Annotated in this window: 28 protein-coding genes (1 of these 28 only partly in view); 20 read left to right on the plus strand and 8 right to left on the minus strand. The window is 33.2% G+C overall.

Going from position 1 to position 43,744, the window contains the following annotated elements; genetic code table 11:
- Positions 1–866, plus strand: partial view of a DegT/DnrJ/EryC1/StrS family aminotransferase gene (locus AAEO58_RS08700; protein WP_341683059.1) — the 3' portion only. 235 nt of this gene lie to the left of the window's left edge; only the last 866 of its 1,101 coding nucleotides appear in the window; the start codon falls outside the window, past its left edge; the stop codon is at positions 864–866.
- 95 nt (positions 867–961) lie between these two features.
- Positions 962–2,149, plus strand: coding sequence for an O-antigen translocase (locus tag AAEO58_RS08705; RefSeq protein ID WP_341683060.1), 1,188 nt, complete (start codon positions 962–964; stop codon positions 2,147–2,149).
- On the opposite strand, the gene AAEO58_RS08710 is transcribed toward AAEO58_RS08705, so the two are convergent.
- Complete coding sequence (locus tag AAEO58_RS08710) at positions 2,146–3,021, minus strand: glycosyltransferase family 2 protein (RefSeq protein WP_341683061.1); 876 nt, start codon at positions 3,019–3,021, stop codon at positions 2,146–2,148. The genes AAEO58_RS08705 and AAEO58_RS08710 overlap by 4 nt on opposite strands.
- A gap of 53 nt (positions 3,022–3,074) precedes the next feature.
- Between AAEO58_RS08710 and AAEO58_RS08715 the strand changes: the two genes are divergently transcribed.
- Entirely contained in the window at positions 3,075–4,145 is a 1,071-nt protein-coding gene (locus tag AAEO58_RS08715; RefSeq protein ID WP_341683062.1) for a glycosyltransferase, read from the plus strand.
- Positions 4,135–4,530 carry a sugar 3,4-ketoisomerase gene (locus AAEO58_RS08720; RefSeq protein ID WP_341683063.1) on the plus strand — a complete coding sequence of 132 codons (396 nt, stop codon included), beginning with the start codon at positions 4,135–4,137 and terminating at the stop codon, positions 4,528–4,530. The genes AAEO58_RS08715 and AAEO58_RS08720 overlap by 11 nt, the downstream gene beginning before the upstream one ends.
- Here AAEO58_RS08720 and AAEO58_RS08725 read toward each other — a convergent pair.
- The 3 genes from AAEO58_RS08725 to AAEO58_RS08735 are packed head-to-tail and all read right to left on the minus strand — an operon-like array spanning position 4,510 to position 7,271.
- Complete coding sequence (locus tag AAEO58_RS08725) at positions 4,510–5,670, minus strand: glycosyltransferase family 4 protein (protein WP_341683064.1); 1,161 nt, start codon at positions 5,668–5,670, stop codon at positions 4,510–4,512. The two genes, AAEO58_RS08720 and AAEO58_RS08725, sit on opposite strands and share 21 nt — an antisense overlap.
- A gap of 20 nt (positions 5,671–5,690) precedes the next feature.
- Positions 5,691–6,587, minus strand: a complete 897-nt coding sequence (locus AAEO58_RS08730) for a glycosyltransferase family 2 protein (RefSeq protein WP_341683065.1) — start codon at positions 6,585–6,587, stop codon at positions 5,691–5,693.
- Positions 6,588–7,271, minus strand: a complete 684-nt coding sequence (locus AAEO58_RS08735) for a cell division ATP-binding protein FtsE (RefSeq protein ID WP_133610041.1) — start codon at positions 7,269–7,271, stop codon at positions 6,588–6,590. It abuts the gene before it with no gap.
- 188 nt (positions 7,272–7,459) lie between these two features.
- Here AAEO58_RS08735 and AAEO58_RS08740 point away from each other — a divergent pair, with 188 nt between their 5' ends.
- The 9 genes from AAEO58_RS08740 (at position 7,460) to AAEO58_RS08780 (ending at position 22,364) form a co-directional block, all read left to right on the plus strand.
- The gene (locus AAEO58_RS08740; protein WP_341683066.1) at positions 7,460–10,471 is read left to right on the plus strand and encodes a tetratricopeptide repeat protein; all 3,012 of its coding nucleotides are present in this window, start codon (positions 7,460–7,462) and stop codon (positions 10,469–10,471) included.
- 67 nt (positions 10,472–10,538) lie between these two features.
- The gene (locus tag AAEO58_RS08745) at positions 10,539–12,293 is read left to right on the plus strand and encodes a porin family protein (RefSeq protein WP_341683067.1); all 1,755 of its coding nucleotides are present in this window, start codon (positions 10,539–10,541) and stop codon (positions 12,291–12,293) included.
- A 121-nt stretch (positions 12,294–12,414) separates the two neighbouring features.
- On the plus strand, positions 12,415–12,978 hold the full coding sequence (locus AAEO58_RS08750; protein WP_341683068.1) for a hypothetical protein: 564 nt from the start codon (positions 12,415–12,417) through the stop codon (positions 12,976–12,978).
- A gap of 45 nt (positions 12,979–13,023) precedes the next feature.
- The gene (locus tag AAEO58_RS08755; RefSeq protein ID WP_341683069.1) at positions 13,024–13,473 is read left to right on the plus strand and encodes a GreA/GreB family elongation factor; all 450 of its coding nucleotides are present in this window, start codon (positions 13,024–13,026) and stop codon (positions 13,471–13,473) included.
- Between the two features lie 235 nt (positions 13,474–13,708).
- Positions 13,709–15,325, plus strand: a complete 1,617-nt coding sequence (gene asnB, locus AAEO58_RS08760; protein ID WP_341683070.1) for an asparagine synthase B — start codon at positions 13,709–13,711, stop codon at positions 15,323–15,325.
- Between the two features lie 260 nt (positions 15,326–15,585).
- Complete coding sequence (gyrB, locus tag AAEO58_RS08765) at positions 15,586–17,526, plus strand: DNA topoisomerase (ATP-hydrolyzing) subunit B (protein WP_133610054.1); 1,941 nt, start codon at positions 15,586–15,588, stop codon at positions 17,524–17,526.
- Positions 17,527–17,663: 137 nt separating this feature from the next.
- The gene (gene mdh / locus AAEO58_RS08770; protein WP_133610056.1) at positions 17,664–18,596 is read left to right on the plus strand and encodes a malate dehydrogenase; all 933 of its coding nucleotides are present in this window, start codon (positions 17,664–17,666) and stop codon (positions 18,594–18,596) included.
- A 301-nt stretch (positions 18,597–18,897) separates the two neighbouring features.
- The gene (gene secDF, locus AAEO58_RS08775) at positions 18,898–21,822 is read left to right on the plus strand and encodes a protein translocase subunit SecDF (protein ID WP_341683071.1); all 2,925 of its coding nucleotides are present in this window, start codon (positions 18,898–18,900) and stop codon (positions 21,820–21,822) included.
- 80 nt (positions 21,823–21,902) lie between these two features.
- Positions 21,903–22,364, plus strand: a complete 462-nt coding sequence (locus tag AAEO58_RS08780) for a gliding motility lipoprotein GldH family protein (protein WP_341683072.1) — start codon at positions 21,903–21,905, stop codon at positions 22,362–22,364.
- Between the two features lie 51 nt (positions 22,365–22,415).
- Here the strand turns inward: AAEO58_RS08780 and lgt are convergent, their stop codons facing one another.
- The 4 genes from lgt to folE form a co-directional block, all read right to left on the minus strand.
- A complete protein-coding gene (lgt, locus tag AAEO58_RS08785; RefSeq protein WP_341683073.1) occupies positions 22,416–23,348 on the minus strand; it encodes a prolipoprotein diacylglyceryl transferase in 933 nt (310 codons plus the stop codon).
- A gap of 286 nt (positions 23,349–23,634) precedes the next feature.
- A complete protein-coding gene (yidD, locus tag AAEO58_RS08790; protein ID WP_341683074.1) occupies positions 23,635–23,892 on the minus strand; it encodes a membrane protein insertion efficiency factor YidD in 258 nt (85 codons plus the stop codon).
- Positions 23,893–23,938: 46 nt separating this feature from the next.
- On the minus strand, positions 23,939–25,423 hold the full coding sequence (gene cysS, locus AAEO58_RS08795; RefSeq protein WP_341683075.1) for a cysteine--tRNA ligase: 1,485 nt from the start codon (positions 25,421–25,423) through the stop codon (positions 23,939–23,941).
- Between the two features lie 306 nt (positions 25,424–25,729).
- On the minus strand, positions 25,730–26,401 hold the full coding sequence (gene folE, locus AAEO58_RS08800) for a GTP cyclohydrolase I FolE (RefSeq protein WP_341683076.1): 672 nt from the start codon (positions 26,399–26,401) through the stop codon (positions 25,730–25,732).
- A gap of 156 nt (positions 26,402–26,557) precedes the next feature.
- Between folE and AAEO58_RS08805 the strand changes: the two genes are divergently transcribed.
- From AAEO58_RS08805 to AAEO58_RS08835, 7 genes are all read left to right on the plus strand, one after another.
- On the plus strand, positions 26,558–26,971 hold the full coding sequence (locus tag AAEO58_RS08805) for a hypothetical protein (protein ID WP_341683077.1): 414 nt from the start codon (positions 26,558–26,560) through the stop codon (positions 26,969–26,971).
- Between the two features lie 7 nt (positions 26,972–26,978).
- Entirely contained in the window at positions 26,979–29,522 is a 2,544-nt protein-coding gene (locus AAEO58_RS08810; RefSeq protein ID WP_341683078.1) for a T9SS type B sorting domain-containing protein, read from the plus strand.
- A gap of 52 nt (positions 29,523–29,574) precedes the next feature.
- A complete protein-coding gene (locus AAEO58_RS08815; protein ID WP_341683079.1) occupies positions 29,575–30,495 on the plus strand; it encodes a PorP/SprF family type IX secretion system membrane protein in 921 nt (306 codons plus the stop codon).
- Between the two features lie 20 nt (positions 30,496–30,515).
- The gene (locus tag AAEO58_RS08820) at positions 30,516–32,381 is read left to right on the plus strand and encodes an OmpA family protein (protein WP_341683080.1); all 1,866 of its coding nucleotides are present in this window, start codon (positions 30,516–30,518) and stop codon (positions 32,379–32,381) included.
- Positions 32,382–32,537: 156 nt separating this feature from the next.
- Positions 32,538–40,427, plus strand: a complete 7,890-nt coding sequence (locus tag AAEO58_RS08825) for a T9SS type B sorting domain-containing protein (RefSeq protein WP_341683081.1) — start codon at positions 32,538–32,540, stop codon at positions 40,425–40,427.
- A gap of 174 nt (positions 40,428–40,601) precedes the next feature.
- Positions 40,602–40,988 carry a hypothetical protein gene (locus AAEO58_RS08830; RefSeq protein WP_341683082.1) on the plus strand — a complete coding sequence of 129 codons (387 nt, stop codon included), beginning with the start codon at positions 40,602–40,604 and terminating at the stop codon, positions 40,986–40,988.
- Positions 40,989–40,995: 7 nt separating this feature from the next.
- On the plus strand, positions 40,996–43,744 hold a 2,749-nt coding region (locus tag AAEO58_RS08835), incomplete at its 3' end, for a proprotein convertase P-domain-containing protein (protein WP_341683083.1).

Consider the following 43,744-nt stretch of genomic DNA (forward strand, 5'->3'; position numbering starts at 1 on the left):
GAGATGAAGTTATTGTTCCAGCAAATACTTATATTGCTAGTATTTTAGCGGTTTTACAAGCTGATTTAGTTCCTGTTTTAGTCGAACCAAGATTGGAAACGTACAATATTAATCCAGAAGAAATTGAAGCTAAAATAACTTCAAAAACAAAAGCCATTTTACCTGTTCATCTTTACGGTCAATTGTGTGAAATGAAAGCCATAAATGAAATAGCTCAAAAGCATAATTTATTGGTTATTGAAGATGCTGCGCAAGCACATGGAAGTCAGTTTTCAGAAAATGAAAAAGCAGGAAATTTATCAAATGCTGCGGCTTTTAGTTTTTATCCTGGAAAAAATTTAGGTGCTTTAGGCGATGCAGGTGCCATTACAACTAACGATGATGAATTAGCTGAAGTGCTTTTTTCTATGCGAAATTACGGTTCGAAAGTAAAGTATGAAAACGAAATTATCGGCGTAAATTCTCGTTTAGACGAATTGCAAGCGGCTTTTTTGAATATTAAATTGAAGCAATTAGATTCGGAAAATGAATTCCGTAGAAGCATGGCAAAACGCTATCTTTCGGAAATTAAAAACGAAAAGATTATAATGCCAAGTTGTGATTTATCTCAAAATCACGTGTTTCATTTATTTGTTATTCGAACTTCTAATCGATTAGAGTTACAGAATTTTTTAAAAGAGAACGGAATTGAGACCATGATTCATTATCCAATTCCACCTCACAAACAAAAAGCTTTATCAAATTGGAACAATTTATCGTTTCCAATCACTGAGAAAATTCATGATGAGGTTTTGAGTATTCCTTTGAATTCGGGTTTAAAAGCTTCCGAAATCCAACATATTATTACAATTTTAAATCAATATTGATTTTGGATATTTTTAAAAAAATAAGTCAAAACCAATTGTTTAAAGTTACTTCGTTAAGTAGTTTTAGCATCCTGATACGATTAATTACTGGTTTTTTGTCATCTAAAGTAATTGCATATTTTGTTGGTCCTTCAGGAATGGCTTTGATGGGGAATTTGAGAAGTTTTACATCATTATTAGAATCTGTTGGAACACTTGGAATTCAGAATGGCGTTTTACAAAATGTTGCTAAAAATCATCAAGATAGAGTAAAACTAAATTATTTTGTACGCCTTATTTTTTGGACACTTTTGTTTTTCTCGCTTTTAATTTCTACCGTTTTAATTTTTGGAAATTCGTATTTTGGAAAAATGATTTTCAATCGCCAATCGGAGTATAATTTTATTTTAAATTTTGTTGCTTTTTTTCTTCCATTTCAAGTTTTTCATCTCTTTTTTGTTACGGTTTTAAATGGTTTTAGTTATTACAAAAAAGTAACTTTGATTTCGATTTATGGTTATATTGCAAGTTTACTTACATCATTTGTTTTTATTTGGTTTTATGGAGTATTTGGTGCTTTGGTTTCCATTTCCATAACTTCTTTTTTATTGTTTTTATTTTCAAGTTTTTATTTTTTTAAAGAGTTTTCTTTTGGAATTATTTTCAAAAGAATTCAAATCGATTTCAGTGTTTTAAAAGGATTGATTCCATTTGGAATTATGTCACTTTTTACGGCTGTTTTAACTCCTGTTTTATACATTTTTATTCGAAATCTTATAGCTAAAGAAGTTTCTATTGAAGCTTCCGGTTGGTTTGAGGCGATGCAGAGAATTTCGGGATTTTATTTTATGTTTATTTCAACTTTAGTAAGTTTTTATTTCTTACCAGAATTAATCAAAACCTCTTCAGAACATGAAAAATTAGCCATTACAACTAAGTTTTTTAAACAAGTTATTCCTGTTTTTTTAATAACTTTAATAGGTGTTTATTTCTGCAAAGATTTTATAATTAAATTATTGCTAACATCTGATTTTTATCAAGTGAGAGAATTATTTGTGTGGCAACTTGTAGGAGATTTTTTCAAAGCAATGTCACTAATTTTAGGAATTCGATTTTATGTAATTAAAGACTTAAAAGGCTATCTTCTTACTGAAAGTATATCATTTTTAGTCTTTTTTGTTGCTTCTTGGTTTTGGATTCCAATTTATGGTGCGATTGGAGCTGTAATTAGTTATGCTGCTACTTATGTAGTTTACTTTTTAGCTTTGGTTGTCTATTTTAGAAAAGTTATTTTTAAGGCTTAAATGCTTTTCAAACGTACCTTAATTTCCAATAAAAAAAGCTTAAAAAGTAACTTGAAGTGTTTTGCTTTTATGAATTTATACATTTCAAATCGAATTCTTCCCAACAATGCTTTGTGTTCGTCTTTTGTTTTGTTTAAATGATATGCTTTGACTAAAATTTTTAAAGTAGATTCGTTTAACTTTTTTGCTCTCAAATTGTTTTCAATCAAAAAATGAGAACTTAAAGAATCAGAAACAATTCTTTTTTTTGCCAAAATTTCAGGAATGTATTCAAATTCAAAATCTCTAGAAGTTCTAATCCATAAATCTAAATCTTCGTAGGCCAAATCTTCGTCATAATATTCCAATTTTTCCAAAACCGATTTTTTAATCATTGAAGAAACCGAACAAATTTTGGTTGTTCTTCCTACAACCATTCTGTAAATATCTCCACTTTCTGGGCAATCTTCTTCGTTGTAATAATTATTTAGGAAGTTACCGTTTTCATCGATTTCGATTAAATTTCCGTAAACAATCCCCAAGTTTTTATACTTTGAATTTTGAAAAGTTGTAACTTGTTTTTCAATGCAATTCGGTACTAATAAATCATCTGCTGCTAAATCAATGATAAATTCGCCTTTTGCAATTTTAGCCAATTGATTGAAGGTTTTGGTGTTGCCCAAATTCTTTTCGTTAGTTGAAAAATGTACTTCAGGATGATTTTTTACCCAATCTTTAATTACTCCGATCGAATTATCACTACTACAATCATCTGCAATTAGCAATTCAAGATTTGGGTAGGTTTGATTGATGACAGAATTCAAGGCTTCCACTACGTAAGCTTCGTGATTGTAAGACAAACAAATGACACTAACAAGCGGAAAATTTTGCATATTGGGTTTTTAAATCTATTTTTATGCTAAATTACTAAACTAATTCAACCGAAATGAAAAACCACTCAAAAAAACCATTAAAAGTAGCCATTGTTGGCTATAAATTGGCTGAAGGTGGTTTGGAAAGGGTTTTTGGAACTACAACAAGAATGCTTCATGATGCTGGAATAGAAGTACATACTTTGGTTTTAGAAGACAAAATTGATTATGAGTTTGGTGGGAAATTAGTAGCTTTTGGACAATATTCGAAGTTTGTTAAGTATTTTAAATTACGAAATTACCTAAAAAACCAGCAATTTGATTACGTAATCGATTTTCGTCATCGTATCAATCCAAAAATGGAGTGGGTGTTTTTGAATTTTATTTATCGCAATCTAAAGTTTATTTATACCATTCATAGTAGTAGATTGGAAACATATTTAACTGATAATGATTTTATTGCGAAACAAATGCTTCAAGAAGCTCATAAAATTGTAGCGGTTTCCCATTTTATCAAACAAAAAATTGAAACTAAATTTGAAGCTAAAACGGTTGAATTTATTCCGAATTCGGTTTCAATTCGTTCGTATTCAACTACTGAAAAATTACCTTTTGAATATGTTATTGCAGTTGGAAGATTAGTTCAATTAAAACAATTTGATAGGCTAATTGAAAGTTATGCGAATTCTAATTTGCCTCAGAAAAAAATTCATTTAGTTATCTTAGGAACTGGAGAAGAGCAAGACAAATTAGAAAAGAAAATTTTAGATTTGAAAATAGAAACTAAAGTTCATTTGTTAGGTTTTAAAGAAAATGTTTGGGATTATATTTCCAATGCAAAGTTTTCGGTTTTGTCCAGTCAGTACGAAGGTTTTCCGATGACTATTTTAGAATCATTAAGTTTGGGAATTCCTGTAATTTCATTCGATTGCGAAAGCGGTCCAAACGAAATGATAATCAATAATCACAATGGGATTTTGGTAGAAAATCAGAATTTCACTGAATTAACTCACAAAATGAATATCTTTGTTAAAGACGAAATTTTATATCAAAATTGCAAAAATAACTCGGTTTCGAGTGTTTCAAAATTTCAGTCGGAAGTTGTAGTAAACCAATGGTTACAGATATTAAATTATGGAAATTAAAATTGTAAATATCCCTAAGATTGAAGATCCAAGAGGTAATTTATCCGTTATCGAAAAGGAAGTGGTGCCGTTTGAAATCAAACGCGTTTACTATTTGTACGATGTTCCTGCTGGAGCAGAACGTGGCGGACATGCACATAAAAAATTACAGCAGTTTTTAGTAGCGCTTTCAGGAAGTTTTGATGTAATTTTAAACGACGGAAAAGAGGAAAAAATAGTTGCTTTAAACAAACCTTTTGAAGGTTTATTAATTACCAATGGTATTTGGCGTGAATTGAAAAACTTTTCTTCTGGAGCTGTTTGTTTGGTGGTGGCTTCTGATGTGTTTGAAGAAGCAGATTACATCAGAGAATTCGATGAGTTTCTAGCGATTTCGGCTAAGTAAATTTTCATAAACGTTTACTAAATCTGAAAAATGTTTCGCAAAGGTCTTTTTAACTAAATAATTCGGGATGTTATTTTCTAATTCGCTTTTTAAACCTGAATTTGAAAGAAGTTCGACCATTTTTTCTTCCAATGCTTTCTGATTTTTGAAGGAATAAGTTAGTCCAACTTTATTTTGCTCAATCTCCTCTTTAATTCCAACTAAATCACTTGTGATTACTGTTTTACCAAAAGCAAGACTTTCTAAAATTACATTGCCATACGCTTCTAAATATTCACTCGGAACCACTGAAAATTTCGAATTAGCATAAATTTCATGTAATTCTTCACGTGATTTATTTCCTAAAAATGAAACGTTTTTCAGTTCGTTATTTTCTACAAAAATTTGAAGTTCTTCTATTTGATTGCCTTCTCCAACAATCCATAATTTCTCGTTTGGAAATTGTTTGAAAATGTTCTGAAATGCTTTTAATAAAGTCAAAATCCCTTTTTCAGGAACCAATCGCCCAACAAACAAAATATAGTTTCCTTCTGAATTGGAATTTTGGTTTTGCTCTATAAGTATTGGATTTGCTAATGTTTTGCCTTCTTTTTTAAAATGGTTTGAGACAAATTGCGTTAAGTTTTCTGATGGCGTTAAAAAATAATCAATATGTTTTTTGATAATACTTTTATGATGCGATTGTTTTAAATACAGCAAAGTATCAAACAAAATATTTCGTTTTGGTTGATGATGTAAAATACATTCTAAAGCGCTTTCGTGTTTATGAAGTACTTCGTTTTTATCATTCAGCATATAGTTTTTCGGGCAGATGTAATAATAATCGCGAAAAGAAAACACAATCGGAATTTCTTTAGATTTCGCAAATTCCATGAAATGTGGTGTTACTGGTGCGCCAATGCTGAAACAGTGAATTACATCAGGTTGAAAACTTTCAATTTCTCGAATAATTTCTTGCGTGATGGTTTTGTGGTAGATTTTTTCAACCCAATTGGTTTTTATTTTATCCTTCCCAAACCATTTAAAGATGTAATCAGAATTATTTTTTTCGGCATACTGAATCAATTCATGAAGATAACTTTCAACTCCTCCTTTAAGTCGATTTTGATAATTAAAATTATTGATCAGTAATATTCGCATTTCATTTAAAAATTAATTATTTACTTTGAGTGCTTTTTTTGAAGTAAACAAAAATAACATAATCTGTAAAAATCAAATAGAAATAAATTTGGCTTTTCAGATAGTAAGTTTCGTTCTATTTTTTTTCCGAATATTTTTAAAAAAAAGACCAATAAAAAGGTGAGTTGTAAATTAGTTATTATTCTTCCATATTTTGAAAGTTTAATATAATTACTATTAATTAAGTTGTTATTTATTAAAAAAAGGAGCCCTTCAATTGATTCTTTTGATTTTCTTAAAAAAACGATATTATCATCTAATCCATTATGTATTACGACATTTTTTATGTGCTCTACTGAGATATTCTTTTTGAATAAATCGTATGAGAATAAAGTGTCTTCATGTCTAAGATTAGGAATGTTTTCATTAAATTTTACGCTTTTGAAAACATTTTTATTAATCAGAAAATTAAGAGTTAAAAATGAAAGATATTTATTTTTATTCCTTTTGTTTACAGATAAAGCTTCTCTTTCTTTTCCATAAAACCAGCGAAGAATTCTGTTTTTTTCTGGTTCTTCGTTTTGATATTCTATACCACCATAAATAATTCCTGTTTTAGATGAAATATTTTGGATGTATTTTAGAATATAGTCTGAATTTTTAGGAAAGGTATCTGAATCAAGAAATAGTAACCAATTATATTTCGCTTGACTACTTAATAAATTTCTCACTTTACTTCTGCCTAAATTTTCTTTATTTTCAAGGAAAGAGCAATTTGCTAAATCATATATTTTTCTATTTTCTTCTAAATATGAAGAACTTCCGTCATCCTGAACTAAGATTTCATAATCAATGCCTAAAGCATCAGCCTGATTTTTTAATTCCGTAACTAATGGATAAACATTGTAGTTGTATGTGGGAATTAAAATCGATAGCATTTACACCGATCTTTGAACTACTTCGAACATTTTTCCACCTTCAAATTTTAAAGTTTTTGAAGGGTATTTTAAAACTAATGCATAATCGTGAGTCGCCATTAAAATGGTTTTTCCATTCGCATTAATTTTACGAAGTACTTCCATGATTTCTACACTAGTTTGTGGGTCAAGATTTCCTGTTGGTTCATCAGCTAAAATGATTTCTGGATCGTTAAGTAAAGCTCTTGCAATCCCAACACGTTGTTGTTCTCCACCAGATAATTGGTGTGGCATTTTATTAGCAAAACCTTTCATTCCAACTTTGTCTAAAACTTCCTCGATTTTAACTTCCATTTCTTCTTTTTCTGTCCAGCCAGTTGCTTTAAGAACGAATAATAGATTTTCTTTTACACTTCTGTCAGAAAGTAATTTAAAGTCTTGGAAAACTACGCCTAATTTTCTTCTCAAATACGGAATGTCGTCTTCTTTTAAAGTGTTTAAATCGTAATCCACTATGCTACCTTCGCCATCCGTTAAGGCTAAATCTGCATACAATGTTTTTAAAAAACTACTTTTTCCCGAACCTGTTCTACCAATTAAATAAAGAAACTCACCATGTTTTACATCGATGTTTACATCGGTTAAAACTGGATTTTTATCTTGATAAATCGTTACGTTTTTTAAGGATAGAACTGTTTGTGACATATTTTTGATGGATTTTAAAATGTAAAAGTAATAACTTATGGTTCTGTATCAAAATTTTAAGTTGATTTCAATTAAAAATTGTGTATTTGGTTAAAAACTATGTTCAAAAATTGTACAATAATATGTTAAGAACCTTCGTTAATACTTTCAATAAGCCTTATATTTGGAACTTATAAATAACGAATCAAATGATAAAGTATTTAAAACTTTCTTTTTTAGTATTGTTCTTTTCGGGAACACTTTTTGCCCAACAATCTTCTGTCTATACACACGAGTTAACTGAGTTCAACAGAGCTGTCGAGTTGTATAAAGATAAACAATATCAAGCAGCCCAAATTTTATTCGACAAAGTAAAATCGAAAACCGATAATATGGAAGTAGAATCGGATTGCGCTTACTATATTGCTAATTGCGCGATTCGTTTGGATCAAATGGGAGCCGATGTTTTGGTAGAAAGTTTTGTTGAAGATTATCCAACGAGTACAAAAACGAATCAAGCCTATATTGAAGTGGCACATTACTATTTTGATCAAGGAAATTATCCAAAATCATTAGAATGGTTTGATAAAGCGGATTCGAATAGCATGTCGCAAGCCGATAGAGAAAAATACAATTTCCAAAAAGGATATGCTTATTTCACGGCAAAAAACACGAAAGAAGCAACAAAATACTTCAATCAAGTTGTTAATTCGAAGACTTTTGGAAGTCAGGCAAAATATTATTTAGGTTATATGTCTTATGAAACCGATGATTATAAAAGTGCTAATCAATATTTCGAGCAAGTTTCAGACCAAGACAAATACAAAGAAAAAATGGGGTATTTTCAAGCCGACATGAATTTTAAGCTTGGAAATTTTCAAAAAGCTATTGATTTAGGTGTAGAACAAATGCCAAAATCAAAAGGAGAAGAAAAAAGCGAATTGTCTAAAATCATTGGAGAAAGTTATTTCAATTTAAAAAAATATGACAAAGCACTTCCGTATTTATTGGCTTATAATGGAAAAAAAGGAAAATGGAATAATACCGATTTTTACCAATTAGGTTACACCTATTACCAACAAAAAGATTATGAAAACGCCATTTCACAATTCAATAAAATCATTGACGGAAATGATGCTGTGGCTCAAAATGCGTACTATCATTTAGCAGAAAGTTATTTAAAAACCGATAAAAAACAACAAGCGTTAAATGCTTTCAAAACTGCTTCTGAAATGGAATTTGATTTAAAAATTCAAGAAGATGCGTATTTGAATTATGCGAAATTGAGTTACGAAATCGGGAATCCATATCAATCGGTTCCTGAAGTATTAAATGCTTACGTGGCTAAATATCCAAATACGCCATATAAATCAGAGATTAACACATTGTTGATTAGTTCTTATATCACTTCAAAAAATTATAAAGAAGCGTTAGTTTTATTAGAAAAAAATAAATCTCCAGAAAATAAATTAGCGTATCAAAAAGTAACGTTTTACAGAGGTTTAGAATTGTATACCGATGGCGATTACAAAGGTGCTTATACGTTATTTAAAAAATCGTTAGCCGAAAATAAAGACGCAAAATTCACCGCAAGAGCTACTTTTTGGAAAGCAGAAACCGAGTATAATTTAGACCAATTTGAGGAAGCTAAATTGAGTTTCAAACAGTTTTTGAATTCAGCCGAAGCTTCAAGCACTCCTGAATACGCAAATGCAAATTACAACTTAGCGTATTCGTATTTCAAATTGAAAGAATATGAAAATGCGATTCAATATTTCGACGCTTTTACCAAATCTTCTAAAGATGATAAAATTCGTTTAACCGATGCGTATTTGAGATTAGGTGATTGTAATTTCATGGCAGCAAAATATTGGCCAGCAATGGATGCTTACAATAAAGCTATCGACATGAAAAGTGTTGATGCTGATTACGCAGCTTTCCAAAAAGGAATTAGCTACGGATTTGTAAGCAAACCAGATCGTAAAATTGAAGATTTAGAAAAATTTGTAAAAACATATCCAACCTCTCAATATGCAGATGATGCTTTGTATGAATTAGGAAATACTTACGTAAATCAAAATCAGAACGACAAAGGAATTGCAACTTACGATAAATTAATTAACGGATATAAATCGAGTTCGTATGTGGCAAAAGCCATTTTAAAACAAGGTTTAATTTACTATAACTCAAGCAAAGAAGATTTAGCTTTAGGGAAATTCAAAAAAGTGGTTGCCGAATATCCAAATTCACCAGAATCTATCGAAGCCGTTTCAACAGCTCGTTTAATCTATGTAGATAAAGGTCAAGTGGATGAATATGCGGCTTGGGTTAAAACCTTATCATTTATTGAAGTTTCTGATGCAGATTTAGATAACGATACATACGAATCGGCCGAAAAACAATATTTACAAAACAACAGCAAACAAGCTATTTCAGGATTCTCAAGTTATGTGAGTAAATTTCCAAACGGATTACATGCTTTGAAAGCGAATTTCTATTTAGCACAATTGTATTTTGCAGATAATTTAGAAGCAAATTCAGTAAAACATTATGAGTTTGTAGTTTCTAAACCAAGAAACGAATTTACAGAACAAGCTTTAGCACGTTTATGTCAAGTGCATTTGAAAGCTAAAAATTACGACAGCGCGATTCCAGTTTTAAAACGTTTGGAAACCGAAGCAGATTTCCCGCAAAATACTACGTATGCACAATCTAATTTAATGAAATCATATTACGAAAAACAAGATTTCACTAATGCCGTTGTATATGCTGATAAAGTATTGAAAAACGACAAAATCGATGACAGAATTAAAAGTGATGCTCAAATTATCGTAGCGCGTTCTGCTATTAAAACAAACGATGAAGCGAAAGCGAAAGAAGCGTATGCTAAATTGCAAAAAATTGCAAAAGGGGAATTAGCTGCCGAAGCTTTGTATTACGATGCTTACTTTAAAAACAAAGAAGGCAAGTTTGAACCATCAAATGTTGTAGTGCAAAAAATTGCTCAAGATTATTCAGGATACAAATATTACGGAGCGAAGAGTTTAGTAATTATGGCGAAAAACTTCTACGGATTAAAAGATAGTTTCCAAGCAACTTACATTTTAGAAAGTGTTATTGAAAACTTCAAAGAATATACAGATGTAATCGAAGAAGCTCAAAAAGAATTAGATTTCATCAAAGGAGAAGAAGCTAAACGTAATTCATCAATCACAAATTAATAAAAATCAGATAATTGTCATACTGTACTTGTTTCAGTATCTAGTATCTCATTTAAAAATATAGAAAATGAAGAAATTAAATATAATCGCCTTAGTTTTAGTCGTATTCGGAATCCAATTTTCTTTTGCCCAAGTAAAAGATGAAAACATTGGTTCGGAAGTAGTAAACATTGTGAAGCCTTATACGCCAACCATTTCAGATGCGTTTAAGGTTAAAGAAACACCATTGTTAGATGACGAAGACAATCAGCAAAAAGAAGTAATTCAGTACAATATTTTCTCGTTTCCGGTTGCTTCAACGTTTACGCCAGCAAAAGGAAAAGCAGCTGGTGTAGATAAAATCGAAAAAGAAAAATTATACAACAATTACGCCACGTTAGGTTTCGGAAATTACCCAACTATCAACGCAGAATTGTTCATTACACAAAATTTAAGTAGAAGCAATTACGTAGGCGGAATGTTACGTCATTTGTCGTCTCAAGGCGGAATTAAAGATTTGGTTTTAGATGATAAATTCTACAACACAAGTTTAGATGTAACGTACGGAGTTCGTGAACGCGATATGAGTTGGAATGTAGATTTAGGCGTGAAAAACCAAATTTACAATTGGTACGGTTTACCAACAGAAACCATTTTCTTTGATGATCCAACGATTGCAGGAATCGATTCAAAACAAACTTACAATACAATCGCTTTAGGCGGAAAAATGAGTTTTAAAGATGGAATTTTTAATGATGCTAGCATGCAATTCAAACGTTTTTCGGACGGATTGGATTCAGGAGAAAATCGTTTTTTCATCAAGCCAAATTTCGATTTCGATGTAATGAATCAAAAAATAAAAGCAGATTTCGTAGTGGATTATGTGGGAGGAAGTTTTGAAAGAATGTACGATGTAGATTCAGAATTAAAATACAGCACTATTATCGCAGGAACAAAACCAAGTATTTTATACCAACAAGATGATTTATCGGTTCAAATTGGAGCTGGGGTTTATTATGCAACAGCAAAAATCAACGGAGAAAGCGATGGAAAGATTTTTATTTATCCAAACATCAAAGCATCTTATAAATTAGTAGGTGATATTTTAGTCGCTTACGCCGGAGCGGAAGGTGATTTAGAGCAAAATTCGTATGCTGATTTCGTAGATCAAAATCCGTTTGTATCACCAACAATGTTTATTGCGCCAACTGATAATAAATTTGATTTGTATATTGGGTTGAAAGGTAAATTAGCCAATTCAGTAGCGTTTAATGTTAGAGCTTCGAATAAAAATCAAGCAGATAGAGCGTTATTTGTAAGCAATGGTTTTGATGGAACTGGAACAAATACAAATGGTTATGCTTATGGAAATTCATTCGGAGTTGTGTATGACGATTTAAACACGCTAGGTATTTTCGGGGAATTGAAAGCCGATTTCTCTAAAAATGTAACTTTCGGAATCAACGGAACATACAATAATTACTCAAACGATACACAAGCGGAAGCATGGAATTTACCTCAATTGAAAATTGGTTCAACAGTAGATTTTGATATCAACGAAAAATGGTATGCCGGAGCGAATGTGTTTTTTGTAGGCGAAAGAAAAGATTTAATTTCAATTCAAGATGATTTAACGATTAATCCAGGAACTTTCACTACAACAGCAATAACTTTAGATAGCTATTTCGATTTGAATGCTCACATAGGCTACAAATACAACGCAAGATTAACCGCTTTCTTAAAAGGAAACAACTTGGCCAATCAACAATACAACCGTTGGGCAAATTTCCCAGTGCAAGGAATTCAGGTGTTGTTAGGAGCTAATTATAAATTTGATTTCTAAAACTTCAATATTCAAAATTCCAAGTTCGTTGTTCAATGTTAAGAATGTTGAATATTCAATTTTGAACAACGAATTTTGAAGTTTACTAAAGTTGTTTTCTAAGTTTTTCAATACTATATTCGTGAATAAATATCTTTTTATAATTATTTGTTTTAGTTTTTTGAATTGTAAGGATTCAGAAGATAAAATTGTGAATACAACTGAGATAAAATCTAATGATTTGAATTTCTTTGATTTTGATAAGGTTGAACATTATTCTAAAAATATAAAAGATGACGATATTTTGCACGAAATGCAAAGATTAGATGGTATTGATAAGCATTCTGAAGAATATAATTATCTAAATCTAATTGGGTATAATTATCCTAAAGATGTTAATGACAAAGAATTTATAAGTAATTTGGTAAAATACAAATTTTCGAAAATACAAATTGATAATAATATCCATAAAGACATAAATAAACTTTTTAGTACATCAAAATGTGAAGGAGGTTATCCTTTAGCTTGTGCTCCAGTTTATAGAGATATTCTTGTTTTTTACAAACAAGATAAGATTATAGGAATAGCAAAAATTTGTTTTGAATGTGGACAAAGCTATATTTTAGGTTCTTCTAATGATGTAAGTGATTTTGGAAGCTGTGGAGAGTATGGTGTATTGTATGAAATTTTAAAAGGGAAAAAATAATACTCGCGTTCTTAGCGCCTTCTTTGCGAACTTAGCGGTTAAACCATGACTTTCAAACAAAAAATAAAATCCCATTATCAAAACCTATTATCTGAAAAAATAAGCGAATTGCGTTTTATGATTTCCGATTTAGCTCAAGATGCACAAAACGATGCGAAAGGTTCGGCTGGCGATAAGCACGAAACCGCTTTGTCAATGATGCATTTGGAGCAAGAAAAACTCAATCAAAAATTAGCAGAAATCATCGGTCAAAAAAATAGCATTGACAAAATTGATGCGGATGCAATTCATACCAAAGTTGCTCTGGGAAGTTTAGTTCAAACCAATGAAATGCTGTTTTATATCAGCGCCGCTTTACCAAAAATCCAACTCGAAAATAAAACGATTATTGCCGTTTCACCACAATCGCCATTAGGAAGTCAATTAATGGGGAAAAGTCTCGGAGATGAGGTTGTGATCAATACCAATCGATTCCAAATTAAATCCATCGAATAAAACAAACGCCACTCTCTCGAGTGGTTTTTTTATGATTTGTAACCAAAACAAACGTAAAACAGTCATTATAATTTAAAATATAATTAAAAAATCAATTTTTAGTTTTAAATTATAATTAAAATTAGTTTTAAGGTTTATTATTTAAACTTATATATTCAATTTTGCTTCATCAAATTAAGTGAATCATTTATATCACTTAAATAATTAAACATTTCAACGATTAAACTTAAAGATTATGTGCGGAATATTAGCCATTATAGGAAAAGGAAAAGAAGAAGCTTTAGTGCAGCAATTATCAAAAAGAATGAGCCATCGTGGTCCAGATGAAAGTGATATCCATGTAACGGAGAAAGGACACATTTTGGCACACGAACGTTTATCAATTGTAGATTTACATACAGGAAAACAACCGATTCAAGGAACCGATTCCGCTTGGATGGTACATAATGGCGAAATATACAATCACAAAAAGTTAAGAGAAACGATTTTAAAACATCACACGTTTAGAACCACATCAGATTCTGAAGTTATCGTGCATTTGTATGAAGAATTTGGTTACGATTTCTGTGACATGTTAGATGGAATTTTCGCTTTAGTGGTTATTGATGGAGATGATTACATTGTAGCTCGTGATCCGCTTGGAGTAAAGCCTTTGTATTACGGAATGGATGAAAGAGGTCGCTTATATTTTGCTTCCGAAATGAAAGCGATTACGGACCAATGTAAATCATTCTCAACTTTTCCTCCAGGACATTATTACACCGAAAAAACAGGTTTTGTAAAGTATTATAAACCAGAATGGGAAGCGCATGAATCAGCAATTGAAAAATTAGATTTACAAGCTTTACAATCGAGTTTAACCCAAGCGGTAGAAAAACGACTAATGTGTGATGTACCATTTGGAGTATTGCTTTCTGGCGGATTAGATTCTTCTTTAATTGCTTCAATCACTTCAAGATTGTTAGAAGGTAGCGGACAAGAATTGCATTCTTTCTCAATTGGATTAGATGCTTCAGCTCCAGATTTAGTTGCTGCAAAAAAAGTAGCAGATTTCATTGGAACTACTCATCATGAAATTCATTTCACAGTGGAGCAAGGAATCGAAATTTTAGATAAGTTGATTTGGCATTTGGAAACGTATGATGTAACGTCAATTCGTGCGAGTACGCCAATGTATTTCTTGTCGAAAGCGATTACGGAAAAAGGAATTAAGATGGTGTTGTCAGGCGAAGGTGCTGATGAAATTTTCGGAGGTTATTTGTATTTCCGAAATGCGCCATCAGTGTTAGATTTCCAAAAAGAAACCATCGAACGTGTTCAAAAATTATTTACCGCCGATTTACTTCGTGCCGATAAATCAACTATGGCGCACGGATTAGAAGCGAGAGTTCCGTTTTTAGATAAAGCATTTTTGGATTTGGCGATTAAAATTCAACCAGAAGAAAAAATGCCAAAAACCTATGACGGAATTGAAAAATATATTTTACGAAAAGCATTTGATACACCCGAAAGACCCTTTTTGCCCGAAGAGATTTTATGGCGTCAGAAAGAACAATTTTCTGACGGAGTAGGGTATAACTGGATTGATACTCTAATCGAATATTGTTCGAGCCAAGTTACAGATGAAGAATTTGCAAAAGCAAAACTGTTCTTTCCTTATAACACGCCAGTTACAAAAGAGGCGTTTTATTATAGAAGAATTTTTAATAAGCATTTTCCACAAGATAGTGCAGCACAAACAGTTCGCAAATGGATTCCAAAATGGCAAGAAAACCAAGATCCAAGTGGTAGAGCAAATGCCGCTCACGTGAAAGCGGATGTGTCTATTGCAGTAGAAAAAGAAGTGGTTTAGTATTTTTTATTAGGTTTGTTGTTTTGAAAGGCCTCTTTAATTTCGTTTTAAAGAGGTTTTTTTTATTTCTTCTGTTTTGAGGAAATTAAAAAATTATCAAAAATTTAAAATAAGGCTATTTTTATTCGATTTAAGGCACTTTTGTCAAAAATTAACAATTGTTGATAACTTAGTGTTGAGTTGCTATGGTTTTTATTTCTTCTTTTTGTCTATTTACTTATATTTGTTGATATAAAAATACTTTATTTAGCACAAATATTATGAGTGAAGAAAATAAAAAAGGTAGTTATTCGGCTGACAGTATTCAGGCATTAGAAGGAATGGAGCACGTAAGAATGCGTCCTTCCATGTATATTGGAGATACTGGAGTTCGTGGATTACACCATTTAGTTTATGAAGTTGTAGATAACTCAATTGATGAGGCGTTAGCAGGACATTGTGATACTATTTATGTTGCAATTAATGAAGATAATTCGATTACGGTTGAAGATAACGGTCGTGGTATTCCAGTTGATTTACATAAAAAAGAAGGCGTTTCTGCACTTGAGGTTGTAATGACTAAAATTGGTGCTGGAGGTAAATTCGATAAAGATTCATATAAAGTTTCTGGAGGTTTGCATGGTGTTGGAGTTTCGTGTGTGAACGCACTTTCTGATCATTTACGTGCAACAGTTTACCGTGAAGGTAAAATCTATGAGCAAGAATACGAAAGAGGTAAAGCAATGTATCCAGTTAAACAAATTGGAACTACTGATAAAAGAGGTACAATGGTTACTTTTAAACCAGATGCTACCATTTTTACCCAAACTTTAGAATATTCTTACGATACTTTAGCAGCTCGTTTGCGTGAACTTTCTTTCTTGAATAAAGGAATTACAATCACGTTAACAGATAAAAGACATTTAGCGGATGATGGTTCTCAACCAGTAGAAACATTTCATTCTAAAGAAGGTTTAAAAGAATTCGTTAAGTTTTTAGATGGAAATCGTGAACCAATCATTTCTCATGTAATTAGCATGGAACATGAAAAAAGCGAAATTCCAGTTGAGGTGGCTTTAATTTACAATACGAGTTATACAGAGAATATTTTCTCTTATGTAAATAACATCAATACACACGAAGGAGGGACACATTTGCAAGGTTTCCGTATGGGATTAACTCGTACGTTGAAAAAATATGCGGATGCTTCTGGATTGTTAGATAAATTAAAATTTGAAATTTCTGGAGATGACTTCCGTGAAGGTTTAACAGCTATTATTTCGGTAAAAGTACAAGAACCACAATTCGAAGGTCAAACTAAAACCAAATTAGGAAATAGAGAAGTAGTTTCTCCGGTTTCTCAAGCGGTTTCAGAAATGTTAGAGAATTATTTGGAAGAAAATCCAAATGATGCTAAAATCATTGTTCAAAAAGTAATTTTGGCTGCTCAAGCCCGTCACGCTGCTAAAAAAGCACGTGAAATGGTACAACGTAAAACCGTTATGGGTGGCGGTGGATTACCTGGAAAATTATCTGATTGTTCAGAACAAGATCCAGCAAAATGCGAAATTTTCCTTGTCGAGGGAGATTCGGCGGGTGGAACAGCTAAACAAGGTCGTGATCGATTTTTCCAAGCGATTTTACCTTTACGTGGTAAGATTTTGAATGTAGAAAAAGCAATGCAACATAAAGTATTTGAAAACGAAGAAATTCGAAATATTTTTACCGCATTGGGAGTTACAATCGGAACAGCTGAAGATTCAAAAGCGTTAAATTTAGAAAAATTACGTTACCACAAAGTAGTGATTATGTGTGATGCCGATGTCGATGGTTCTCACATTTCTACCTTAATTTTAACGTTCTTTTTCCGTTACATGAAAGAACTTATCGAAAAAGGACACGTATACATTGCGGCTCCACCTTTATATTTAGTTAAAAAAGGAAACAAAAAAGAGTATGCTTGGAATGACGTTCAACGTGATGTAGCTAACGAAAGAATGGGTGGAAGTGCTGCTATTCAACGTTATAAAGGTCTTGGAGAAATGAATGCTGAGCAATTATGGGAAACCACTTTAAATCCAGAAAACAGAACATTCAGACAAGTAACTATTGATAGTTTAGCAGAAGCTGATAGAGTTTTCTCTATGTTAATGGGCGATGAGGTGCCACCTCGTAGAGAGTTTATCGAGAAAAATGCTTCTTACGCAAAAATTGATGCGTAATATTTTATTAGTATAAACAGATAAATCATATGTCTTTTTATCAAGAACAAATATTTGCTTTTGGTAAATTTGTCAACGGAAATATTGGAGTTCAATATCAATTTTAATTTTTATAAATATTTAATATACACAACAAAATGAAAGTAACAATAGTAGGTGCGGGTAACGTGGGTGCAACATGTGCAGATGTTATTTCGTACAGAGGAATCGCAAGCGAAGTAGTATTAGTTGACATTAAAGAAGGTTTTGCAGAAGGTAAAGCTATGGATATTATGCAATGTGCTACAACAACTGTATTCAACACACAATTGAGCGGAACAACAGGAGATTATTCTAAAACAGCAGGAAGTGATGTAGTAGTTATTACATCTGGAATTCCAAGAAAACCAGGAATGACTCGTGAAGAATTAATCGGAATTAATGCAGGAATTGTTAAATCGGTTGCTGATAATGTATTAACTCATTCGCCAAATGCAATTATTGTAGTAGTGTCAAATCCAATGGATACAATGACGTATTTAACATTAAAAGCAACAGGATTACCTAAACACAGAGTAATTGGAATGGGTGGCGCTTTAGATAGTTCACGTTTCAAATATTTCTTGTCAAAAGCATTAGATAAACCAGCTAATGATATTCAAGGTATGGTTATTGGAGGTCACGGTGATACTACTATGATTCCGTTAACTCGTTTAGCTTCTTACAATGGTGTTCCAGTTTCTAATTTCTTATCTCAAGCTGAGTTAGATAAAGTAGCTGCTGATACTATGGTTGGTGGTGCTACTTTAACAGGTTTATTAGGAACTTCTGCTTGGTATGCACCAGGAGCTTCTGTAGCTTATTTAGTAGATAGTATTTTAAACGATCAAAAGCGTATGATTCCATGTTCAGTTTTCTTAGAAGGTGAGTATGGACAAGAAGATATTTGTATGGGAGTTCCATGTATTATAGGTAAGAATGGTATCGAGAAAATCGTTGATGTGCAATTAAATGATGCAGAAAAAGCATTATTTGCTAAAAGTGCAGACGCAGTTCGTAATATGAATGCCGATTTAAAATCAGTATTGTAATTTTACATCAAAATAGAATTGAAAAACTGTCAAGAAATTGGCAGTTTTTTTTTGTTATTGCTATTTTTAAAAAAAGGTTTGAAAAAGGATTTTTGCTTTAAATTAATAAGTTTTCAACAATAAATAAAGGAATGTGAAATACTTTTTTAAGTTGCAAGTCTTTCATTATTAGGTTATAATAGCGTTTTGTGATTAAACTTGGATAAAAAGGGTATTTTAATCCAAAATAAAATTGCTTAATCCTATTGTAAATTATATATTTGTCCGTTTTTATAAAATAGAATAAATAAAATTTAGAATAATGCAGAATAGAGGACTTATTAAATTTTTCGCAATTATCTTTGCTTTGGTATGTGTATACCAACTTTCTTTTACTTTCGTAGCGAATAGTATTGTTTCTGATGCAAAAGCTTTTGCAAAAGGAGATACGGCTAAAGAATTACGCTATTTAGATTCTATAGGGAAAGAAGAAGTATACTTAGGGCATACTTACAAAGAAGTTACTAATAACCAAATCAACAAAGGTCTTGACTTAGAAGGAGGATTGAACGTAATCCTTCAGATTTCGGTTAAAGACGTTTTAAAAGGATTGGCTAACGATTCTAAAAATCCAGCTTTCAACAAAGCGCTTGCTGATGCAAAAACAAATCAAAAAGGAAATCAGGATTTTATTGATGCTTTCTTTGAAGCTGCAAACGCTGGTAATGTAAGATTATCAGCTGCTGATGTTTTTGGAAACAGAAACTTAGATGAAGTTATCAAATTTGATATGACCAACAAACAAGTTGAGCCTATCATCAAACAAAAAGTTCAAGAATCAGTAGAAAGTGCTTTCAAAGTATTGAGAGAGCGTATCGATAAATTTGGTGTAACTCAGCCTAACATTCAATTGTTAGGAAATTCTGGAAGAATCTTGGTAGAATTACCAGGAGCTAAAGATGTAGACCGTATTAAAAAATTATTACAAAGTACTGCTCAATTAGAGTTTTGGGAAACATATAAAATAGAAGAAGTTGGACAATATTTAATGGCTGTTGAAGAAGCATTAAAGAAAACAGAAGTAGCTGTTAAAGCGGCTCCAACTAAAACTACAGGAATCGATTCGTTATTAACTGACAAAGCAGATACAACTGCTGCAGCTGGTACAAGTCCATTCTTAGGTAAAATGTTAGCTCCAGGTCAACAAGGTGCTCCACACGTTGGAACATTTGCAACTAAAGATACTGCAGCAATCAACGGTTATTTAAAAAGAGCCGATATCAAAGCTTTATTACCAGCTAATTTGACAAATATTAGATTTGCTTGGGGTAAAACAAACGAGAAAAATCCAGATATTACAGATTTATATGCATTAAAAGGAACAAGAGACAATGTTGCTCCTTTAAGTGGAGGTGTAATTGTTGATGCAAAAGATACTTTTGATCAAATGGGTAAACCTGCCGTTTCTATGCAAATGAACGGTAATGGATCAAGAAAATGGGAACAAATTACAGGAGCAGTTTCTCAACAAGGAAATGCTATTGCAATTGTTTTAGATAATATTGTTTACTCTGCACCAGGTGTAAGTAAAGGAGCTATTACTGGAGGTCAATCAGAAATTTCTGGAAACTTCACAATTGATGAAACTAAAGATTTAGCAAACATCTTAAGAGCAGGTAAATTACCAGCTGCAGCAGAAATTGTTCAATCAGAAGTTGTAGGTCCATCATTAGGTCAAGAAGCTATTGATAATGGTATGTTATCATTCGTTATTGGTTTTGGTTTAGTATTATTATGGATGGTAGTTTACTACGGTAAAACTGGATTCTATGCTAACTTAGCTTTATTAGTAAACATTTTGTTCATTTTTGGAACTTTAGCAAGTTTTGGTGCTGTTTTAACATTGCCAGGTATTGCAGGTATCGTATTAACAATCGGTATGGCAGTAGATGCTAACGTAATTATCTTTGAAAGAGCAAAAGAAGAATTGGATAGTGGTAAATCAGTTCAAGAAGCTACTGATTATGCTTTCACATGGAAAGGTGCAATGTCATCTATTATTGATGCTAACGTTACTACAGCAATTACAGCGATTATCTTATTAGTGTTTGGAACTGGACCAATTCAAGGTTTTGCTACAACGTTATTAATTGGTATTTTCACTTCTGTAATTACTGCGGTTTTTGTAACAAGAATGTTCTTAGATTGGAGTTTAAGCAGAAACGAAAAATTAGCGTATTCAACTTCGTTAACTAAAACATGGTTTAAAAACTTAAACATTGATTTCTTAGGTAAAAAGAAAATTGCTTATGCTTTTTCAGCTATTTTAGTAGTATTGAGTATTTTCTCTTTAGCTACAAAAGGATTAAATCAAGGTGTAGATTTCGTTGGAGGTAGAACATATCAAGTACGTTTTGATAAAGCAGTTTCTGCACCAGATGTGGCAGCTGATTTAGTAGCTATTTTTGGAAGTGCTGAGGCTAAAGTTTATGGTGGAAATGATCAGTTAAAAATTACTACCAAATATAAAATTGAAGAGGAAGGTGAAGGTGTTGATAAAGAAGTAAACCAAAAATTATATGAAGGTTTAAAGAAATACTTACCAGCTGATTTAACTTATGATAAATTTGCAAACTTATATGAAGGTAAAAAAATAGGTATTTTATCATCCGCTAAAGTAACAGGAACTATTTCAAAAGATATTAAAATGAACTCTATTTGGGCTGTTTTAGGTTCATTATTTGTAGTATTTGTTTACTTAATGATTAGTTTCCGTAAGTGGCAATTTGGTTTTGCTGCGGTTATAGCAGTTGCACATGATGTAATCATTGTATTAGGTATTTTCTCATTCTTCTATACTATTTTACCATTTAATATGGAGATTGATCAAGCTTTTATTGCAGCAATCTTAACGGTAATTGGATATTCCTTGAATGATACCGTAATTGTATTTGATAGAGTACGTGAATACTTAGATTACAATTCATCACCAGATTTCAAAGGTTTGGTAAATAAAGCATTAAATACTACTTTAAGTAGAACGATTAATACATCTGCAACTACATTAGTAACGTTAGTGGCTATCTTCATATTTGGAGGTGAAACGATTAGAGGTTTCGTATTTGCCATCTTAGTGGGTATTTTAGTAGGAACTTATTCATCATTATTTATTGCTACTCCAGTAATGAATGATACAATTGGTGAAAAAGAAGGTCTTAAAATGGCTGAATTCAAAAAAGAAGACTAAATAATTAGTTTACATTATATTGAAAAGTCCTGATTTATATCAGGACTTTTTTTATATTTATAATTCTAAAATTATAAATTATGAAAGTTAAACTTATTTTATTTGCTCTTGTGTTCGTATTAACGTCTTGCAATAAGAATGAAGTGTATGACGAATTTAATCGTGATTTTACAGATAATCGATGGGAAAGTAAAGATGTGAAATCATTTGAGTTTGAAAATAAGCAATCTGAGGGAGTTTGTGAGTTAAAGCTACACTTTGGGCACATTAGTGGATTTCAGTTTAAGGAAGTGCCTTTAGAAGTGGAAATTACGTCTCCTGATGGTAAAGTTGAAACACTCCCAGTTGTTATGAAACTTATTGATGAGTCAGGAAATGATATCGGAGATTGTTCAGGAGATATTTGCGATGTATTTCAAACCATTAAAACCTTTGATACACTTGAAAAAGGAAAATACAAAATTAGTATTAAAAGTAAATTTGATGGGCCTTATCTGCCAAATGCTTTAGGAGTTGGAATACTTGTTGAAAGAAAAAAATAAAAAAAGTCGGTTAGAATTTCTAACCGACTTTTTTGTATGAGTGTTATGTAATTATATTTCTTTAACCACTCTAGCTTTTATAACAAAGTAAAAACCAATTAGGATAAACGGAATACTTAACCATTGTCCTGTTGATAGTGCATTGAAAATTGGATATTGTTCAAAACCACCTTGACTTTCTTTTACAAATTCTACTACAAAACGTATCGACCATAGCAAGATTAAAAACAATCCAAATAAGTAACCAGCTTTGTTTCTGGCTTCTGTTTTCCAATATAAAAACATCAAAATTGCAAACACAAAAACATAACAAATAGCTTCATATAATTGTGCTGGATGTTTTGGTGTTACAGCAGCTAATAATTCCGCAAATTGTGGATTAGTTTCAATGGCTTTGTAAGCTTCGTTAACATCTCCAATTTGGGTTTGTTCCATTGCTTCTCTACCATTGTATTTGTCTCTTAAAAATTTAATTCCAAATGAAGAAGTGGTTTCAGTTCCTACGATTTCAGAGTTAAAGAAATTTCCTAAACGAATGAAAATCGCCCCTAAAGAAACAGGTATTACAATTCGGTCTAAAATCCATAAAAACGAACGTTTGATGACTCTTCTTTGAATGTAAAACATAGTGATAATGATTCCAATAGCTGCACCATGACTCGCTAAACCAGCAAAACCTGTAAAATGTAAAGTTGGTTTTGTGCTAATTGGTAATAAAATACTCAATGGATCTTCGTGAAACAATTCAGATTGATAAAACAAAACGTGGCCCAATCTTGCACCAAGCATTGTAGCAACTAAAGTATATACAAACAATTTATCTAATGATTCCACCGTTTCGTTTTCTCTCATGAAAATAGGTTTCATAACGTACCAACCTAATCCAAAGGCTAATACCCAAGAAAGACTATAAAAACGTAACATGAAAAATCCTAAATCAATCCCTTCTGCAGGATTCCAAACCATATTGAGTGCGTGAATCATAATTTTTGTATCTGATTAAAGCGTAAAAATAAATATTATTATTGGGAAACATGTTAAAATTCCGATAAGAAATTTTTTCAAGAGCAATGACAATTTCAAAAATCAATTTCAAACTTGAAACCTGAAACAAATTATCAGGAATACAGATTTAAAAAATTTTAAAAAAAAACAATTTCAATTTCAATTTCAATTTCAATCTCAAAATTCAAATATTTGAAACGCTCTGTGTAACTCTAATCAAGGCAATCAAAGTAAAAAAAAGCTCTGTGAACCTCTGTGTAATTAATCAAGGAACCGGATCATAACCACTTTTTCCCCAAGGATGACAACTAAAAATGCGTTTCAAAGCTAACCAACCTCCTTTAAAAACTCCATGTTTTTGCAATGCTTGAATCGTATAAGTAGAACAAGTAGGTTCAAATCGGCAAGTTGCGGGTGTAAATGGAGAAATCCCAATCTGATAAAATCGTACCAATAAAACAAATGGATAAACGAACCATTGTTTTAGTGTTTTTGGATATTTCGATTGGTGTTGGCTACACATGATTATAAATTAAAAAAAAGAACCTCAATTGAGATTCTTTATATTGTTAAAAGGTAAAACTAGTTCCTTCTTTTCCGTCTTTTAATTGGATGCCTAATGCTAATAACTGGTCACGAATTTGGTCTGATAAAGCAAAGTTTTTATTCGCTCTCGCTTCATTTCGCATCCCAATTAGCATTTCAACAACGCCGCTTAATTTTTCGGTAGTATTTGAATTTCCTGAAGTCTCGTTACTAATTCCTAATACATCAAACAAGAAACTTGAAATCGTAGTTTCTAAAAGTTGAATGTATTCAGCTGTTAAAGATTCTTTTCCGTCGTTTACTAAATTGATGTAACGCGCTCCTTCAAATAATTGTGCGATTAAAATTGGTGTATTAAAATCGTCGTTCATCGCATCATAACAACTTTGTTTCCAAGCCGTAATATCTAATGTAGAAGTAGAACTTGCTTTCAACATCGGAATTAATTTGTATGATTCCATTAAACGTGAATATCCTTTTTCACTTGCTAACATGGCATCATTTGAAATATCTAAAACACTTCTATAATGTGCTTGCAAGAAACAAAAACGTACAATATTAGGTTGGAATGGTTTCTCGAAAAACGTATTTTCACCTGTAACCAATTCCATCGGAAGAATATAATTTCCAGTCGATTTACTCATTCGTAAACCGTTCATGGTTAACATATTGGTATGCATCCAAAAATTCACTGGCGAATGTCCGTTACAAGCTTTTCCTTGTGCCACTTCACACTCATGATGCGGGAATTTCAAATCCATTCCACCACCATGAATATCAAATTTTTCACCTAAGTATTTCGTGCTCATTGCGGTACACTCTAAATGCCAACCCGGAAAACCTTCACCCCAAGGAGAGTTCCAACGCATAATGTGTGCTGGAGAAGCGTTTTTCCAAAGTGCAAAATCTTGTGGGTTTTTCTTTTCGTTTTGTCCGTCTAAATCACGAGTGTTAGCGAAAAGTTCTTCGATGTTACGGTTACTCAATTCGCCGTAATTCATTCCTTTTTGGTTGTAAGCAAACACATCAAAATAAACCGAACCATTGCTTTCGTAAGCAAATCCTGTGTCAATTAATTTTTGAGTTAACTCAATTTGTTCTAAAATATGTCCCGTTGCAGTAGGTTCAATAGTTGGCGGAAGAAAATTAAAAGCATCCAAAACCTTGTGAAAATCCACCGTATATTTCTGTACGATTTCCATAGGTTCTAATTTTTCCAGGCGCGATTGTTTTACAAAACGGTCGTTATCCACATCGCCATCATCGGTTAAATGTCCGGCATCGGTAATGTTTCTAACGTATCTTACTTTATAATCTAAATGTAATAAATATCTAAAAATCACATCAAAACTCATAAACGTACGAACGTTTCCTAAGTGTACATTACTGTAAACTGTAGGGCCGCAAACATACATTCCAATATTTCCTTCATGAATAGGAGTAAAGTTTTCTTTCTCTCCCGAAAGCGTATTGTATATTTTTAGTGTTTGATTTTTATGTAATTCCATTATTGATATTTTTTTGAAGCTATTCCTGCTATTCATTATAAGTCCTCACATAAAAACTTGTTTTTCTACGTTTTAAAAAGTGCTTCTTAGGTCGCATTTTTAAAACAACAAAAACTACATTTTTATTGCTGCGGGCTTTTCATTACTATCAGGGCTATTTTTTTAGTTTTCAGGTTTCAAGTTTCAAGTTTTTTGTCCCGAAGCTTCGGGATTGTCATTCCGAGCTTGCAAGGAATCTCCTAACCCTAGGCAGCCGCTAAACGAAGTTTAGTCAAAACTCCCAACTTCCAACTCTAATCTCACAACTTAAAACTGAGTATCCAACTTAATATAATCCAAAAACTCTCTACGAACTTTATCTCCTTTGAATTTTCCGCCAAATTCAGCCGTAACGGTACTGCTTTCAATATCGCGGATTCCTCTCGAGTTTACGCATAAGTGTTTTGCATCTATAACACAAGCCACATCATCAGTTCCTAGAACATTTTGTAATTCTTGAACAATTTGCATTGTTAAACGCTCTTGTACTTGAGGTCTTTTTGCAAAATAATCTACAATACGGTTCATTTTAGACAAACCAACTACAGTTCCGTTTGAAATGTAAGCAACATGAGCACGACCTACAATAGGTAGTAAGTGATGTTCGCAAGTAGAATAAACAACGATGTTTTTTTCTACTAACATTTCACCATATTTATATTTATTGTCAAAGGTAGAAGACCCCGGTTTTTTATTAGGATTTAATCCACCGAAAATTTCTTTTACAAACATTTTTGCAACACGATTTGGCGTTCCTTTTAAACTGTCGTCAGTTAAATCTAAACCTAATGTGTTTAAAATATGTTCAACATCTTTTTTGATTAATTCAATTTTTTCTTCGTCAGAAATAATAAATGCATCATCTCGCATAGGAGTTTGAGCACTCGTTGCAATATGGTCGTTTCCTATCTCGTCCTGAAAATCCTCGTTTTGTATCATTTTACCAATTAGTTTTATAGCAATTTTATAGTGACGCAAAGATAAATAATAAACTTTAGATTTTATTTTTAAATGTTAATTATTAAAAAAAAAGTGTCTAGCTTTAAATTTTTGTTAAATTTGTGGTTCTATAAACTAACTATCAAACTATAAAAAATGAAAAAAGTATTACTTTTTAGTATCTTTTTGTTTTTTCAATATGGTTTCTCTCAAACCACGTTAGATAAAAACGATGCTATTTTTAAAGGGGTTAAAATCGAAAATCTTCAAGACCCTAAATTTGATTTTATCAATAATTCAAAAATTTCTTGGGATTTTTCAACTCTTGATTTAAGTAACAAGAATGTTTCTATTGAAGTTGTTACTATTTTCGATTGCTTTAATGGTGAAAATGCTTCAGATTTTAAAGAAACTATTCAAGTTTTAAATAAAGAAAACTTTGTAAAAAAAGGAAATCGTGATTTAATTCATGTTGAAGTAGGAGCAAAGTGTTTCAAATGGAGATTAGTTTTGGTTGAAAATAATCAAACAAAAGTTTCTGATTGGTCTTATTTCTCATTTCTAAAATAATCAAATTATGAAATTATTGTATAAAATAATATTTTTATTAAGCTTTAGTTTTTCGTTTGGTCAATCTTCTACCTGTGAAAATGCTGCAGCAATGTGTTCAGGTAATCAAGGACCATTCAATAATACTACAGGTGTAGCAAGTTTTGGTAGCTTAGGCTGTCTGGGTAGTACACCTAATCCAGCATGGTTTTATATGCAAGTAGGAACATCTGGAAATATGAATTTTCAATTATCTCAAATTAGAACTAGTAATGGGTTAGGAATTGATGTGGATTTTATTTTATGGGGTCCATTTAATTCATTGTCTGGTATTTGTAATAATTTAGCATTGTATTCTCCTGGATATACAGGTGCTAATAATGTGGTTGCTTGTAGTTATTCATCAGATCCTATTGAAAATTTTACTATCCCAAATGCAGTTTCAGGACAATATTATATGTTGTTAGTTACCAACTTTTCAGGTCAAGTAGGAACTTATACTTTAAATCAAACTGGCGGAACAGGTGCTTTAAGTTGTGATATTGTATGTGGTGTAAACTTAGGACCAGACAGAATTTTATGTGGTGCGGCTACTAATGTTACTTTAACAGCAACTTTCTTACAAGCGCCATCATTACCTGGTTCACCAATATATTCTTGGTTTTTAAATGGTGTTTTACAATATACAACTCCAACAAATACAACAACTGTAAATCAAAATGGAACTTGGACTGTCAGTGTAACGAGACCTGGTTGTTCTGATTTAGCCACAGATGACGTTGTTGTGAATATTATTGGAGTAGTACCTTTTAATGATTTAGGTCCCATTAATGCGCCACCAGGTGCGTGTAATCCAACAATTGATTTAACTTCTTATGAAGCAGCTTGGGTTGCACCATACGATCCAGCAAGTTTTACAATTGTATATTATGATGAAAATGCTAATGTTATTACTAATCCATCTGCATATACCGTAGCTTCATCAACATCTGTATTTCTTGAAATTAATGCGGGTCCATGTAATGTTAGAGAACAAATTAATATTATAGTAAGTTGTGTTCCTCCAACTTGTACTATCGATCTTGCTTCAGCGGCAGGAACAACTAATCAAGTTTTGTGTCAAGGATTGCCGATAGAAAATATTGTTTATACAACAACTGGTTCGGCAACAGGTGCAACTGTAACTGGATTGCCATCTGGTCTAACTTCAGTTTACAATGCTAATACTTTTACAATAAGTGGAACGCCAACTCAAACGGGTACTTTTAATTATACGGTAACTACTGTTGGTTGTTCGGTTAATGCAAGTCGAAATGGAACAATAACTGTTGTTGCAGTTCCTGTAACTCCAACTATTGTTTCAAATGCACCAACATGTTTAGCATCTGGTACTAGTACAGTTTTTAATTATGATACAGGTGTAACTTATGTATTTAATCCAGGGGGGCCATCTGTGGGTGCTGGTGGTGTAATTTCAGGAATGGTTACAGGAACAAATTATACAGTTTTAGCTAATAATGGAACTTGTTCATCTGCACCATCGGTTGCATTTAACAATGCTGCTCAATTATCAATTCCAAATACACCAATTATTATTATTGCCACAGCTACTTGTTTGTCAAGTGAAGTAGCCAGAATTGATAATTATGTTACAGGTTTGCAATACATATTTAGTCCTACAGGGCCAACAGTTAACGCTTCAGGTGTAATTTTAGGAATGAATGTTGGTACTAATTATGAAGTTACTGCTAGTAACGGTAGTTGTTCATCGCCTGTTTCAGCACCTTTTAGTATAAACGCTATGTTAGCTGCACCTGATAGGCCAACTATAATTAGTGTAGCTCCTACATGTTTAGCAGATGGTACAAGTAGAATTTCTAATTACGATTCAAGTTTAGTTTATACATTTTCACCAAATGATGCTACTGTGGGTGCTGGAGGTGTAATTTCAGGAATGGTTACAGGAACAACATATACTGTTTTTTCTTACAATGGAACTTGTAACTCAGCAACATCACTTAGTTTTGTTAATAATGAACAATTAAGTAGTCCTATTGCGCCTACATTATCTGTTGTAAATGCAACTGTTTGTTCAGGTGAAAGAGCCATTTTCCAAATTAACGGTGCAGCAAACAATGTTATTACTTATTCTATTAATGGAGGAAGTGATCAAACAGTAACGTTGACTGCTGCAGGTGTTGCAACTGTTGAAGTTGTAAGTTCTACCACTCTTGTTTCAATTGAGTTATTAAATATTAGTAATGGTTGTTCGTTAGCTCTCTCTGATGTAGCAAGTGTTACTGTTCAGCCTTGTTCTATTCCAAAAGGAATTTCTCCAAATGGTGATAATCTTAATGATGAATTAGATTTAAGTTTCTACAATATTGAAAAGTTAGAAATTTTTAATAGATATGGAAGTAAAGTTTATTCTAAATCAAATTATGAAAACGAATGGCATGGTCAATCGGATAATGGAAATGAACTACCAGATGGTACCTACTATTATGTAATTGATTTTACAGATATAGAAACCAAAACAGGTTGGATATACATTAATAGAGAACGTAAATAATTTAAAAAGTTAATATTATAAGCTTAGCTTATTTTAAAATAAATTAAAAATAATGAAGAAACTATTTTTAGTAACTTTAAGTGTAATTGCCTTTACGGTTGAACTACATGCCCAGCAAGACCCACACTACACGCAATACATGTATAATATGAGTGTAATGAATCCGGCTTATGCGGGAAGCAAAGAGAATTTATCATTAGGATTATTACATAGAAAGCAATGGGTTGAGATTGAGGATGCACCTACCACGACTACTTTTTTTGGACATGCTCCAGTGGGTAAGAATGTTGGAATGGGATTATCGGTTATTTCAGATAAGATTGGCCCAGTAGAGGAGAATAACATATATGCTGATTTCTCTTACACATTGAATTTAGGAGGCGAACACAAATTAGCTTTTGGATTAAAAACGGGATTAACGTTGCACAAAGTAAGTTTGTTTGATGATGTTTATTCAACATTGCCAGATGTTGACGATCCTGCTTTTTCAGAGAATACGAGTAATTCGTATTTCAATATTGGATCTGGACTTTTCTATTATACGAATAAGTATTATTTAGGATTTTCGATTCCTAATTTAATGAAGTCGAAACATTTAGATTTTAACGGAAGAGAATTTGGTTCAGAAGTATCACATTATTTTGTAACGGGAGGATATGTGTTTGATATCAATGATAATGTAAAATTCAAACCATTTTTCATGATGAAATCGGCCTTTGAAGCGCCAACATCATTGGATTTATCGGCTAACTTCTTGTTTAATGAGAAATTTGAAATTGGTGGAACCTATCGATTAGAAGACAGTTTTGGAGCAATGGTTAATTATGCCATTACCCCAAATATAAAATTAGGTTACGCTTACGATCACATCGTATCAGATTTGAATGTAACAACGCCATCTTCACACGAGATTATATTGTTGTTTGATTTGAACTTCCCGAAAAAAGTATCAAGTTCACCAAGATTCTTCTAACCTAAACCGACTAAAGTACAATGAGAAATTTATATGTAACATTAAGTTTTGTGATGGTAAGTGGAATACTTAGTGCACAAAATCAATACACTAAAACAGCAGACAAATTATTCGATAGATACGAATATGTTGATGCTGCCAAAGAATATTTAAAACTAGCCGAAGGCAGTAAAGCCGATAACTACGTTTACAAACAATTAGCAGAGAGCTACTACAATGTATTCAACACGAAAGAAGCAGTAAAATGGTATGCTAAAGTAGTGGAGCAAAAGCAAGATGCAGAAACGTATTACAAATATGCTCAAATGCTAAAAGCAGAAGGAAACTTCAAAGAAGCCGACAAACAAATGCAACAATTTGCGCAATTGGCACCAAACGACCAAAGAGCTAAGGCATTTGTGAGCAAACCGAATTACCTTCCAGAATTAAAAGGACAAAGTAAATTATACAACATTGCAAAATCAGACGTAAGTAGCGATAAAACAGATTTTGGAGCGGTACTTACTAATGATAACAATGTGTATTTTGCAAGTGCTAGAAACACTTCAAAAAGAAACAGTAACTTCAACGAAGAGCCTTATTTAGATATTTACAAAGCCACTTACAACGCAAATGGAACCATTAGCGATGCAGTAGCGGTAGATAACATTAATACCAAATGGCACGATGGACCCGCAAGTATCACAAGCGATGGAAACATGATGTACTACGGTAGCGAGAGTTTCAATGAAAAGGAATATGTAAAAGATAAAGCTAAGAAATCAAAGTTTGGTAAAATTTATCTTTACAAAGCTACCAAAGAAGGCGATAAATGGTCAAACAGCAAGCCACTTCCATTTAATAATAAAGAATACGATGTAAGAAATCCAAGCATAAGCAAAGATGGAAAAACATTGTACTTCTCGTCAAACATGCCAGGCGGTTTTGGAGGTGAAGATATTTGGAAAGTAGCAGTAAACGGCGACGAATATGGTACGCCAGAGAACTTAGGAGCTAAAGTAAACACAGAGGCAAACGAGAGTTTTCCATTTATTACAGACGACAACATTTTGTTCTTCTCATCAAACGGGAAACAAGGCTTTGGAGGATTGGATGTATTCAAGATGGATTTAAACAAAGGAACAGCAGCGATGAACGTGGGCGAACCTGTAAATACATCAAAAGATGATTTTGCTTTCACATACAACGCAACTAAGAAAGTTGGATTTTTCTCTAGTAATAGAGACGGTAACGACGACATTTATAAAGCAGATCCGATTTGTAATGTACAAGCATTAGTGCGAGTAAAAGACGCTAAAACAGGAAATGTGATTGAAGGAGCAACGGTAATGTTGGTGGATGAGAAACAAAAAACAGTTTCAAATCAAACCACAGCATTAAACGGAGAAACCTTAACAGGTGTGCTATGTAACACAGCTTACAGTGCTCAAGTATCAAAATCAGGATATGAAAGTGGTGTATTTGAAGTAGCAAAAGCAGAAAACGAGCAAGTGGTAGTGGAAGCGTTATTAAACCCAATCATGCCAATCATCACAGAGAAAGAGGTGATATTACAACCAATATTCTTTGAGTTCAACAAAAGTAATATCACAGCAGAAGGAGCAGCAGAGTTAGACAAGTTAGTGATGGTAATGAACGAGTATCCAAACATGGTCATCTTCGCAAAATCGCACACTGATAGCAGAGGAAGTGATAATTACAACTTGAATTTATCAGACAGAAGAGCAAAATCTACTGTTCAATACTTAATTAGCAAAGGAATAGCAAAAGATAGAATCTCAGGACAAGGATTTGGAGAAAGCGAACCAAAAGTAGCTTGCCAACCATGTAACGAAGAACAATACGCACAAAACAGAAGAAGTGAATTCTTGATTGTGAAGAAGTAATATTGTTTATTGTCTGTTAACATATATCTCCTGTTTTTTAAAACAAGAGATATATGTTTTTTATCGATTAAATAAGCTTTTGGTCGATGTAAAGAAATGACACAAAATAATTGTTTAAATTTGATATTAAAAAAAAATCATAACTATAAAATAACTATGAAAAGAATTTTACTTTTTATAATGACGTTTTTCTCAATCTTTGGTTACGCTCAGTTTTCTGAAGGTTTTGAAGGTGCTACTTTTCCTCCAGCTGGTTGGGTTGTAGAAGACAACGCCATTGGAACAGCACAGAGTTGGGGTATAACTACTGCAACCGGTTTTGGGTGGGTTTATCAAGGTGCAAGATCAGCAATGGTTAATAGAGATAATGGTACAACTTCTACTGGTTTAGCACAAGATTGGTTAATAACACCTCAAGTTACGGTTCCTGCAAACGGACAAATTAGATTTTATGCAAGATCAGGTTCAAATGGGGAACAAGGAAGTATATATAAGGTAATGTTGTCTACAACAACTCAGAATAGAGCTGCTTTTACAACAACATTAGCTACTTACACTGAACTTGAAATTCAAAATTTACCTTTTGAGCAAATAGTTATTTTGCTAAATGCTTACGCTGGGCAAAATGTTTATTTTGCTTTTGTAATGGAAGTAAATAATGGTTTAGGAGATAGATGGATTATTGATAACGTTAAAGTAGATCAACAATGTTTAACTCCAACAGGTTTAAATGTTACTCCTTTTTCAACAACTGCAGATTTATCTTGGACAAGTCCTAACCCAGCAGGTCCATGGCAAATTGAATATGGTCCACAAGGTTTTGTTCCTGGAACGGGAACAATTGTGAATGTTACAACAAATACACATACACTTACTGGATTATCACCATTAGTTTCTTATAGTTATTATGTTAGAACTGTTTGTGAGGCGGATAATGTCAGTCCTTGGTCTGTTGTAAGGAGTTTTACAACAACAGTTGCGCCACCTATTTGTGGTGGAAATTTTGTAGATCCAGGAGGCGCTACAGGGGAATATGGTAACAACTTCAATAATACTGCAACTCCAGTAGTAATTTGCCCTACTAATCCTGGAGAAATTGTAACGGTAACGTTTAGTTCATTCAATACAGAACAAAATTGGGATGCATTATATGTTTATGATGGACCAAATACAGCTTCACCATTAATAGCTAGTGGTAATCCAGCAGGTAACGTTCCTGGTGGCTTAGCAGGAGGTTATTGGGGAACAACAATTCCAGGTCCTTTTACGTCTTCACATCCTAGTGGATGTTTAACTTTTGTTTTTAGAAGTGATGGATCTGGAACAAGAGATGGATGGATTTCTAATATTAGTTGTTCAACTTGTCCACCTCCTTCAAGGATAAACCTTGTTAGTAGTACTGCTAATTCTTTAGCAGTTTCTTGGGTTAACGTAGCTCCATTAGCTACTAGTTTTGAAGTTATTTGGCTTCCTGCAGGTTCTGCTCCACCAAATGCTACTTCAATAGGTCAGATTGTTACAGGAAATTCATATACGATTACGGGTTTAACTTCTGATACAGCTTATGATGTTTATGTAAGACCAATATGTGGAGCTACAACAGGAAACTGGTCAGTAGATGCTACCTTTAGTACTCAGCCAGATTATTGTGGTGGGGATCATTTTTATGATTTAGGAGGCCCAACAGGTAATTATCCAGACAGTATTACTGCTGCTAATGGTACAACGACTATTTGCCCAGAAAATGCTGGAGAAGTAGTTACTGTTTATTTTAATTCGTTTAACTTAGTAAGTAGTATAAATGATTCCTTAACAATTTATGATGGTGATTCAGCTACTGGAACTCCAGTTGGAACCTATTTTGGAACCAATATTATACCTTCATATACAGCAACTTCGCCTACAGGATGTTTAACATTTGTTTTTGTTTCAAATGCTTCTCAAAATGCGCCAGGTTGGGATGCTACAATTTTATGTGGCCCACCATGTCCTTCCATTACTTCTGTTTTGGATAGTTCGTTACCTGCATCTGGTGCTCAAGATGTAATAAGAGTATGTCAAAATCAAACTGTTAGTTTTACAGGTAGTGGTGTTTTTGCTGCTAGTGGAACAGGTGCAACTTATTTATGGGATTTTGGAGATGGAACTACAGCGCCAGGCCAAACAGTTTCTCATGCCTACACAACGGAAGGGATTTATTTAGTTAATTTATTTATCACCGATGCAAATGGTTGTAGAAATTCGAATAGATTAAACCAGTTGGTTTATGTTTCAACTACTCCAACTTTTACTTCAACGGTGTCCGATAACGAAATTTGTTTAGGACAAAGTGCAACTATAACAGCATCTGCAACTCCGGTTACGTTTACAAAAGAGTGTGCACCACCAGTAAGTGGTACTACATTTTTACCAGACGGAAGTGGTGTTTCCTACCAAACTTCAATTCCAGTTGATTGTTTCCCTTTTGGATCTACCATTACATCTGCTAGTCAAATTACTTCAGTTTGTATCAATATGGAGCATTCCTTTTTGGGAGATTTAGAGATTAGATTGGTGAGTCCGACAGGACAATCGATTATTTTAAAAGCTTACCCAGGTGGTGGTGGAACTTATTTAGGATGTCCTTTAGATGATCCAACTGTAGGTCCTGGAACAGGAAGATTATATTGTTTTACTCCAACAGCTGTAGGGCTTATGGTTGCTGGGCCAACATCAAATTGTGGGACACCAAATGGGGCATCAATTAATGCCGGAAATTATGCGCCAGTTCAGCCTTTCACTAATTTAATTGGAAGTGATTTAAATGGCAACTGGTCTTTGGTTATTACAGACAACCTTGGAATTGATAATGGTTATATCTTTGACTGGAGTATTAATTTTGATAGTTCGTTAATTCCAGTTGATTATCAATTCACACCTGTAATTACAAGCACAAACTGGACGCCAAATCCTGATATAACTAATATTAGTGGAAATCAAATTACAGTTACACCTACAACTGTTGGTCCACACTGTTACACTTATAATGTAACAGATGATTTTGGATGTACGTATTCTGAACAAGTATGTTTAGATGTTGTTCCGGGTGTTGAATTTACAGATTTAACTGTTTTGCCAACAGAAATTTGCGATGGCGATAATGCAGTTTATACCTTTACAGGAACGCCAAATTCGATAGTAACTTACAATATTAATGGCGGTGCAAATCAAACAATAACTTTAGATGCTACCGGTAATGCTACTTTAACATTAACAGGCTTAACAATTACTACTGATATTAATGTGACTTACATGACAGCTCCTTCAGTTCCAACTACTGGAAACGCAATAGCAACTGTAGGAGGTGTTAATCCAAATAATTCTACTGGAGCTATATTAGCTGCAGGTACTGCTGCAAATACAGCAAACTCAACAACTATTAATGCTACCAATAATACGGTAACATTAACTTTAGCTAATATAGTTCCTGCAGGAACACCTATTACGGTTAGTGTTGCTAAAAATAATACTACAGGTGCTGTAAATATTGTTGATGGTCCATCAACTTTACTTTTCAATACAGGAGCTTTAAATACATTACAACATGTTACTTTTATCAAAGGTACTACATCAAATACAATTATCGTTAATAGAGCAAATGGAACTGTTTTCTTAGATGGAGTTTCTTATAGTTATAACGAATTAGGTTGTGATAGACCATTGAATGAAGTTGAAACAGTAGTTGTTTATGCTGCCCCAATAGTTTCTGTTACACCTGCAACATGTGTTGCAGATGGCTCAGCTAATGTAACAAATTATAATTCAAGTTTCAATTATATATTTACTCCACTAGGGCCAAGTATAGATGCTACGGGTAATATTATTAATGCGGTTTATGGAACAATATATACTATTGCATTAGATAATGTTACTTGTGCAACAGGTGCTCCTGTAACATTTGTTGTTGATGAAATGTTGCAAAATTTGGCAACACCTTTAATATTAAGTACGCCTCCAACATGTTTAGCAGATGGATTTAGTACAATTACAAATTACGATGCAACCGCTACTTATACTTTTACACCAACAGGACCTTCTGTTGATGTAACAGGTTTGATTACAGGAATGACATTAAATGCATTATATGAAGTTACCGCATCAAATGCTACATGTACATCAGTTGCTTCGGCACAGTTTAGTAATTTACCAATTTTGGTAACACCAGTTGTTCCAACGTTTTCAATTACTGCACCAACATGTATTGCAGATGGATTTGCAAGAATTACAAATTATGATGCAGCAATAACTTATGTATTTACACCTGCAGGTCCTTCAGTGGATGCTACAGGATTAATTTCAGGTATGTTGTTTGCTACTAATTATGAAGTTGCAGCATCTAACGGAAGTTGTACTTCTGTAAATTCGGCAATTTTCACAATTGATCCAATGTTAGTAACGCCGCTTGTTCCAACAATTGATGTTACAGCACCAACATGTTTAGCAGATGGATTCAGTACGATTTCAAATTACGATGGTACATTAACTTATGTGTTTAATCCAGCGGGACCATCAGTTGATGCAACGGGATTAATTTCAGGAATGACATTAAATACATTATATGAAGTTACCGCATCAAATGCTACATGTACATCAGTTGCTTCGGCACAGTTTAGTAATTTACCAATTTTGGTAACACCAGTTGTTCCAACGGTTTCAATTACCGCGCCAACATGTATTGCAGATGGATTTGCTAGAATTACAAATTATGATGCAGCAATAACTTATGTATTTACACCAGTAGGTCCTTCAGTGGATGCTACAGGATTAATATCAGGTATGTTGTTTGCTACTAATTATGAAGTTGCAGCATCTAACGGAAGTTGTACTTCTGTAAATTCGGCAATTTTCACAATTGATCCAATGTTAGTAACGCCGCTTGTTCCAACAATTGATGTTACAGCACCAACATGTTTAGCAGACGGATTTAGTACGATTTCAAATTACGATGGTACACTAACTTATGTGTTTAATCCAGCAGGACCATCAGTTGATGCAACGGGATTAATTTCAGGAATGACATTAAATACATTATATGAAGTTACCGCATCAAATGCTACATGTACATCAGTTGCTTCGGCACAGTTTAGTAATTTACCAATTTTGGTAACACCAGTTGTTCCAACGGTTTCAATTACCGCGCCAACATGTATTGCAGATGGATTTGCTAGAATTACAAATTATGATGCAGCAATAACTTATGTATTTACACCTGCAGGTCCATCAGTGGATGCTACGGGATTAATATCAGGAATGTTGTTTGCTACTAATTATGAAGTTGCAGCATCTAATGGAAGTTGTACTTCTGTAAATTCGGCAATTTTCACAATTGATCCAATGTTAGTAACGCCGCTTGTTCCATCAATTGATGTTACAGCACCAACATGTTTAGCAGACGGATTTAGTACGATTTCAAATTACGATGGTACACTAACTTATGTGTTTAATCCAGCAGGACCATCAGTTGATGCAACGGGATTAATTTCAGGAATGACATTAAATACATTATATGAAGTTACCGCATCAAATGCTACATGTACATCAGTTGCTTCGGCACAGTTTAGTAATTTACCAATTTTGGTAACACCAGTTGTTCCAACGTTTTCAATTACTGCACCAACATGTATTGCAGATGGATTTGCTAGAATTACAAATTATGATGCAGCAATAACTTATGTATTTACACCTGCAGGCCCATCAGTGGATGCTACGGGATTAATATCAGGAATGTTGTTTGCTACTAATTATGAAGTTGCAGCATCTAATGGAAGTTGTACTTCTATAAATTCGGCAATTTTCACAATTTCTCAGAGATTGCCACAACCAACCATTTTTAATATCACTAATAATGGTCCTATATGTATTGGTTCAACGGCTACATTTACTATTAATGCAACTCCTAATTCTCAAGTTGATTATAGTGTTGATGGAAATCCAGTTCAAACAGTTGCAATAAATTCTTCAGGTATTGGAGTTGTAAATGTAGCTGGTGTGACAGCAAGTACAACAATAAATACGATTAGTATATTTGATGGAATTTGTTCATCAAATATAGCTCTAAATTCTACCGTTTCATTGTTTGCAGATACCACAATTTCATTAGTTTCGCCTGCAAGTACTGAAAATCAAACAAGATGTGCAGGTGTTACGATTGATCCAATACAATACCAAGTTATAGGAACCGCTACGGGGGTTACTGTTACAGGATTACCAATTGGTGTTACACACAATTTTAATGCGACTACAGGTTTATTGACGATTTCTGGCGCTGTTAATAATGGAGGAGTTTATAATTATTTTATAACTACTTCTGGAGGTTGTAATCCTCAAGCTACTGAATCTGGTTCAATAACAATTACACCTCGTCCAACATTAACATATACAGTAACGAATACAGTTTGTGACGGAAGTACTTTGGATTTTGTTTTAAGTAGTAATTTACCAAATACAACATTTAGTTGGAGTGCTACGGTATCTAATATTTCGGGTTCTTACAGTACAACTACTAATGGAGATGAAACCAATATCAATCAAATAGCGACATTAACAAATCCTGAGAATGTTGGAACTATTACGATGATAATCATTCCAAGAGCTAATGGATGTGATGGTATTCCATCAAATCCAATAACGATCACGGTTAATCCTAATCCGGTGATTGAGAGTGTTACCGTAGCAGACAATTCGGTTTGTTCGGCAACAAATGCTTCAAATAATGTGCATGTTGATATTGTTGGAAATATAAGTGGTATCACTTACACATGGACAGCTATCACAAATGGAGTAAACGTTGTAGGAGGAGTTACTTCTGGAATAATCACTGCAACTTCGACAACAGCTGCTTTAGATTTACAAGTCATTACAAGTAATCCATTAGTGGCGGGAACAATTTATTTTGAAGTTTCATCAGTTCGTAATGGATGTCCGGGTAATACTCTTCAAAGTGGAGTAGTTACAGTGAATCCAAATCCAGGCTTGCCAATTTCATCTCCAATAAAAACAATTTGTAGTGGAAATAACAGTGATTTAATAGTTGATGTTTCCCCACTTATTGCAGGAACAGAATTAACATGGGAAGTGTTAACAGTTGTAAATGTATCAGGCGCTACTCCAGGAACTGGAATAGCACCAGTAACGATAAATGATGCGTTAACAGCAACAACTAATACACAAGGTTATGTAATTTACCGAGTACGTTCAAGTTTAGGAGAATGTCAAGGTGGTTATACGGATTATAGAGTGAATGTAAATCCGGCTCCAATGCCAAAATTAGTAGATGGTAATATTTGTATTACAGCTGCTGGAGAAGTATATCAAACGTATACTTTAAACACTGGCTTAAATGATGCGGATTATGATTTTGAATGGTTTGATACTAACGGAGATATTATACCAGGAGCAACTAGTTCAACTTTAGTAGTTGATGAAGCAGGAACGTATAGTGTAATAGCTACGAATTGGTTAACAGGATGTTCATCAGATCCATTATTGGCAAGTGCTACAGCAACTGTAACAGAAACTCTTCCAGCAACCTCAATGACAGTTATTCAAAGTGAATATTTTAGTGACAACGCTACTATTACAGTAAATGTAACTGGAGGTTCAGGAACATTGATGTATTCGTTAGACGAAGGTCCACTGCAGTCTTCTAATGTGTTTACAGGAGTAAGCGCAGGCGAACATTTAGTGACTGTTATTGATACAGAAGGTTGTACATTTATGACACAAAAAGTAAACATAATCGACTATCCAAATTACTTCACACCGAATGGTGATGGTATCAATGATACATGGAACATCAGTGGCTTGAATCAAGCAGATGCTAAGTTGTATATTTTTGACCGCTATGGTAAATTAATAAAACAACTAAGCGCTACAGAAGATAGCGAGGGTTGGGATGGAACATATAATCAAGAATTACTTCCATCAACCGACTACTGGTTTACATTAGATTACACAGAAAATGGAGTCGCTAAGCAGTTTAAAGCGCATTTCACGATGAAACGTTAATTTTTAATTTTTAATTTAAAATAGAAGAGAACTAGCCATTTGGTTAGTTCTCTTTTTTTTGTAGTATTTTTTTTGGATTATTCGATGAAATTCAAAAAAAACTGATAATCTGTTATCATTTTGTTAATTTTTTTTGTATTATTGTTAATATTAATGTAAAAAAATAGACTTCTAATGAAAAACATTCTCTCTTTTCTATTGGTTTTATTGACATTTATGTCAGTTGTTGCGCAAAATTCTAATGAGAAAAATTATAATCTACCACCTGGTTTTATAATTAGTTCGAAGAGAGTTATTTATGATTTATCATTTAAGTTAGATAATACAAAACCAGTTGTAAATTATTCTCAATCTGATTTAAAGGTTTTAAAGGATTTAACTGTTGAAGAACTAGAAAAATATAAATCGCAGTTAGGCGATTATTATAAGTACTGTAAAGAGGGAATTGCTTACGTTGATAGTCTTTCAGATAAAGTAAAAAGTATTTTTACATTGACTGAAATTTGGTATATATATGTTTTTGATCAAAATTTAAAAAATAAATTGTTAACAATTAAATAGTATTGAAATGATAAAAAATTACTTTTTAAATATTGTTTTTTTAATAGTTTGTACAATCTCATTTGGTCAAACATATAATATGCCAAATGGCGCTAATGGGACAATATCTACATGTTCAGGGACTTTTAGGGATAGAGCAGGAGATTATTTATCAAGTCAAAATAGTACAATTACTTTTTGCCCTTCAACACCTGGTGATAAAATTAGAATTACTTTTACTGCATTTGAAACTGAGGATGGTTTTGATTATCTAGAAGTTTGGCAGGGAAATACTGCAGGCGCATCTGGAACAGGGGTAGATGTTTTTATGGGAACACCAACATTACCTTTCACAATCACATCAACAAGTCCTGATGGTTGTTTGTCATTTCGATTCATTTCTGATGGTGGTTCTGAATATGCAGGTTGGACTTCAACAATTTCTTGTGTTACACCATGTGTTCCACCTACGGCTGCATTAGTAGATGCTTCAACTGTAGATATTTGTCCTTCAACTTCAATTACACCAGGTTCTACTACAGTTGCATTTAATGCGTCTAGTTCAACTACACCATCTGGTGCGCTTGTTCGATACGAATGGGATTGGGGTGATGGAACTACTAGTATTACAGCAACTCCTAATACAACTCATACTTTTCCTACTACAGGTGGTTTGTATCTTGTTCGATTGAGAGTTCGTAACAATATTTTTACAACAGACCCTTTAGGTTGTTTGAGTGCAAATTCCGTAACAAGGGTCGTCAGGGTTATGCCTGAACCAAGTTTTGCGGGATTGTCTCCAGCTACAGTTGCTATAAATTGTGGTGATTCAGTAACTTTAAATGGAGCTGCACTTTCTCAAACTATAGTACAATCAACACCTTCTGTTATTTCAGGACCAATTAATTTACCAGATGGTTCTGGATCAAGTTATAATTCACAATTAGATTTTTCAGGTTTGTTCCCACCAGGAGCAACAATGGTAGCAGGATGTTATCCAACAGTATCTTTTGATATTGAACATTCCTACACAGGAGATTTAGATATAATTTTGATATCACCAACAGGAGAACAAGTTATTCTGTTTGATCAACATGCTCCTGTAGGTCCAGGTCATTTTGGTGCCTGTTCAGCAGGAGCAACTGATGGAGTTCCTGGTTGTGTTGCGACATATTCAGTAGTTAACACAGGAGGAGCTTCTTGGACTGCTGTGGGAAGCACAACGGCAGCTCCACCAACAGTAAATGGAACTTGTTCGTATACAGGGGTTTGTGAAACGGGAGGTTCATATTATATTCCTCAAACTTACACTTCAACCAATTCGTTTGCTGCTTTAAATGGGGCTGCATTAAATGGTGTATGGACATTACGTGTTGTTGATAATATTGCATCTGATGATGGAGTATTATCAAATTGGTCATTAACATTTCCATCGTCATGTTATGCAAATTTATTATCAGAAACACCTGATTTAACTACAGCTACATGGACGCATACTGGTGCCGGACCAGTAATTCCTGCTCAATCAACAACAAATACGGTTGTTAATAATCCAGGTCCATCTTGTCCTTCACCTGGACCTTGTGTTGGTAATCAACTCAATAATAATATAAATTTAGGACCATTCCCAACTGCAGGTTCTTTTGTGTATACTTTTACAGTGGTTGATCAATACGGTTGTAGTTATTTGAGAAATGTAACTGTCAATGTAGCATCATGTTCAGTATGTAATTTAGTTTTGTCATCAGCAGCAGCCACATCGTCTCAATCTTTATGTATTGGTTCGCCTATTTCAAATATAGTTTATAATTATGGAGGAACAGCTACAAGCGCCTCAGTTACAGGATTGCCAGCTGGTATTACGGCTAATATTGTTGGTGGTGTAATAACAATTTCTGGGACACCAACTGTTTCTGGTACATTTAATTATATTGTTAATACTATTGGTTGTACTCCGAATCTTTCATTGACAGGAACAATTACTATAAATGCGAGTCCAGTCTTAACTAGTTTAACAAGTAATACTCCAGTTTGTATAAATTCTAATGCAGAGTTTTATTTAGCTGGAACATCAAATTCAATAGTTACTTACAACATTAATGGAGGAGCTTCACAAACTACTACAATAAATAGCGGTGGAACGGCAACAGTTACTATTCCTTCTGTTATTGCAAATACAACCTTTAATGCATTAAATATTGCTGCAACAACTAGTCCTGTCGTAGGTAATGGACTTTCATCGGTTGGAGGTATTTCACCTGTTAATTCGACAGGTGCTATTTCAGCCTTAGGTGCAGCAGCTGTAGCTGGAAATTGTACACAGTTAGATAATACAAGCTCTGTTTTAACAATAACTTTACAGCATATAGTTCCTGCTGGGACTCCAATAACAGTCAGTCTTGCAAGAGATAATGCAGCTGGTGATGTAGCTATTACATGTGGAGGAAGTACATTAAATTTTAACGCAGGTACAGTAGATGTTTTGAGTCAACTAATAATTATTCCTACAGTATCAACAAATACAATTACTTTTACTAGAAGTGCGGGTAGATTATGGATTGATGGTGTTGAGTATAATTACACTCCAACTGGATGTTCTGTAAATGTAAGCAATTCAGCTACAGTAGTAGTTACACCGTTGAATACTATTGCATCAGGGACCAGTCAAACGGTTTGTGTTAATTCCCCAATTACCAATATCACATTAGCAACAACAGGCGCAACAGGTGCAACCTTTGCAGGCTTACCAGCAGGAGTTACCGGTTCATGGTCTGGTA

Origin of the sequence: Flavobacterium helocola (assembly GCF_038289885.1) — a bacterium.
Lineage (GTDB): Bacteria > Bacteroidota > Bacteroidia > Flavobacteriales > Flavobacteriaceae > Flavobacterium > Flavobacterium cheniae.

Bases quoted from the DNA above. Each gene is read 5' to 3' on its own strand.
- AAEO58_RS08710 (WP_341683061.1), bottom strand. From the start codon at position 3,021: ATGCAAAATTTTCCGCTTGTTAGTGTCATTTGTTTGTCTTACAATCAC.
- AAEO58_RS08715 (WP_341683062.1), top strand. From the start codon at position 3,075: ATGAAAAACCACTCAAAAAAACCATTAAAAGTAGCCATTGTTGGCTAT.
- AAEO58_RS08720 (WP_341683063.1), top strand. From the start codon at position 4,135: ATGGAAATTAAAATTGTAAATATCCCTAAGATTGAAGATCCAAGAGGT.
- AAEO58_RS08725 (WP_341683064.1), bottom strand. From the start codon at position 5,670: ATGCGAATATTACTGATCAATAATTTTAATTATCAAAATCGACTTAAA.
- AAEO58_RS08730 (WP_341683065.1), bottom strand. From the start codon at position 6,587: ATGCTATCGATTTTAATTCCCACATACAACTACAATGTTTATCCATTA.
- AAEO58_RS08735 (WP_133610041.1), bottom strand. From the start codon at position 7,271: ATGTCACAAACAGTTCTATCCTTAAAAAACGTAACGATTTATCAAGAT.
- AAEO58_RS08740 (WP_341683066.1), top strand. From the start codon at position 7,460: ATGATAAAGTATTTAAAACTTTCTTTTTTAGTATTGTTCTTTTCGGGA.
- AAEO58_RS08745 (WP_341683067.1), top strand. From the start codon at position 10,539: ATGAAGAAATTAAATATAATCGCCTTAGTTTTAGTCGTATTCGGAATC.
- AAEO58_RS08755 (WP_341683069.1), top strand. From the start codon at position 13,024: ATGACTTTCAAACAAAAAATAAAATCCCATTATCAAAACCTATTATCT.
- asnB (WP_341683070.1), top strand. From the start codon at position 13,709: ATGTGCGGAATATTAGCCATTATAGGAAAAGGAAAAGAAGAAGCTTTA.
- gyrB (WP_133610054.1), top strand. From the start codon at position 15,586: ATGAGTGAAGAAAATAAAAAAGGTAGTTATTCGGCTGACAGTATTCAG.
- mdh (WP_133610056.1), top strand. From the start codon at position 17,664: ATGAAAGTAACAATAGTAGGTGCGGGTAACGTGGGTGCAACATGTGCA.
- secDF (WP_341683071.1), top strand. From the start codon at position 18,898: ATGCAGAATAGAGGACTTATTAAATTTTTCGCAATTATCTTTGCTTTG.
- AAEO58_RS08780 (WP_341683072.1), top strand. From the start codon at position 21,903: ATGAAAGTTAAACTTATTTTATTTGCTCTTGTGTTCGTATTAACGTCT.
- lgt (WP_341683073.1), bottom strand. From the start codon at position 23,348: ATGATTCACGCACTCAATATGGTTTGGAATCCTGCAGAAGGGATTGAT.
- yidD (WP_341683074.1), bottom strand. From the start codon at position 23,892: ATGTGTAGCCAACACCAATCGAAATATCCAAAAACACTAAAACAATGG.
- cysS (WP_341683075.1), bottom strand. From the start codon at position 25,423: ATGGAATTACATAAAAATCAAACACTAAAAATATACAATACGCTTTCG.
- folE (WP_341683076.1), bottom strand. From the start codon at position 26,401: ATGATACAAAACGAGGATTTTCAGGACGAGATAGGAAACGACCATATT.
- AAEO58_RS08805 (WP_341683077.1), top strand. From the start codon at position 26,558: ATGAAAAAAGTATTACTTTTTAGTATCTTTTTGTTTTTTCAATATGGT.
- AAEO58_RS08810 (WP_341683078.1), top strand. From the start codon at position 26,979: ATGAAATTATTGTATAAAATAATATTTTTATTAAGCTTTAGTTTTTCG.
- AAEO58_RS08815 (WP_341683079.1), top strand. From the start codon at position 29,575: ATGAAGAAACTATTTTTAGTAACTTTAAGTGTAATTGCCTTTACGGTT.
- AAEO58_RS08820 (WP_341683080.1), top strand. From the start codon at position 30,516: ATGAGAAATTTATATGTAACATTAAGTTTTGTGATGGTAAGTGGAATA.
- AAEO58_RS08825 (WP_341683081.1), top strand. From the start codon at position 32,538: ATGAAAAGAATTTTACTTTTTATAATGACGTTTTTCTCAATCTTTGGT.
- AAEO58_RS08830 (WP_341683082.1), top strand. From the start codon at position 40,602: ATGAAAAACATTCTCTCTTTTCTATTGGTTTTATTGACATTTATGTCA.